Source organism: Arthrobacter sp. Sr24, assembly GCF_054511175.1.
The window spans coordinates 1-57,671 of record NZ_JBTNDB010000016.1 but is presented as its reverse complement, the minus strand read 5'-3'; the positions used below and the strand labels follow the sequence as shown (position 1 = coordinate 57,671).

The window sequence follows — 57,671 nt, the reverse complement described above, 5'->3', positions numbered from 1 at the left end:
TGCCGGGGCAAAGAAGAGCGGCAACGGCCCCCAAGCCCAGGTTGCTGGCACCTTGAACGATCTGCGCAGCACGGTGGAGGATCTCACCCCGAACAGCGCCGATCTCAGTGTTGGCCGGAAGATTCTCGGTTTCATTCCTGGCGGTAACAAGATGGCCAAGTACTTCCAGAAGTACGAGTCTGCGCAGACACAGCTCGATGCCATCATCAAGTCGCTCATGTCTGGGCAGGATGAGCTTCTCAAGGACAACGCCAGCTTGGCCGGGGAAAAGGTCAAGCTGTGGGAAACCATGCAGAGCCTGAGCGAGTACGCCGTGTTCGCCAAGGCGTTGGACGCTGCCTGTGTTGAGAAGATCGACTCCACTCGCGCCTCGGGCCAGGTTGAGCAGGCACAGAAGCTAGAAGCTGATGTGCTGTTCCCCATTCGTCAGCGTCACCAGGACATCCTGACGCAGCTGGCTGTGTCGGTTCAGGGTTACTTGGCCATGGATCTGATCCGCAAGAACAACCTGGAACTCATCAAGGGTGTTGACCGGGCCCGCACCACCACCATTTCTGCATTGCGCACGGCTGTGATCGTGGCTCAGGCGCTGGCGAACCAGAAGATGGTGTTGGACCAGATTGACGCCATTAACACCACCACCAACAACATGATTCTCAAGACGAGTGAGATGCTCAAGGATCAGACGGTTCGCATTCACCAGCAGGCATCAACATCCGGTGTCAGCGTGGAGACTTTGCAGAAGGCCTTCGATAACGTCTTTGAAACCATGGACGCCATCGACACCTTCCGCGCGTCGGCCGCGAAGAACATGGAAGGCACCGTGGTGGCTCTGGAAGCCGGCCTGGAACGGGCCAAGCCTTACTTGGAGCGGTCCCGCCAGTCGGAACGCGAGTAGGCTAAAACGTACGACGACGAAGCAAGGGTAATGCGATGATAGGCCGTTTTGTGGGGGGCAGGTTTGGCGGGGGCCAGGCGCCCCAAACACCTGCCCCGCCGGTGGTTGACCCGGTAGCGGAGGAGATTGCCCAAATGGGTGCCTCCGTGGATAGCTTGCGCGCCGCTGTGCGCCGATCCGGCAGCAGACTGCCGCCCCTACTCACCTCCCAGTTGCGCCATTTGGGCGATCTCATGCGTGAGGCCGTGGCGGACATTAGCATCAGGGGCTGTTCCACGGAGCAACGCGTGCTGCTCAACGCCATGATTTGCAGCTACGTGCCTACGCCGTTGCAGTCTTATCTGTCACTGCCTCCGGCACACCACGACGAGGAATCCTCGGCAACCTTCATGTTCGCCGAGCAATTGGCCACGTTGGAGGAAACCTTGGCGGACCTGCTCAACCAGATCCGCATTGGCGCCGTGGAAGAACTATCAACCCACGGCCGTTTCTTGGCGGATAAATTTTCCGCTCAGGACGCTGCCCTGCAGCTTCAACAACCAGTCTCAGAGAGGGACCCATTGCGTTTGGAGGGCCAGTCTTGGCAACACTAGTGGCAGGGGCCAATGCGGCCCTGACGGCTGAAAATCCGGGCCTGGATCAGGTTCTGGTAGCCATGGGATGGGACATCATTCCCAGTCGTGGCCCCCAGGCCGAGCTGGTCCCGTTCGCCATCATGTGTGATTCGGGTGGCAAAGCAGTCTCAAACGATCATCTGGTGTATTTCAACCAACTTGTCAGCGCCGATGCTTCGGTAACGTTTGTGGGTTCCGGTGACCAAGAGCAGATCGATGTTGAGCTAGGCAAAATCCCAGCAGATATCTCCAAGATCATCTTCTTGGCCTATGTGGACCCCGAATTCCGCGGTCAGGGCACCTTTGCTGCAGTACGCGAGGCCCACATCCGGGTTGCCACCGCAGAGAACCGCGAGTTGATCCGCTTTGACCTTGCCGTCAGCCAGCTGGATTCAGTCACGGCCATGATCTTTGGAGAGCTATACAGGCATCGCGATGACTGGAAGTTCCGTGCACTGGGTCAGGGTTACACTACCGGCTTGGCCGGGGTGGCCAAGGACTATGGAATCAGCCTGTAGGGTCTCACGTTGAATAATCCTTCAGCTCCGCGCACCGACCTGCCATTTCTGCGCCGCAGGATCAAACCGGGCGCAACCCAACCGGCACCGGTCTCAGCTCCAGCGCAGGCACCGGTCTCAGCTCCAGCACCAGAACAGTCTTCCGCTGGCCCTTCCTTGACGCTGCGCCAGCCATCCCAGCCTCCTGCCTCCGCTCCAGCGTCTACTCCGTCCGCTGCCCAACCCCGCCTGCAACCGAGCGCGCCAGCTAGCACCCGGCCCGCTACACAACAAGCAGCACAAGCGGCTTCCGGCGTAGCAGCCCAGCGGCCGTCCGGGCTGGTTTTGGGAGGTGCGGCTCCGGCGTCGTCCATGAGTCCCCGTGCCAAAAAACTGGCAGCACAGCGCGAAAAAGCTAAGCATGAGGACCATGAGGTCCGGCTGCTGTTCCCGGCCCCCGGTATCCGGGACATTTACGAACTGAACCTTGTGGACCGTGTGCTGCGGCTGACGGTGCTGGAATCGTCCGTGGGCACCTTGGTTGTCAGCGGCAGCACGGCTGTTGCCTGGGAGGACGTGCGCCGGGTAGCAGGCGGGCAGACGGTTGATGGCCACAAGGCCGGAACGCCCGTGATGACCTCCGGAAACCGCGAATTAGTGGGTTACCACGGCCGGGATGCCTTAGTTTCTTTGCGGCATGTGCGAGAACTGCGCCGGGCTATATTCATCAACCGCAGCAACGCCGCCATGGGCGTACGGCTGTTCTCCGGCGAATCCGTTGCATTGCCGCCTGCTACCGATGGCACGCAGATGGTGATGCTGTTGCACAGGATCGGCAATGTCGTGGAAATGCGCGCAGAGCCGGTCCCACATTCGTGGACCGATCAGCAGATTTGGCAAGAGTTCGACTTGTCCATGACCCATAGCGCACCCGCTTCCACCTACGGCCGATAGAGCATATGTCTCGCAGGCCATATTTTGTTTCAGTATGACTTTGAAAGGGCCAATGCGACACTTCCGTTCTTTGACCGCACTTCAATCCTCGACCCTTTTTCATCGGCTGCCCGTGGACTTGACGGCTCAGAGCTCGCCGGAGCTTCAGGCCGTCGCCCTTGGCGGGACGCTGTATACGCCCGCTAACCGGCCCGACCTCGTCAAAGATGTGCGGCGCCAGCGCGATCTTGGCTGCGTGTCCATGGTGTTGTGTCTGGAGGATTCCATCCCCGATGCCGATGTGGACAGCGCCGAGGACAACGTGGTCTCCACGCTTGGTGCCCTCTCCGAAGGGGCCGATGCGCTTCCGCTACTGTTCGTCCGTGTCAGAACTCCAGAACAGATGCTGTCAGTGGCTCGCCGGGCTGGAGCAGCAACTGGGGTGCTGACCGGCTTTGTGATCCCTAAATTCGACAACGAATCAGGGGTAGGCGCAGCCTTCCTCGAAGCACTGCACATTATTCAGGCGGAACTGGGCCTGAACGGCAGCCAAGCGAGCAACACCCGCAGGCTGCGGGTCATGCCAATTTTGGAGTCCCCCGCCGTGATCCACGTCGAGACGCGGGCCGCGGCACTGACTAACATTTACACGCTGCTCGCCGCCAACCGGGAGGATATTCTCTCGGTCCGGATTGGCGCCACGGATATGTCCAGCGCCTTTGGCCTGCGCCGCTCACGCGATCTGACCATCTACGACGTCAACGTCGTGGCCAACGTCATTGGCGACATCGTGAACGTGTTGGGCCGGCCCGACGGCGGCTTCGTCATCTCCGGCCCTGTCTGGGAGCACTACGCCAACACCGAGCGAGTTCTGCGCCCGCAACTGCGCGTCACCCCCTTCGTGGGCCCGGAAGAAATTGAGCTGCGCCAGCGCATTATGACGGCCAACTTGGACACCCTGATCCGGGAAATCGAACTCGATCTGGCGAATGGGCTGCTCGGCAAAACTGTCATCCACCCCACCCATGTGGCCTTGGTCCATGCCATGAGCGTGGTCAGCCACGAAGAGTATCTGGATGCTCTGGCCATTGCCGGCAACACCAATGGCGGCGCCGCTGCCTCCCCTTACGGCAACAAAATGAACGAGATGAAACCGCACCAGGCCTGGGCGCAGCGCACTCTTTTGCGCGCCGACGCCTTTGGTGTGGCCGCCGCCAACATCAGTTTCGTGGACCTACTGGAAGCGAGCATGGCGTGAGCGAGCATGTAATAAGTGAGCACAGCGTGAGTGAGCCGCTCGCGCAGCTCTGGAGCGGCGGTTTTGTTTCCGATCAGCTCGACGTCACCATCCACAGTGATCCTGCCAGTGCCGTTGCCATCGAGGATTTGGTGGGCTTGGCGCTGCGCCGCAACCCTAAGCGCGCCCACCTGTTGGTCTCTCAAGTCTTGGCCAAGCATGTGCCCACCGAGCCGGGTTTGGTCATCGCGGCCGGTGAGCTGTTGGGCGCGTTTGTCGCGGATTGCCTCTCCACTTTGAAGCACGACGCCGGGACCCCACCAATGCGTGCCACCGCTGTTGCGTCTGCCGCAGGTTTGCTCACCGCGGCCCTGCGCGGACAGCCTGGACTGCGGCGGGCGGCCATCGCCTCCCTCAGCGCAGCGGTGGCGCCGTTGCGCACAGAGGTGCCGGACGCCGTCGTGCTTGGCTATGCCGAAACAGCCACTGGTTTGGGACGGTTAATAGCCAATGCTCTGGGCGCTTATTACATCCATTCGACCCGTCACGCCACGCCCACGGTGGAATCGGTGGCCGGGTTTGAGGAGGGGCATTCCCACGCCACATCGCACGCCATGGTCCCCACGGATCCGCAGTGGTTGAGCACGGACGGGCCTGTGATTCTGGTCGATGACGAGTTCAGCACTGGCTCTACTGTCATCAACACCATCCGGGAACTGCACGCGCTGAGACCGCATGAGACGTACGTGGTAGCAGCGCTCATTGACCTTCGAAGCGCCGACGACAGGGCTCGTTTTGATGCCTTGGCCGCGGAGTTAGACTGCCAGATCCAGGTGACCGCGTTGGGTACTGGTTGGATCGAGCTTCCCGAGGATGTGCTGCGCCGCGGCCAAGAATTAGTGGAAAAGATGCCTGCCGTGGAGGCGATTGCGTCCGCTGCCGAAGCTACCGAAGAAGGCGCCGAAGAAGCTGCTGGGCGGGTGTCCATCCTCGAGCTCGAGGCCAACTTCATTGCCCCTGTGCGCAGCGACCGCTTTGGCAACATTGCCCCGCCGCAGCCAGCAACCATTGAGGCGATTGCCGGGCACGTGGCGCAACTACTGGCTGAGAACGGCTGCCACGGACCCTTCGCCGTGCTGGGCTGTGAAGAAAACATGTCCTTGCCGTTGGCCGTGGCGGACGTCTTGGACCGTCTGCTCACGGATGATGATGTGCGTTTTTCCACCACGACCCGCTCACCCATCGCGCCCTTGGACCGGGACGACTACGCCATTGCTGGCGCCTTGAAATTTGCCAGCCACGATCTCACCAATGACGGCCCCGGCCCCCGCTTCGCCTATAACCTCACTGGTGCTGGCCAACGGCCCGGAACCATTGTGGCTTTCCCAGAACCTGGGACAGACCGTGAGGCGCTGCTGCACAGTTCCGTCCCGGGTCTTCCCGCACTGACGGTGGCCCTGGCCGCGGCTAGCGATGACACGGTAGTAGTTCTGCTTCCCGTTGATTCCCCGGCAGCCGCGACCGCCACACCCCGCCCCCAAACAGAGGATGCTCCATGAGCCTGCCCGCCCTGCCAACACCCCTGACCGGGCCGGATTTTGGATCCTACGCAGCCGATGAGGTCACCTGGCTGTTAAAGGATTTGAGCCACCTGCAACTAGAAGCTCCCACGGCAGAACGGGAGCGAGCCATCCAGTCAGGTGCCGCCAACTACGCCGAATCTCTGCCGATGGAGTACTCGCCTAGCCCCGAATATCAAGAGCTGTACCAAGTGGCCGTAGAGCGCGCGGGTGAGCGAATTGCCACAGCCGTTGGCGTGGTGACCGAGCTGGCGTTGGCCGCCCGCAACAACCAGCCGGTGCTTGTTTCATTGGCCCGCGCGGGCACTCCCATTGGGATCTTGATGCGCCGTTGGGCCAAGAAGATCCACGGCCTGGATTTGCCGCATTTCACCATGAGCATTGTGCGCGGAGTAGGCCTGGACCCCACAGCACTGCGGTACTTGGCTGCGAACTTCGCTCCCGAGCGGATCCTCTTTGTGGATGGTTGGACGGGCAAGGGCGCCATTTCTCGCGAACTCACAGCTGCCCTCGATGATTTTGCCACCAGTTCCGGCACCCGTTTCCCCGACGATCTTGCCGTCTTGGCAGATCCCGGACATTGCGTCTCCATGTTTGGCACCCGCGAGGACTATCTGATCCCCTCGGCTTGCTTGAATTCCACGGTTTCAGGGCTGGTTTCACGCACCGTCTACAACGTGGATCATATTGGCCCGCATGATTTCCATGGCGCCAAGTTCTATGCAGAATTGGCTTCCAGTGATGTTTCCAATGACTTCCTGGACGCCATTGGCGCACATTTCCAACGCGTCCACCCGGAGGCGCTGCGGCTCACCGCCGAACACCAGGCAGCGGCACCAGAGCCGAGCTGGATTGGCTGGCAGGCCGTGGAACGGATCAGCACGGAGTACGGCATCAACAACGTCAACTTGGTCAAGCCCGGGGTGGGAGAAACCACCCGCGTGCTGCTGCGGCGAGTGCCGTGGAAGGTGCTGGTCAATCCGGAGGCGATGGACGACGTCGCACATGTCTTGTTGCTAGCCCAACAGCGCGGGACCCCTGTGGAACAAGTCCCGGGCCTGCCGTATAGCTGTGTGGGACTGATTCACCCGCAGTTCGATAAGAGCGCCGTGGGCGCCGATGGAAAGGCCGTGCCCAACGCATGAGCACCCCCTCTGTTGTTGCCTGCGACCTTGACCGGACGCTGATTTATTCCAAGAATTCGCTGTGGCTGCGCGGTGAGGACAAAGATGCTCCGGCCATGGTGGTGGTGGAGGTTTATGAGGGCGCTCCCTTGTCCTTCATGACACGCACGGCCGAGGAGTTGCTGCTTGCGGTGAAGACGGCCGCCACTTTTGTCCCCGCCACCACGCGCACTCAGGCGCAGTACGAACGCGTTCAGCTGCCCGGGCCAGTTCCCAAGTACGCCATCACCTCCAACGGTGGGGTGCTATTGCATCATGGGGTACCGGATGCCGCGTGGAATGCCCAGCTCACCTCCCAGATGGCGGCCAGTTGCGCGCCCTTGGAAGAGATTGAGGCGCACTTATCCAAGCCGGAATTCGCGCCGTGGATCCTACGACTGCGCCGTGCGGAGGACCTTTTCGCCTATGCCATCATTGACCGGGACGCCATGCCTGCTGCTTTCTTGGCGGAGCTTGTTGAGTTGTGTGCCGCGGCTGGCTGGAGTGTTTCGGTGCAGGGCCGCAAGCTTTATTGCGTTCCGAATCCCATCAATAAGCACGCAGCTTTGGCAGAAGTGGTTCGCCGGTCCGGCACCGAGCGCGTGATTGCCGCTGGTGATTCGCTGCTGGATCAGGGCATGTTGGACGTTGCGCATCTTTCCTTCCGTCCTATTCACGGCGAATTGCACGACGCCGGACACTTGGCTCCCTATCTCCGTCTCACCTCGGTGCGCGGGGTGCTTGCGGGAGAGGAAATCCTGCGTGAGATCCTGGCCGAGGTCACGGCCGCTTAGCGTTCTTCTTTCGTCCCAACCTGCTCCGAGCTGCGGCCGTTGGGTGGTAAATGTCGCTGGCGGATAGCCCTGTGCTGCGCCGATGCTCGGGCCGACGTCAGAGTGATTCTCAATGTCGTGCCGCTTTCCTACCGCCTGCTTTCAGCGCGCGAAACACTGTTCCGTCTAGGTCACGCGTTCAACGAGCATCAAGTCGGGCAGGGTCTACGGGAATAGGTATAGCGCTCCGAATCACGGAGCCATACTGGAAAGTCAGACGGCTCGCCGTGATACTGACAAGTTGTCCCGCAGAAGTTTCGATTTACCGGCTTGCGAATGACCAGCCTCTTCCAGGGTCGGGCATGGCCGGAACTATAGCCACCGATCTCCGTTCTCAACGCGCGACTCGCACCTCAGTCCCGGGATTCACTACTCACCCGCAGCTAAAGTGCGTAGGATTTAGTCCTACTGAGACTAAATTTGGAGCGACCATGCGCACCACGCGACAGCTGAGCATCACGCTTCCGAACGAGATGGCCGACGCCCTACGCCAGCGCGTGAGTTCGGGTGCATATGCGAGTGAGAGCGAAGTTATTCGAGATGGTTTGCGAACCTTGTTTGCGCGCGATCAGGTGCTGGAATCTTGGCTTCGCGAGGAGGTTGCCAGTGCTTATGACGCACTCGTGACCGATCCCTCCGCTGTAGTTCGTGTCGAAGAAGTGCGTGCGCGGCTTTCGGCGAAACATCACAAGCAGCAGTAACTCACTACCGGCTTGTATTCCGGGGGAAGCTCTGCAACAGCTTGAGGAGCTTTACGATTTCATCGCCGATGCCGGATCTCCCGCCAACGCGGTAGCCTTCACCGAATCAATCGTCTCGTTCTGTGAAGGTTTAACCGATTTCCCCTACCGTGGTTTGGCGAGGGAAGACCTCCGCCCTGGGCTGAGGACGATCGGTTACAGGAAACGCGTCGTGATCGCCTACGCCATCCTGAATGAGACAGTGGCAATAGTCGGTATTTTCTACGGCGGCCGCGACCACGAGCAGATGCTCCGCGAACCGCAACAGGATGGTTGACCCCAGCCATCTTTTGATGGCAAGCAACCGAGCTGTCGCGCGCAGGACGCCAAGAATTTTTCAGACCACGTCTCGCAGAGATTCCCCATTACGGGACGCACATATAGCCACAAACCGGTGTGTCCGCGTCATACGGTCAACTGCTACAGGGCCAAGCTCTGGTGACATGAAATCCGAACAGGTGACAAGTAGCCCCAGAACCTACAGTCGCGGGAGGCGGTGGCCCGTTGTGGCAAAGCAATGTCAGTGCCCACCGATAGGCTGGAAGTAACCGCTGTTCCTAGCCTGGGGAGAACTCCGCCTTGTCTGCACCACGTCCGGCCCGCTCGTTTGGCGCCGCCGATTTCATCATGATCCCGCTGCTTGCCTCTGTCCTGCTGGTGACCACAGCGTGCGGTGGCGCAGCAACGCCTGAGGTGGCACCGGCGTCGGCCGCGTCAGCACAAAGCCAAACACAAAGCGCAACGCCAACCCAGACTCCGAACCCCACGCCCACAGTGGAGGATGAGACTCCTCTTGACCGCGAGGACGTTCCGGATGCCGGTGGCGCCGATTTGGCGTCGAACCAGCAGCCCGCCTTTGCCGCTAAGGCGCTGGAAGTGTTGGCGACGCTGCCCATCAAGGGCCGGGCGCCCAAGACCGGATACGATCGGGCCATGTTTGGGCAGGCGTGGGCGGACGTGGATCGCAATGGCTGTGACACGCGCAATGACATTTTGGATCGTGACCTCACCGCTAAAACCTTCAAACCGGGCACGCGCGACTGCCTTGTCCTGACAGGTGTTTTGGCCGATGCTTACACGGCCACCACGATTGATTTTGTGCGTGGTTCCGCCACGAGCAGTGCGGTCCAGATTGACCACGTGGTGGCGCTCAGCGATGCGTGGCAGAAGGGCGCACAGCAGCTAAGTGTGGAGGTGCGCACCGCGTTCGCCAATGATCCTCTGAATCTCTTGGCCGTTGATGGTCCCAGTAACCAACAAAAGGGAGCTGGCGACGCCGCTACGTGGCTGCCACCGAACAAGGGCTACCGCTGTGATTATGTGGCTCGGCAAATTTCCGTCAAGGCTACTTACAAGTTGTGGGTGACCCAGGCCGAACATGACGCCATGGCCAGGGTTCTGGATGGTTGCGCTGATATTGAAGTGCCCACCAACCAGACGGCGCCGCCGGTGGCACCGGTTGCGCCCGTTCCCGCGGTGGAAGCCGCACCCGTTGCACCTGCGGCACCCGCCCCGGCCCCGGTTCCTCTGGTCCAGCCGCCAGCTCCGGCTCCTGTACCCGCCCCTGCACCCGCCGCTTTCTACCAAAACTGCTCCGCAGTCCGGGCAGCCGGAGCGGCCCCCATCCTTGTGGGGCAGCCGGGATTCCAGTCCAAGTTTGACGGCGACGGTGACGGGGTCGGCTGCGAATAGGCGTCAAGGTAGCGCGGGCTGCCACAGCTGGCCAAACCAGCTCTGGCAACCCGCGCAGTTCTGACTAGACTTAAAGAGTGAGCTCTCCTAGCGACCAACCGCTGATCCCAGCAGTATGGCAGCGCCATGACACGGTGATCCTGCCGTTGTGGCGCGAACGGTTGAGCGCCAAGATGGGCCCGGTGGTGGCCGCCCGCTACGCTGCCGGACTGTTTTTTGAGGACCGCCGCAGACCTATCGCCCAGTGGTTCAACCCAGCTTTGGGTGCGGCGCTGCTGGTGGGAATTGTGACTTCGCCCGAGTGGCCAGTACAGCGTTTTGCGCTGTTCTATGCCCCTGCAGGCGGAGATGTCATCCAGGTCCATACCAACCTGCACGAATGGTATTTGCGAACCCCGAACACCTCACCCACAGAGGATGAAGCGTTCGCCGGAGCGATCCGTTCTGCGGAGGCTTTTCTGCAAGTGGAGATGGACTACATCTGAGCCGCTAAATACCTATGGCCATCTTCACGCCAAGGAAAAGCATGACGGCGGCAATCAGTCCGTCGAGTACGCGCCACGCACCAGGCTTGGCAAAAATGGGTCGCAAGAATTTCGCCCCATAACCCAAAGCACTGAACCAGATGATGCTGCCCGCAGCAGCCCCGGCACCAAACCACCAACGCAATTCGCCATGCTGATTGGCCAAGGTGCCCAGCAAGAGCACGGTATCCAAATAGACGTGGGGATTCAGCCACGTCAACGTTAGAGCAGTGACGAGCACTGCTTTGCGGCTCAAGCTCCCCCGCCGGCCAGCGGCCGAATGCTCACCTCCCTGCTGGTCCCCCGCGGTGAGCACCCCCGAGCGAAAAGCACGGTTTGCGGCCAGCCCTGCGTAGGCAATCAAGAAACCAGCACCAGCCAAACGGATCACGGTCACAACTGCCGGCACAGCAGCGATTACGGTTCCAATTCCAAAAATTCCCGCACCTATCAGGACCACATCGCTGAGCATGCAAACCAAGACCACTAGACCAACGTGTTCGCCGCGGATGCCTTGACGCAGCACAAAAGCATTTTGGGCGCCGATGGCAATGATGAGGGCCAAGCCAGCTCCGAGTCCGGTGGCCATGGTGGCAAGAAAATTCAGTGTAGTCACAAGCATTGAAACTACTAGACTGATATCCAGCAGTACAGCTAATGTTTTTCAAGCTACCTAAGGAAATCTAATGGTGAGGTTTCAGTCAGAACAACTCCGAACGTTTCTGGCGGTGTTGGAGCATGGCACTTTTGACGCTGCCGCCCATAACCTGCATGTCACAGCCTCGGCGGTGTCGCAGCGCATCAAGTCCATGGAGCAAGTAGCCGGGCAAGTTCTCTTGTTACGCAGCACTCCCATCGCCACCACCCCGGCCGGCGCCGTGGTGCACAAGCTCGCCCGGCAACTGCGTCAGCTAGAAGACGATGCGGCCGCAGAACTGGGTCTCACCACGGGAAACCACGGATCCATCGCCGTCGTAGTCAACGCCGATTCCCTCGCTACCTGGTTCATGGACGCACTTGCTCTTCTGCCCCCGGCCAGCCACATGAGCCTAGAATTGGTGCGCGAGGACGAACAGCACTCCGTAAACTCGCTACGCTCCGGCACGGTCATGGCCGCCGTCACCGCCACAGCAACGCCCGTGCAAGGCTGCTCCTCAACCGCGCTGGGCACCATGAACTACCACGCCATAGCCTCCGCCGACTTCATGGAACGGTGGTTTCCCAACGGCTTCAGCACCGACGATTTCGCAGCCGCCCCCGTCATCCAGTTCGATCGCACCGACACTCTCCAAGACAACTTCTTCTCGCAAGTCACCGCCGGGCACCGAACAGGCCCCCAACACTTCATCCCGGACACCATCCAATTCGCCGAGGCCGTCAAACTGGGACTGGGCTGGGGACTGATGCCCGAACCCCACTGCCGGGACGGGCTGCGCTCCGGCCAGCTGGTGGAATTGATCCCCGGACATCTGACCCGCATCCCGCTCTTTTGGCAGCGCTGGAAAATCCAATCGCGGGCACTCGATGAACTCACGGCCGCCGTGTCCCAAGCAGCCGCTCGAGCCCTCGACTAAGATCCATTCATGACTTTCTCCACCCTCCAACGCCGCAATCAGACCGTACTTGTTGTTGGCCAATTGCTATCCGGCGTGGGCGTGGCTTCCGGCGTTGCCGTAGGCGGCATCTTGGCTGCCCAATTGGCAGGCACGACGGCGGCGTCAGGCTTTGTGCAGACAGCGTCGGCTCTGGGCGCGGGGCTGGTTGCCGTACCGTTGGCTAACCTTGCCGTTAGGGCCGGGCGCCGCTGGGCTTTGAGTACGGGCTTCGCCCTTGGCGCTGTGGGTGCTGCACTGGTTCTCTTGGCTGCGTCCGTGGGCCAGTTCTGGCTCATGGCTGTCGGCATGTTGTTCTTCGGTTCTGCCACAGCCTCCGGATTGCAGGCACGCTATGCCGCGGTGGACGGGGCAGCGCCGGAAAAAGCTGGCCGCGCCATGGCGATCGTCATTTGGGCCACGACCGTTGGCTCGGTGGCCGGGCCTAACTTGTCAGAGCCGGGCCGCCTAATGGGTGTTGAGCTAGGGATCGTGCCACTGTCCGGCCCCTTTGTTTTTTCCTTGATCGCTTTCATCACCGCGGCCCTGGTCATTGTCATCTTCTTCCTTGCACCAACAGCCAGCTCCACCACCTCGGCCAGCCCGGTCCGCCCCATAAGCCCGATTGGACCGGAGAAGAGTCAGAAGCGTCATGGTGCGTGGCGTGCGCTTCGGCTGGCTAGCCATAATCCGCGGGCGTTGTTTGCACTTGCGGCCGTCACGGGCGGGCACGCCATCATGGTGGGCGTCATGGTGATGACCCCCGTGGCGATGAACGCCCATGGGCATTCACTGGAGATTATTGGCATTGTCATCAGCCTCCATATTCTGGGTATGTACGCCGCCAGTCCGCTGTTTGGTTGGCTCGTGGACAAGCGCGGAGCGATGACCGTGGTCCTGCTCGGTTGCGGCATTTTCCTAGCCGCCATCATGCTGGGGGCTATCGTCTCGGAGGGCAGCAATCCAATCCTGATGTCAATCGCACTGACCCTGCTGGGGTTGGGTTGGTCGGCATGCCTGATCGGCGGATCGTCTCTGTTGAACCAGTCTGCACCAGAGGATTTGCGTGTTCCTCTGCAGGGCGCCAATGACATGACCATGAATTTCGGAGCCGCTGGAATGGCTGCTCTGGCCGGGCCAGTGCTGGCTGCCGGCGGATTCTTCTGGGTCAATATGATGGCTCTGGCGGTGCTCATCGTGATGGTCACCCTCGGCGTGCGCGCTTTGCGGACCGAACAGGTTCCCGCTATTGCCCAGCACGCCACGGACACTTCAGAGTAGCCAAGGCCGCCACGGCCGCAGGCTGCAGACCGCTGCGGCCGCCAGCTGCAGGGCCGGCATGGCGAGCTGGCGCCGAGTTCTGACCCTAGCGTTGAGATGTACCTCTGTAACCATGCATCTCGGCTCTAGGGTCAGAACTCGATGAGCCTAGGCCTTGCCTAGAATATGGCGCAGCGCCGATTCGAGGTCGCTATGACGGAACTCGTATCCGGAATCTTGGATCTTTTTCGCGGATGCGCGCTGGCTGGCCAGGGCTAGTTCCGCCGCGCCCTGCGCCCCCAACAGCAGTTTTGGGCCTAACGCCGGGACCTTCACAGCAGCGGGACGGTGCAAGACCCTCCCCAAAATGCGCGCAAACTCGCCAGCCTTCACAGGATGCGGAGCCACACCATTCACCGGACCGGCCACCGACGGCGACAGCGCTGCATGCGCAAAGATGCCGGCAATGTCATCAATCCCCACCCAGCTTTGCCACTGCTTCTCTCCGAGCGGGCCACCCACACCCGCCAGATACAGCGGGAGCAGCCGCTGCAAAACGCCGCCACCGGCAGAGAGCGCAATTCCGGTACGGACATTGACCACCCGAACCCCGGCAGCAGCCGCGGGAGCACACGCAGCTTCCCAATCACGGCACACATCAGCAAGGAAATCACTCCCTGGCGGATCGGATTCAACGAGGGCCGCGGGCAGGCCACCTGCAGAAAAGGCGTGCGGATCCGCTCCGTAATAGCCCACGGCGGAGCCGGAAACCAAGGTGCGTTCAACGCCGTCGGACGCTAGAGACGCAAGAGTCTTGGCCAGTAACTCAGTGCCACGAACCCTGCTCTGGTAGATCGCCTCCTTGTTAGCCTTCGTAAACCGCCCACCAATGGGGTGCCCGGCCAGGTGGATCACGGCGTGGCCGCGAGCCAGAGCCGCGGAGTCAATCACGCCAGCGTCGGGATCCCAGAAAATCTCGTCGTTGGCCCGCGGCGCATGCCTGACCAATTTCAGCACCGTGTGCCCACCGCCGCCCAGCAGTGCGCAGATCTGACGCCCCACTAGGCCCGACGCACCGCTGACCGCAATCACCTGCGGCTCCCCGGTATGCCCGGCATGAAACGCAAGATCACCCAACAATTGCCGCTCCCGGAAGGCAAACATCCGCCCCAATTCAGCCTGCATCTGAGCATGCGTCCAACGTCCACGCGCCAGTTTAGGCAGCTCATAGCTCATCTCGTCGCGCATCACGGTGGTGCCGGGCGCGCCGTCGGAGAAGGTGTGAGTGTGGCTGCTCGATTCCAGCGGCCCCTTCTCCATCACATCGGTGAAGCTAGCCTCCGGTACCAGTTCGGTGTGCAGGGCGTGCCAACGAATTTCCGGGCGCGCCCACGGAACCGGCAGTATGCCCCGCACTGTTCCGGCTGCGGATCCCAGCAACAGCCCTAGCCCGCCCGGGGCGCCCACTCCCATGACCGCCGTCGAGCCTGGATTGATGCCGTCGCTGGGCTCGGCATGGATGGTCCCAAAGAACGACGGCGTGAGGCGCACCAGAGCGCCGGGCCGGGTAAACCACCGGAATACCTCAGCGCGCGGGTAAGGAAGGATTGTTTCATAACGGAACGTGGGCATGATTCCTCCAAGTCGATGTCACCCCTATCTTGCCCCACATGCACCAATGTGGGTGGCTATTGCTAGATTCAAAGCAGCAACGCGGCACTACTAGGTACGGCACGGAAGGCACTTTATGTTTCTGCTCGACTCCCCTGAGGGCGACAAAAAGCTGATCTTTTCGGCGTCGGACTTAGTGACAGCCAGTGAATGTCAGTACCGGACGTTGCGGATTCTGGATGAAAAGCTCGGCCGGGCTACCAAGCCGGGTTTCGCCAAGGACGAAATGCTTGAACGTGCCGCTGAACTGGGCGACGCCTTCGAAGCAAAGATCTTGAACGAATACCGAGAGGAGTTCGGCGAGTGGGATGCCACAACGGGGACGGGCGTGAAGTCGATTTCCCGCGTGGACGGTGCATTGAGCTGGGCGGCCTTGGAATCCAAACGTGACGAGACACTGCATGCACTACGGATTGGCGCGGACGTCGTCTTCCAAGCCACATTCTTTGACGGCTCCATGGTGGGCTTTGCCGACTTCTTGATGCGTCAGCCCGATGATTCCTACGCCGTTCATGACACCAAATTGGCCCGCCATGCAAAAGTCAGTGCCCTCTTACAACTGGCCGCATACGGGGATCAACTGCAGAAATACGATATTCCGCTGCACCCAGTGACCACCTTGGTGTTGGGCAACCGGGCTGAGAGCAACCACGACATGGCGGACCTGCTGCCCGTCTTCCGCGAACACCGGGAACGTTTTTTGGCGCTCACAGCCGCCCACCGGGCGCAGCCCCTTACTGTTGAGTGGCTGGCGGACGGCATCAGTTATTGCGGACGCTGCGACTACTGCTCCCAGCAGGTGGCCGAGCATCAGGACTTACTGCTGGTCAACGGCATGACCGGCTCCCAACGCCGCAAACTCATGGCGCAGGGCATCACCACGGTTCAGGCGCTGGCTGAAATGCCGGCCGAGCAAACTCAGGGTCCGCTGGTGCGTCTCCGCGATCAGGCTCGGATGCAGCTGGGTCTGGAAGCTGTGAAGGGCAGCGCCATAGCCGGCGCGGGAACACATACGGCCCACGAGATTTCTTTCAAGGTGCTTCCAACCATCAGTCGCTTGCCAAAACCCAGCCGTGGAGACATTTTCTTCGATTTTGAGGGCGATCCGCTCTGGCAGGATGCCGCGAGTGAAAAGTGGGGACTAGAGTACCTCTTCGGCTCCATCGAAGCTCCCGATCCCGTTGCTCCAGCCGGCACTCCGGAGACATTTGTGCCGTTTTGGGCGCACAATCGCGCCGAAGAGGGCAAGGCGTTCAAGGATTTCATCGCCTATGTTGAAGCCCGGCGCAAGGCCCACCCCGACATGCACGTTTACCATTACGCACCGTATGAGAAGTCAGCGCTGCGGAACCTGGCCATCCTGCATGGCGATAAAACTGCCGAGGACACCGTTGACGATTGGTTGCGCAGCGGCCTCCTGGTTGACCTGCTGGATACCGTGAGGCAGTCGGTGCGCATTTCCGCGAGCTCTTACTCCATCAAGAAACTAGAACCGTTTTATATGGGCGAGAAAACCAGATCCGGCGATGTTAAGGATGCCGGCGCTTCCGTAGTTGCCTACGCGGATTACTGCAAGGCGCGCGACGCCGGACTGGCCGGGGATGCTGATCAGGTTGCCAAGGCGGCAGAGATCCTCGCGTCCATCTCCGACTACAACGAGTACGACTGCCTCTCCACTCTGCGCTTACGCGACTGGCTGTTTGAGATTGGGGCCGCCGTTGAAATCGAAACATGGAGCGAAGGAAGCGGAAAGCTACCAAAAGCGGAAGGCGAAAGCCCGAAAGTAAGCAGCTACGAACCCACCGAAAGTGAGCTCAAACTCGACGCGTTCATCACCGCGCTACGGGAGAAGAAGGGCTATGAGCTCAGTGACGATGAGAATGCCATCGCTATGGTGTCCGCAGCTGCCAGCTACCACCGCCGCGAGGATAAGCAGTTTTGGTGGGGACACTTTGACAGGCTCGAGAAAGGGCCGGACGGTTGGACCGAGGAGCGCAACATGCTCCACATCGAAGACGTTGAACTCGTGGCGGACTGGGCCAAGCCCGCGGACAAGCCCCGGGCCAAGACTGAAATCCGTACCCTCAAGGTCACCGGCACCGCTACCGAGGGCTCTGATTTCCGTCCTGGCACCACGTGGTTTGGAACCTATGATGCACCGCTGCCGGATGGCATGGCCGAAGATTCCGAGGACCCCATGGACGCACTGCGCCGCGGCGGCCTCTTTCACATCACCATTGTTGAGGATGTCTCTGATCCGGCAACACCTGAGCTGACCACTTTGGTGGTGAGCGAGAAATCCACCACTAAAGTACAGCCGTACAACCAACTACCCATCGCGCTAACACCCAACAAACCCATAGCAACTGTCAGTATTCGGGCTGCACTAGCTGAATTGGCCGAGAAGGTTGGGAGTAACCTCCCGCACCTACCCAAACACGCCGGGATTGAGATCCTGCGCAAGGCCACCCCCCGCCTCAGCGACGGCGCAAGCCTGCCGTCCGCCGTCGTGCATGGAGATGGGCACAGCGTCCGCGAATACAACTACATTGATGCCATTACCGAGACGGTCCTCAAGCTGGACCATTCTTATCTTGCCGTCCAGGGTCCGCCCGGCACTGGGAAGTCGCACGTTGGCGCCCATGTGATCGCCAATCTCCTGAAGACGGGCAAGAAAATTGGGGTGGTGGGGCAGTCGCACGCGGTGGTGGAAAACTTGCTCCGCAAAGCCATTGAAGTAGCCGGCGTTGACCCTGAACGCGTAGGCAAAAAACTCCCAGTCCCGCACGATGTTCCCTGGAAAATCACGGATGACAAGCAGTTCGAGAAACTACTGAACAGCCCTGAGGGTGCGTTGATTGGTGGCACGGCCTGGACCATGACAGGGGCCAGCGTTCCGGAAGGCTCGCTGGACTTGCTGGTCATTGACGAGGCAGGGCAGTATTCGCTAGCCAACACCTTGGCCGTGGCCCGGGCCGCGAAGAACCTGCTCCTGCTGGGTGATCCGCAGCAGCTGCCGCAAGTCACGCAGGGCTCGCATCCGGCGCCTGTGGATGAATCGGCGCTGGGCTGGCTCTCCAAGGGCCATGCCACGCTGCCCGAAGATAAAGGCTATTTCCTCGCCGATTCCTGGCGTATGCACCCCGATCTGTGCGCTGCAGTCTCCAGGCTCAGCTATGAAGGAAAGCTATTTTCAGCGCCAGCTGCGTCCCTGCGCCACCTCGAAGGAAAAGAACCCGGGGTGGAAACCATCTATGTGGGTCAAAACCCGGGGAGCGAAAAGGACAACAAACAGTCCTCTCCAGAGGAGGCGGCGGCAGTGGTTGCCCAAACAAAAGAGCATCTTGGCCTCCTCTGGACGCCGGGACCGGATGAGGAGCCACGTCCATTGGCTCAGGAGGACATCTTGGTGGTGGCCGCGTACAACGCTCAGGTCAACCTGGTTCGGGAGACGTTGGATCAAGCAGGTCTGTCCGATGTCAGAGTCGGCACCGTGGACAAGTTCCAGGGCCAGGAGGCCCCGGTGGTCTTGGTGACCATGGCCTGCGCGGATCCGTCTGGCGCACCGCGCGGCATGGAATTTTTGCTGAACCGCAACCGCATCAACGTCGCCGTCTCGCGCGGTCAGTGGCGGGCCGTCATCATCCGCTCCCCTGAGCTGAGCAACTTCATGCCAGGACGCCCCGAAGGAATGGCAGAACTAGGCGCCTTCATCGGCTTGTGCCGCGGGGATACCGGAACGCAGGCTCCCGCCATGGCATGACCACAACCGCACAGCCCCCTCTCCTGCTTAGACCGCTGCCCTGAAGAACGTCTCGGCAATGCGTGCCAGGTAGAACGGGTCATCCACACCGCACAGTTCCCGCGCCGAGTGCATCGAGAGCAACGGCGTGCCCACATCGAGGGTCCTGATGCCCAGCCTTGTAGCCGTCAAGGGCCCAATTGTGGAACCGCACGGGACGTTGTTGTTAGATACGAATTCTTGGTACGGCGCATCGGCTGCGGCGCAAAGCTTGGCCCACACGGCCGCGCCCACCCCGTCGGTGGCGTAGCGCTGGTTCGCGTTGATTTTAAGCAACGGGCCGCCGTTGAGTACTGGCAGGTTGGCCGGATCGTGCCGCTCGGAATAGTTAGGGTGGACAGCGTGCCCGGCATCAGCTGAGACGCAGAATGAGCTGGCGAAAGCACGACGTCGTTCACTCACCGATGCGCCCAAAGAATCCGACACTCGGGTCAAGACATCTTCCAAGATGGGACCGCAGGCTCCCGAGCGTGAGCCCGAGCCGATTTCCTCGTGGTCAAAGGCGGCCAGTACCGGGATCACTCCTGAAAGGGGCGCCTGGGATGCGGATATCAGTGCCACCAGGCCCGCATGGACGGATGTGAGGTTATCCATTCGACCGGCTGCGAAGAACTCATTGTTGGCACCAAATACTTGGCCCGGTTGGGTATCGGCTACAACAATGTCGTAGCCGCCAATCGTGGCCGCATCCACGCCCGCGCGCTCGGCAAGCAGCCCCAAAAGATCTTCGTCACTCGCAGTGCCTTGGCCCCACACCGGGTTCATGTGAGCCTGCTTATCCAGCTTGAGGCCATCATTGGCTGCCCGGTCCAAATGGATTGCCAGCTGCGGGAAACGCAGCAGCGGCCCAGTGGCTACCAGGGTTTCAACCCCCTTGCAGCTCACTAAGCGGCCAGCGAATTGCAGTTCGCGGTCCAACCAAGAATTGATCAGCGGCCCGCCATAAACCTCTACGCCGGCCTGCAGCCAGCCAAACCGGCCCGTGGTGGGTTTCGGCTTGAGCTTGAATGACGGCGAATCCGTGTGGGCACCCAAAATGTTGAACGGTGTGGTGACCGTGGCGTCCTCGGGCACAATCCACGCCATGATGGCGCCGTCGCGAATCATAAAGAATTTGCCATGGACCGGCCACTGTTCGGTTTCGTTCAGTTGCGTGAAACCAGCCTCGGCCAGTCGCTTTCCAGCTTCACCAGCCGCATGGAAGCTCGATGGTGAGGCGTCAATGAAGTCGCGCAGGTCCAGAATGTGTTCCACAGAAGTCATACTTCGATTCAATCACGAAGGCGGGCGGCGGGGCGCCCCGGACTCTCCCTCCCCGCTAGTACTCCGGGCTGGTTTGCACTCCGGTTACCTAGTACTCCGGGCTGCCTAGTAGTCCGGGTTGCTGGGAACAACCATCCCGGTCTCGTAGGCGTACACCACCACTTGAACCCGGTCTCGGAGGTGCAGCTTGGTGAGAATACGCCGAACATGTGTTTTGACGGTGGCTTCGGACAGGAAGAGCGAATGGGCAATCTCAGCATTGGACAGCCCTTGTGCAATGCACTGAGCAACCTCAAGCTCCCGAGGTGTGAGCTCTTCCAACAACGGGTCGGGCTGCAGATTCTGGCGCGGCGGGCTGTTGCGAACAAAATTCTCAAGGAGCCGCTGGGTGACGCGTGGGGCCACCACAGCGTCGCCACTGGCTACCAGATGCACGGCATGAACCAAGTCCGACGGCGCCACATCCTTGAGCAGGAATGCGCTGGCCCCGGCCTGCAAGCCAGCAAAGGCGTATTCGTCGAGGTCAAAGGTCGTCAGAATAATGACTCTGGCTTCCGACGGGGATGCGCTGATTTTGCCGGTGGCTTCGATACCGTCCATGAGCGGCATGCGTACGTCCATCAACACCACATCTGGCTGCAAGCGGTCAACGGCGCGCAGCGCTTCAATACCGTTGGAGGCCTCACCCACTACCTCGATGTCGTCCTCACCCTCAAGGATGAGCCGAAAACCCATCCGCAGCAGGGGCTGGTCATCCACCAGCAGCACCCTTATGGCATGGCTCAGATTAGTATGCTCGTCGGTCATATCCATATTCCCCAATATCTCTTCATTCACGTCTCCCACGGCGAATCACATCCGCGCATACCAGTCGCTGCGGACAAATCACTGTGAGTTTTCCGCAGCTTGCAACACGGCAGTCACGATCCACCCACCTTGGGGCCCCGGTCCGGCGTCGAGCGTTCCGGCATAAATACGCGCGCGTTCCCGCATTCCCACAATGCCGCTTCCGGAACCAATGGAGACATCCATCGTGCCATGACCATCATCTCTAACCCGAACAGTGGTGGCCCCAGTGAGGATGCTATTTGCCACCATGACCTCCACCCGGGACACTGCGGAGCCATATCGGAGCACATTGGTCAGCGATTCTTGCACGATCCGGTAAATGGTCAAGGCCAGCGCCGGGTCCTCGGGTACGGGTGGACCAGATTGAGTGAACAAGATGGGCAATCCTGCTTGGCGGAAACCCTCGATCAGAGCACCCATATCGGCATGGTCAGGCTGCGGGGAACGGACGGTGTCGGCATCTTCACGGAGCACACCCAGCACGCGGCGCATATCTGTCAATGCCGTGCGCCCGGTCTGGGACAGCTGCCCCAGAACGTCCCCTGCCTTGGCAGGATCGCGTTTCACCACTACAGCGGCCCCATCGCTGAGTGCCACCATGACGGTCAGGGAGTGGGCAACCACATCATGCATTTCCCTGGCTATCCTGTTCCTTTCAGCAACGGAAGCCAGTTCGGAGGTGCGGACAGCCCACTGGCGTAATTCGGCCTCGTGCTTGCGGCTGCTGCGAACTGCCGCACCAATGCCGGTGGCGACTGTGTTTGAAAGCAAGATAACAACCGCCGAAATGACATTGCTGGCTGTTGCGCTGGGGCCGCCTTCTGGAAGAAGACCGTCAGGGTACTGATAGAGAAACAAGATAAAGACCATCAACGGTAGGCCGGACACGATCCCCAGCGCAAAGCTGACAACAGACTTGTACCGCACCGCCACGGAGTACAAGGCGAACCAGATGCCCACCCCAATGTTGCCGGCCGTTGGCACCACCACAATATTGAGGACCTCAAAAACGGAAACGATCGCCAGCACTGCCAGTGGCTTGTCGCGGCGGAACATCAGAACCGTGGCCGAGGCCAGGACGATGACAACGTGCTCGCTCATATTGACGTTAAGGTCACCGCTGAGGAAGATGCCTGAGCCAGCCATCAGGTAGCCAAAAACCACCACCACGTCCATGACGCGAGGGTGGTTGTAAAAATATGTTCGAAGTGCACCACGACGGCGGGCCGTGAATTCGTCGGCCCGCCGTGCAGCGGATGGTAAGTCGGCGGGGGAAGCGGCCGTTCGTTCCGCGGCCCCCGCCTGGTCTTTTGTGCGCATAAGTGTGCTTAGAGTCCCCCAGCGAGATGCCGGGGGACGTTAGCTGATCTTAGACGTCACGAGTCTTGAGGGAAATGATGGCCGGGATCATGAAGATCAGAATCCAGCCCACGAAGATCATTGCGCCTGCGAAGGGAGTGATGAACGCCGCCTTCTCAGTAATCTCCAACATGCGTCCACCGGCCACACTAGGCACGTACTGGTTCAGGTTCTTCCAGAATTCACCGGGCAACAATGTCAACAGCTGAGTGCCAAAGTCCAGGAGGAAGAAAACCACCACTAGGACAATGATGCCGCCGGCGGAGCTGCGCAGCAGCGTACCCAAGGAGAGGCCAATCAAGGAAACACCGGCCACATACAGGCCGCCCATGAGGATGGAGTACATGACGCCCTTCAACCCAAAGGACAGTTCAAAGCCGTAGGCGCTGAAGATTGGCATGGCTACCAAGGTGGTGACCACGGCGGCGATCAAGGTCAGGATGTAGGAAACAACTACCAGGACCACTGCCTTGGCGAAGAATGCCGGAAGGCGCTTTGGAACAGCTGTCATGGTGGAGCGGATCATGCCGGTGCCGAACTCCGAGGAGATCAACATGACGGCCAGTGCCCCGAGGATCAGGATGCCTATCTGCAAGCCCGCGTTGGGAATTGCGTAAAGATTGAACCCCAATGCCTCCTGAGCTTGATCCATAGTCATGGTTGCGGACGGTTCGCCTGGCATGCCCATACCCATACCGCTCTGCATCACCCCTTGCAGGGTCCAAGCTTGAACCCATGCTACGAAAATACCAATCCCAGCCACCGCAAGGAAAGTGAAGACGAGCAGCAGCTGGGTGGAGCGCAGAGACCGGAACTTGATCCATTCGCTACGCAGGACGCCGGCAAATGTCAGTGACCCGCCAGTAGCGCGCTTCGGTGAGGAAATCGTCGTCGTGCTCATTGTTAGAGTCCCTTCACAGCGGCCGGATCCGGCGCATTGTTGGTCAGATCCTGTGAGTGGTATTCCACTGCATCCTTGGTCAGGTTGAAGTAGGCATCTTCCAGGGATGTGGTCAGTGGCATCAGCTCGTAGACCAAAACTTGGTTTTCCAGCGCCACTTGGGCGATCTGGCGTGCATCGAGCCCGGTGATTTCAAGAGTCTCGTTCTCGTGACTCTGCACCTGGACACCTTGGCTACCCAGCAATTGACTCAGCCGGGTTACCTCGGCGGTGCGCACCCGGACCTTGGCCTGCTGGGTGCCGGCGAGGATCTGCGCGATGGGAGCATCGGCAATGATCTGGCCACGGCCAATGACAATGAGGTGATCGGCTGTCAGCGCCATTTCACTCATGAGGTGCGATGACAAGAACACGGTCTTGCCCTCCGAGGCAAGGTATTTGGCGAGGTTACGCACCCACAGCACGCCCTCGGGGTCCAAGCCGTTGACCGGCTCATCGAGAATCAGCGTCTGCGGATCGCCCAACAATGCGGAGGCAATGCCGAGCCGCTGACCCATACCGAGGGAGAAACCGCCAGCCTTCTTCTTCGCCACGGCGGCCAGACCAGTCATATCAATGACCTCATTGACACGCTTGGTGGGGATGCTGTGCGTGGCGGCCATGGCCAGCAGGTGGTTGTAGGCGGTGCGCGAGGTGTGCACAGCCTTGGCGTCCAGCAACGCACCAACCTGTCGAAGCGGATCACGGTGCTTGGCGTAGGGTTTGCCGTTGACGGTGACAGTTCCTCGCGAAGGCGCATCTAGCCCAACGATCATCCGCATGGTGGTTGATTTGCCGGCGCCGTTAGGGCCCAGGAAGCCCGTCACCATTCCCGGCTTGACGGTAAACGTGACACCGCCAACCGCGGTCTTGGCACCGTAGTGCTTGGCCAGGTTTACTGCCTCAATCATGTGGACATCCCCTTTGGATGAGCGCCGGCACAACTGTGACAGGCGTCTTTTCTCGAATCTATTACAACCGTACGCACTCGCACAGCAGATATCTTCCTTCTCAGGGATGATTCAGGGTTCACTCAGGGTCGTCCGAATGGATGACATGCCGCGGGCAGATCTTCCCTCTAAACTGGAACGATGCCACTCTCCACAGCTCAATCTACCGCGCTGCGTCCGCTCGCTTGGTCGCGGTCCCGACTGTTCTGGGTTTCATTGCCCGCTCTAGCCGTTGTGCTTGCTGGCGTCTGGATCATGATGGCTACCGGCAACCATCCGCCGTTTCATAAGTTCGACGACGGCTGGTACCAGCTGATGCGCAGCTCCCGGACACCGTGGCTCACCGACGCGAACCGCGTACTGGATTTTGCTGGCAACACTGGAATGGTCATCTACTCTGTACTTTTACTCTTGGTGCTCTTGCGCCGCCATTGGCGCTTGGCGCTCTTCACCGCTGCCGTCAATTTAGGCGCCCTGGGGCTAACTCATCTGATCAAGTTTTTGGTGGACCGCCCACGTCCCGCTGACCGGCTGGTGCCTGTTGACCACGGTTCATACCCTTCCGGACATGTCAGTGGCACGGTAACCGCCATGGTGGTCACAGCTGTGGTGTTGGGCAAGTTGTGGATGTGGATCAGCGGCACCATTCTCAGCATTGCCATGATGTACAGCCGCACTTATTTGGGTGTCCACTGGTTCTCTGACACCATCGCCGGAGTCCTGGTGGGGGTAGGGCTAACGTTGCTGCTCTGGGCACTATTGCGAGATAAATGCCTGGATCGGAATATTCGTACGGACAGGGTCCCAGCGAACTCGCAGACCGCTTAGTTACTGCTCTTTTCAAACTCCGACTCAGGTAGCGGCTTCGCTGCGGGTGCGGTCAGAATAGAAGCCACAATGGCAACGGCAATGGCCAGCAGTGCCCAGCGAATGGTGACGTGATCGCCAAGGAATCCCAGCAGCGGCGGACCCGCAAGGAACGCCACGTAGCCAATCGTGGAAACCACGGAAACCCTGGCGGCGGCCCGCGCGGGATCATCAGCTGCCGCGGACATGCCCATGGGGAAGCCCAGTGCCGCACCGGCACCCCAAAGCACTGCGCCCACGCCGGCCAGCAGCATGTTCGGTGCCAGCACAAAGATAATTAGGCCCAGCAGTGCCGATCCTAGGCTCCCATACAGCACCGGAACCCGACCAAACTGGTCAATCAACCGGCCACCAAAGAACCTAAAGAGCGTCATGGATGCAACAAAAACAGCAAACATGATGGCACCCTCGGCTTCACTGGAACCCAGCCCATCAACAGCGGCCTTGGCAATCCAGTCATTGGCCGATCCTTCAGTCAGGGCCGCACCCAGAACCACCAGTCCTACCAAAAGTGTCCGCTTCTCACCCCAAGCGCTGCGACCCTTTGGGACCGTGACTCCGCTCGGCTGGTTTTCACCGCTCTGGCTGCCGGACTGTGCCACATCCGGCAGGAAATACTTGGGGACAAAGATCATCGCAAGGACTACGACGGTCACGATGGCCAGCAGGTGCGCTGGCATGCTGACGTTAATAGCCGAAAGTCCCGCCCCCACGAGGGCGCCGACCAACGCACCACCACTAAATCCACCATGGAATTGCGGCATGATGGTGCGGCGCAGATGCCGCTCCACGTCGGCACCTTCAATGTTCTGCGCAACGTCCCATAGGCCAATGCCAATACCGAAAAAGAAGAGTCCTACAGCGGTCAGCGCAACATTGTGCTGTGCCAAAGCAATCGACACGATCAATCCGCCAAAGGCCAGACTAAAGCCGCCGATCCTGACGGTGGACGCCGTGCCGACGCGGCCAACCACGGTTCCTGCAGCGGGAAGCGCAATGACAGATCCCGCGGCGATGGTCAGCAACAACAAACCCATTTGGCCCGAGGTCAGATCGAGAATTCTTGTCACTGCCGGAATACGTGCAGCCCAACTGGCAAACACAAACCCGTTGATTGCGAAGACGGCAAAGGTGGCAATGGTCGCAGCACGGACCGCCTGCTGATTCATAGTGAAGGACGCTCTTAACTGATGGTGTGCGAAAAGGTGATCAGAACAACTCTAGCCTGAGCATCAGCGGGCGCGCTCGACGCGTTTTTCGTCCCACACAGGCTCATCGGATTCGTAGACTTTACCGTCGGAACCGAAGACCAGGAACCTGTCGAAGGACCTGGCGAACCAGCGGTCGTGGGTGACGGCCAGAACGGTGCCTTCGAACGAATCGATGGCCTTCTCCAGCGCCTCAGCTGAGTGCAAATCGAGGTTGTCCGTAGGTTCATCGAGCAGGAGCAAGGTGGCACCGGAGAGTTCCAACAGCAGAATTTGGAAACGAGCTTGCTGACCGCCGGAAAGCGAGTCGTACTTTTGCTCCGAGCTGGACGCCAGACCGTAACGATCCAACGCACCGGCCGCGGCTTCGCGCCCCATCCCGGAACGGTGCTCGTCCCCACGGTGCAAGATATCCAGCAATGTGCGTGTCAGAAGGTCCGGCCGGGCATGGGTCTGGGCAAAGAAACCAGGGCGGATGCGCGCCCCGAGTTTCACCGAACCTTCATGCGGCACCTGGGCAATCTCTACGTCGGACACGGGCTCATGTTCTTTGTCCGGATCCGAGCCACCGGCCGCCAAGAGACGCAGGAAGTGAGACTTGCCCGAACCATTAGAGCCCAGTACGCCCACGCGGTCGCCAAACCAGACCTCGGTGCTGAACGGTTTCATGAGGCCGGTGAGTTCCAGCTTTGTGGCAATAATGGCGCGTTTGGCCGTGCGGCCACCCTTGAGACGCATTTTCACATTTTGCTCAATGGGTAGCGCCTCGGGTGGGCCCTGCTCCAAGAACTGGGATAGGCGCGACTGTGCAGCCTGGTAGCGGTTCGCCATATCGGAACGGAAGGCGGCCTTGGTCTTGTACATGTTGACGAGTTCCTTGAGCTTGATATGCTCCTCGTCCCATCGCTTCCGCAATTCTTCGAAGCGGGCGTTACGGTCCTCGCGGGCCTTCACATAAGATTCGAACCCACCGCCATGGGTCCAGCTGGAGGCGCCGTTAATCCCCGGTTCCAGCGTTACTATGCGGGTTGCAGCGTTGGCCAGCAGTTCGCGGTCGTGGCTGACGAACAGCACTGATTTGGGTGAGTCCGCCATTTTGGCTTCGAGCCAGCGTTTGCCGGGCACGTCCAAGTAGTTATCCGGCTCATCCAGCAAGAGAAGGTCGTCGGGGCCAGAAAAGAGAGCTTCAAGCACCAGGCGCTTTTGCTCGCCGCCACTGAGCGAAGCAGCTTTACGGTACTGGGCGGTGTAAAAGTCCATGCCCATGGCGGCCATAGTGACTTCATCCCACGTTGTTTCCATCTCGTAGCCGCCCACATCGCCCCAATCGGCGATCGCCTGGGCGTACGCCATTTGGCTGGGCTCATCGTCGCGCTCCAGCATGGCCTCTTCGGCGGCATCCACGGCCTTCCCTGCGGCGGCGATATTCGCAGATGCCACGGAGAGCAGCAGATCCCGCACAGTACTCTCGTCCCGAACTTGGCCCACGAACTGGCGCATCACCCCCATGCTACCCGAACGTGAAACGGCTCCCTCATCTGCTTTGATGTCTTGGCAGATGATACGCAGCAGCGTGGTCTTGCCCGTGCCATTGGGCCCAATCAAGGCCGTCTTGGTGCCATCGGAGACGCGGAAGTTCACCCCGTTCAGCAGCTGCCGGCCGTCGGAGAGAAAATAGTCAATGTTTGCAACGTCAATGTGTCCCACGGAATAATTCTCCCATCTTTGCCGAGGTATGCAGGCCGCACAAGACAGGCAGGAGAGGGCGAACCGCTAGGGGTCTGTGGCGAGGCACGATCCGGGCGGATCAGGTGGGGTTATCCCCACCTCGCTTTCACCGGCTGGCATGATGGTTCCAGGACCCGGCCACGGCAAGGATTGATATATGAATAACTCATTTGCCACTCAAGCACCCAAATCGTGGTTCATCCTGCGGCCCTCCACATGGCGCCAGATCGCTAATGATCTGGCCTACATCGTGCCTGGCTTCTTTATTTCTCTAATCTCTTTCACGGTACTCGTGACCCTCTTTTGCTTGGGCCTTTCCACCATCATCATCTGGGTTGGACTACCCGTCCTGGTGGCCGCTCTGGCTTCAGCCCGTTGGTTTGCCACCGTGAACCGGGCGGCATTACAACGTTGGGCCGGAGAAATTCCGCCAGTTCATTACCGCACACCCCAAAGAAGTACCATCAGCGGCATGTTTCGGAATTTGGCTGATCCCCAGCTATGGAAAGACTTCATCCATGGTTTATTTATTTCCTTTCCGTACCGCACCGCAGCGTTCTGCATAGCTCTGACGTTCGCTGCTGGATCCCTCGGCCTGTTGACGCAATGGATTTGGATCAGCTACCTTCCGCCGGAAAATATCCAACTGGCAGAGATCCTAAATCTGGATACTGTTTTGAACGTGAGCCCGGCGACCGCAGGGCTCTGGTTTGATCTCCTGTGCGGCGTGGTACTGCTGCTACTCTTGCCCTTCATCACGCATCTGCTGGCGCTCGGTGACGCAGCACTAACACGCGTCTTGCTGACAAACGAAACAATCGCCCTACGAGCCCGTAGTGAAGAACTAGCCACTAGCCGCGCCCAAATAGTTTCAGAAGAAGCCCAAACGATGCGCAAGATCGAACGTGATCTTCATGATGGTCCCCAGCAACGCCTCATCAGGTTGCAGATGGATGTCGAAGCTGCTCAGCGGCGCATGGCAACAGATCCGGAAGGTGCCAATAGGCTGATGGAAGGCGCGCTGGAACAAAGCCGTGAAGCCCTCAATGAGTTGCGCGCCCTCTCCCGCGGCATTGCTCCGCCACTACTGGCTGACCGCGGCTTGCACGTGGCCGTGGCTTCCGTGGCGGCACGCGCCACGGTCCCCGTTCAGGTGAGCGGCAATTTACGGCCCGCAGACCGGTTGCCTGAGGCTGCCGAGAATGCGGCGTTCTTTGTAGTCTCGGAAGCTCTGGCCAATGTGTCTAAACATGCTCGCGCCAGTACTGCAGCTGTGACGCTAAACCGTTCCGAATCAGAACTTGCCATTGAAGTTTCCGACGACGGTAGCGGCGGCGCTCATGTGGGCAAGGGCCACGGACTGGCGGGTTTGATCGACAGGCTGGCCGGCGTAGATGGCTCGTTGGAGATCAGTAGCCCCGCGGGTGGCCCCACCACTCTCCGGGCCAGCATCCCTCTCCTTGGATGAAGATCATGGCTGAGCTCGGGGCCGGCACAATGTTGGCAGATGAAGCGAACGGCTACTCTGAAACCATGCGTGTTGTTCTGGCTGAAGATTCAGTCCTGCTCCGTGAGGGCCTTGTTCGATTACTCGAGGAAACGGGTGCGCAAGTGTGCGCGGCCGTGGGCGACGGAACCCAATTGTTAGCGGCCGTCGAAGAGCACGTGCCCGATCTACTGATCACCGATGTGCGCATGCCGCCCTCACACCGGGACGAAGGGCTGAAGGCGGCTCTGGAAGTCAGGGCGCAGTTCCCCTCGGTTGCCGTCTTGGTGCTCTCCCAATACGTGGAGCTCAGCTATGCCAGCGAGCTGCTGGCCGGAGCCTCCTACGGCGCTGGACTGGGGTATCTTCTCAAGGACAGAGTTGCCCGATTTGAAGATTTCACCGATGCCATTGACCGCGTTGGGGCGGGCTCGACCGTCATCGATCCCGAAGTCATCAGCGCTTTATTGGCCAACCGTGGGGCCGGCGATCCCATCCGAACGCTAAGCCCCCGCGAATCTCAAGTGCTAGAACTGATGGCCCAGGGATTGACCAATGCCGGCATCGCCAAGGCACTGGTTGTCAGCGGCGGTGCTGTCGAGAAACACATCAGCGCCATATTCATGAAGTTGGGGTTACATCAAAGCGGCGACGATCACCGCCGCGTGTTGGCTGTGCTGCAATTCCTGCAAAACGGCAACTGAACCAAGCAGTCAGCACTCAGTACTTGTTGCCGTACTCATATGGCGGATCCATAGTGAGGCAGGGAGAAAACGAGGAGATGCGAATAGCGTGGACTTCTTCTGACTAGTCAACGCCGTGGCTGTAACCGGCATCGTTCGTAATATCGACCACCGTCTCGTCTTCCGCCATGGTCCGTTCAGCCACGATCCAGTCGCCTTTACCGCTCCACGCTTCCCCGATTTTCTGCAATTAACCGGGCCCTTCGGCGCCCGTCGCCAGAGTCCCAAATATTTGCCCTGTCCACGTATATTCTCCAGCGATCAGGTTTTTGGCTGTGAAGGTAGTGGTGGAGCCGGCAACTGCCGAGGTCGGCGCCGACAAGGACGGAGCAGGAGGCTGCGTCGTACCAACCGGAGCAATGACTGCGTCAACATTCGAGTCTGACACCAGCCCGGCCTTGTCCATGAGGCGGTAGTCAACGGACACGCCGTCGCCCCCTGCCTTGCTGGTCTCCATGTACGCCGTCCACGTGGCGCCTCCATCGACTGAGTATTCAATCGTGGCAATACCTGAGCCGGGGCCAGTAGCTTCCAAGGTGAGGGTAAGGGCTTGCGGATCAACACCGTGAGTCACCAGCGGCATCTGGGTGCCTACCTTGAAATCGTCCGGGGCCTTGCCCCTCAACCATGTTGGGAGAACGCTGCGGGTCAGCTGGGGTCGCGGGCGTATTGGCCGGATCGGCGAAACTTCCAACGGGGATAGCCTCCAAAGTTGTTCCACCAGCATCCACAGCCATATCGTGCTTGATGTTGGATGTGGAAAGGGGTGTTCCAGGAGCAGCCATCGGCGCTGAGGACAAAGCTAGTGCCGGCACAGCACCGGCTGCTTGGCCGAATTCTCTGTGTGAAGCAATGACATGGAAACTCACTTTTAGGCGATGAGGATGGCTTGTTATTAATGTCCATGCTTATCCGTCACCATCAATCAGTAAAGTGACGAGAAGTCAGCCTACATAATGTTGCGATTCATAACACTGGTTGCTCCTGAGATGAAGCACGCCACTTTCTAGACCGTCATTGGCGCCGGAAAACTATCTCGCCATTAACCACAAAGAGCGGTTGCCGCAGTGTTAGAACTGTGACAAGCACCCTCTATGAACTTCGAGAGGAGCGTGCTTAGGGAGCCACGGCACCGCCAAGCGCTGGTGATCCTTCAAAGGTCGGTGAACTCATAGACGCGCTCGGAGCAGCAAGCTCGGGAGGCGTAGGGGCCTCCGGCGGCGACGTCACGCCCGGATCCGCCGAAGCCGTTCCGGTTGCGGTCGGCGTGCTCAGCTCCGCAGCACTCGGTTCCTCAGTAGTGGGCGGTTCGGAAGTGATGGGCGGCGTCGTACTAGGAAGGGAATCACTCGGCTCGGTGGACGTGGGCGCCATTGTCCCGGGATCGGTAGACGTGGGAGGAGTCGTTGATGACGGTGTGGTACCAGGACCGGTTGTTCCAGGACCCGCGGTGGTGGGAGGAGTCGTTGTTGGCGCCGTCGTGCCGGGATCGGTTGTTACCGGGTCCGTGATGGTGGGAGGAGTCGTTGATGGCGCCGTGGTACCGGGATCGGTTGTTCCAGGGTCCGTGATGGTGGGCGGCTTCGTGGAGGGTGTGATCGATGGCGTTCCGGAAGTGGCGGGCTTTGCGCTTCCGACTGTTCCAGTACCGTCTTTCTTGCCCTTAGCTTCCTTCACGTTCTTGGCCGCCCGTTCATCCGCAGCGGCAAACGCTGGCATGGTGAAGTACGCCGAGGAGCTGCTGACATCCGCCGGGGAATGGATGAAAGTGCCCACTGACGGGTTCAGTGCGCTAATCATCTTGCCATTGCCGATGTAAATGCCAATATGCGACCAATGGTTGGGGCCGTCGGGATTCTGCACCACAATGTCGCCAGGCTGTGGGTTGTTCGTTTGCACCATGGGCATCCATTGCTCAGTGCGCGGTAGTGCTACACCAGCCTGGGCATAGGCCCACTGAACAAATCCTGAGCAATCCCAACCATGATCAAAGCTGGTGCCACCCCAAACATAGTGGTGACCTAAGCCCTGGAACGCTGCAGTGAGGATGTCTTTGCGGACCTGAGAAATCAATGACGCCGAGACCTCTGGGATGTCTCCTCGCATGGCATGGACGGAACGTGCCAAGTGCGGGGTGTTGCCATCGGGATCGGTCAGGTCAAATAACTGCGGTGCGGGAGGTTTTTTGGCGAGGATGAGAGTCTTGGCAAAGGAAATATTAGCTCCCATGCCGTGTGTGGAGATCGAGTCAAAACCAGCGAGACTGGCCACTTCGAAAGTAGCTGAGCTGCGAATGAGCTGCTGAGCATCTAAGGATGCTGCAGCATCAGCGGACGAGGTGCCAACGTAGCCGGCCACTACAAATCCACCGGATGCCAAGAGCGTACAAACCACCGCCATGCTCAAGTGGTACGGCCGTGATGTACGCTTCGAAAACGTCACTCGGTACCCCTCTCGCTTCCTTGCACGCGGCATTGAGTGCTTACGCTAGTCTCTACGCCAGAGGAATCCTTCAAGAAGAACTTTCAGGAAAAAATCCAGCTCAGTGACTAACAGAAATTCAAACTATTCCCCACAATTGTTATGCATATCACGGTACGTGGAAATGCGACGCAGATCATTTTTGTGGGGATTGGCAAATCTTCAGTCACCCCCCAAGAACCCGATCCAGCCCCGGCTCCATGTGCTGTAGCTCACACTACACATAATCCTTGGTTCCCGAAATGGCTTACCCCTCAAAGGCTCAGAATCGGTTTATCCTGCACTTCGGATAATCCTGCGTGCCACGGCCACAGAAATCGCGGCCGTGCGATTATCTACGCCCAATTTGTCGTAAATATGCACCAAATGGGTTTTCACCGTGGCCTCCGAGATAAACAGTTGCTTGGCGATTGCCTTATTACTCATGCCCGTTGCGAGCAGTTCCACTAGCTCCACCTCGCGTGCTGATAGGACCGGAGCCGGGTTGCGGATCCTGCCCATGAGCCGGGCCGCCACCTCAGGTGCCAGCGCGGTTTGTCCCGCTGCAGCCTGCTGCACAGCGCTGCGGATTTGTTCCGGGGGTGCGTCCTTGAGCATGTAGCCGCTGGCCCCTGCTTCCACTGCCGCCAAAATGTCGGCATCGGTGTCGTACGTGGTCAGAATCAGGACCGGCGGGGCATCGGGCAGTTTCTTGATAGCTCTTGTAGCACTGACCCCATCCATCCCGCCACCCATTTGCAGGTCCATCAACACCACGTCCACAGGGTCGCCGAGAGTTTGAAATCGGCGCACCTCCTTGATGGCGGCTTCACCTTCAGGAGCTTCGGCCACCACAGTGAAGCCCTCAAATTCAGTGAGCATGGCCCGCAGCCCTGCCCGCACCACCGGATGATCATCCACCAGCAATATCCGAATTTCACCCATTGTCATCCCCTTGAATTGAACGGGAGCCTTCACCGAGTGGCAGCCGAATGGCCACCACCGTTCCTTCGCTCGGGGCCGATTCGATGGTCAGCGTCCCACCCTGCGCCACCACCCGCTCACGCAACGATCGCAGCCCAAAGCCACTTCCATCCACCCTGCCAGCGACAGAGTCAGCGAGGCTCTCCGGGTCGAAGCCTCGTCCGTCGTCGAACACGTCCAGGGTCACTTCGGTGCCTAGAAAGGCCAAACTTACGACGGCGGAGCCAGCTTTCGCGTGCAGCCAGACATTGGCGAGGCTCGCCTGAGCGGCGCGCAGCAAGGTGACCTTGTAGGGCTGCGGCAGGTCGATCGGCTCACCATCAAGCCGGAAGCTACACCGCAATGAACCGCCGCGCGCACTGGCCTCCCGCTGCGTCTGGTTACAGAGCCTGGAAAGGTTCTCCGCGAGAGAAGCCTCGGCCAGGACTGGCGAGGAGAGACCGCGGACAAAATTCCGAGCCTCGGCCAAATTTTCTGCGGCGGTGGCCTCAACCATGGCCAGGCTTTCCTCCGTGGATTCCAGATCTGCGGCACTCAAACTGCGCCGAGCTGCCCGGGACACCAAAATGATCGAGGAGAAGCCTTGGGCCAGGGTGTCATGAATCTCCCGCGCCAACCGTGCACGCTCGGCCAGGACCCCGGCCTCGTGTTGGGTGGCGGCCAGTTCAGCTCTGGTGCGTCGCAGCTCATCCGCAGCTCGACGCTGGTTCTCGCCTTCTTGATACAGCAGCCTGTACGCCTTGGATGCGGCCACTGCGAACGCCATTCCAAACACCGGCCCCACCACAACTGGCAGCGGCGGAACATCCGCTCCGCTTGAATTCCATTGAGCAAACACCACCCCAGCTGTCATCAGCAAGACCATCAGGATCCCTGCCCACCGCGGCAGAAGGTGCAGATGCAAGAAGAACAAGGGGAAAACAAGCCACGAGAACTCCACCGACCCCACCATCAACACCGCCCACAGCACCGTGATCAGGCCAAGCCACAGCACCGCCCAGCGCCGCGGATTCCGCTCACTCAACCCTGTTGAAAAGCGCTTCTCCGCCACGGTGCCCACCAAATAAATCGCCGCAAGCGCAACGGACAATGTCAGGAAGTTGTACCGGCCCGGCCCGTCGGCGCCAACTAGGAGAAGGCGCATCACCCCCACGGCCAGCAGCACGGCAAAGGCAACGTGCAAGGTGACGCGCAGGAACCGCAGAATCGCGGCACTGCTCACAGGCGGGGCATCCACGGCAGACATGTCACCAGCATAAGCGCACGCCTGCACACCCGTATCAACCAAAAGGTTGACTGGCGCATCAACCTCTCGCCGCCGCAGGATCAACCAACCCCGCGATGGAAGCGTAGGCGTTCCGCAGGAGAGTGGAAGTACTAGAAAACGCCCGGATGAATCCAGCATTACTCCGGCCTACGAAAGAAGCTGTACATGTTCCTCGCGATCCGAGACATCCGCTTTGCCGAGGGACGTTTTGCCCTCATGGGCGCCGTCGTAGCTCTGATCAGCCTGCTGTTGGTGCTGCTTTCCGGTCTGACTGCCGGGCTCGGCAACCAGTCGACGTCTGCCGTGGCCCAATTGGGCACGGGGATGGGCACAGGAACAGGAACAGGATCCGGCACCGCGGTCAGCCAAATGGTGTTTGGTGCCCCGGCTAAGAATGATCCCAAGGTCTCCTTCACCGAAAGCCAGGTCACCGCCGAACAGGCCAAGAGTTGGGCCGCTCAACCCGGCGTTCAGTCAGTGGCTCCCCTGGGCATCAGCCAAAGCCGGTTCCAAGGAGCGGGCGATAGTAAAGGTATTGCCAATGTGGCCGTCTTTGGTGTCGGTGAAACCCTGTCCGCTACGCCGGGCACCCAAGCCGGGATCGCGCCGTCGGACATTAATGATTCAACGGTGATCATCGGCGAGGGCATCGCCCAGCAACTCTCCCTCTCTCAAGGAGATGCCGTGAGCATCGCCGGAACGGAACTTTCCGTGGGCGCTATTGTGCCGGACCAGTGGTATTCGCACACCTCGGTGGTCTGGACAACGCTGAATACTTGGACCAAAGTTGCCCATCTGAGCGATCCAGACCAGCTGGCAACTGTGCTGGCCGTGACCTTTGAGAAGGGCGCCACCGTGAACCTCGACGGCGCCAATGCCGTAGCTGGCACCGTCAGCACTACCCGAAACGGCTCCTTCGATGGCTTGGGTGGCTACAAGAGCGAAAACGGCTCACTCATGATGATGCAGGCCTTCCTCTACGGTATTTCAGCACTCGTTATCGTGGCGTTCCTGACGGTATGGACGGTTCAACGGACCCGAGACATTGCTGTTTTGAAGGCCATGGGAGCCTCCGGCAGCTACCTGTTGCGCGACGCACTGACGCAGGCAGCCTTGGTACTTCTGGCCGGCGCCGGACTCGGCGGATTAGTGGGGATCGTGGGCGGCATCGTCGCCTCGAAAGCAGCGCCGTTCCTACTCACCCCGGCAACAACGCTGCTGCCGATCGCGGGGATCGTGGCTCTGGGCCTGGCCGGCGCCGCGCTGGCGGTCCGCAAGGTCACCCGCGTGGACGCCATGATCGCCCTCGGCGGCAACTAGCCACCTATTCTCTCCACCTCAACCCCTTCCCAATACTCTCTGAGGACAATCTGATGACTGCTTTGAACCTGCTCAACCTGATCCTTGAATACCCCGATGGCGAAGGCACCATGACGGCTCTGGACTCGGTGAATCTTTCTGTGAATCCGGGTCAGTTCATCTCCCTTGTGGGCCCGTCGGGCTCCGGAAAGTCCAGCCTCCTCGCTGTTGCCGCAACACTGATCAAGCCCACCTCGGGCCTGGTAGTGATCGACGGCGTTGACGCCACCCGACTTAATGAGAAAGAACTGGCTCAATTACGCCGCGACAAGGTGGGCATCATCTTCCAGCAACCAAATCTGCTGGCCTCGCTGACAGCGGCCGAACAACTCACCATCACCGAACACCTGCGGGGCAAATCCGTGAAGTCCGCGGCAAGCCGTGCCGCGGACTTGCTGGAACTAGTGGGTCTGTCAGACTCAGCCAAGAAGCGTCCTCATCAGCTCTCCGGTGGTCAGCGCCAGCGCGTCAACATTGCCCGCGCCCTCATGGCGGCACCCAAAGTCCTGCTGGTGGATGAACCCACGGCCGCTTTGGACCATGCCCGCAGCGACTCCATTGTGCGCTTGCTACGTCAGGTCACCGACGAGTTCAACGTAGCCACCGTCATGGTCACCCACGACACCGAATTTGTTCCCATCACCGATGGAGTGGCCATCATGCGCGACGGCGCCCTGACCGCCCCCGTGTCATCCCTCACCGGAGTAGCCGCCTAGCCAGCCCAAGCTCTCCCAGAGGTTCCGCACCGTTGGTCCGCGATGTATGTTCGCACTGTTTATCCATGCTGCCGGAACCGACGGTCAGGAAAGCAGGGAAAGCAGGGAAAGCGCAGCCATGCAATACCATAAGGGAAACGCATGTCTATACCAGCGCGATCGGAGCCACCTTCATTATGAAACGCCTTGCAGCCCTTGCCGGCAGCCTTCTCCTTGCTTTGACCATCTCCTCCTGCGGTGCCGCAACGGGTCCCGTGGGCACGTGGGGCGATGGTTACAACAGCGACAAATTGCCGTACCTCGAGCTGTCGCTCGGATCTGATAAAACTGAACAATTCGATCAGGCAGGCTTCGTCAGCGGAAGCGATGGCTGTAACCGCATTACCGGCCAGTGGTTCCAGACCCAGGGTGAACTGACCTTCTCGCAGCTCAGCGGCACCCAGATGGCTTGCGACGATGTGGACCAGTGGCTCATGAAAACCGCAGGTGTAGAGCTCAACGGTGACGTTATGACCTTGAAGGACGCCGAGGGCCGGACCTTGGGCACGCTGGACCGTCGCAACTAGTTTCTGCGCGGCTGTAGTTTCTGCGCTGCTCAGTCTAGATTTCTAGCCCGCTGCGGTGATTGTTCTTTCAACAATCACCGCAGCGGGCTATTTCTTTAAGAAGTCAGACCCAGCTCAGGTACCGGCAGCCCGAAGGTGTTCTTCAGGGCCGATTTTGCAGCAAACCAGCCACCCATCCCGTGCACGGCGGGGCCGGGTGGGGTAGACGCCGAACCCAAATACAACCCGTGTACAGGGGTCCGCCATGGATCCCTAGACACCACAGGACGCTTCAGTAGTTGCCGAATGGTTACCTCACCGGAGGAAATATCGCCGCCGATGTAGTTGGCGTTGTAGGCGGATACCTCCTGTGCGCTCTGCACGGAGCTGGCAAGGATCAGATCCCTAAACCCGGGCGCATGTTTTTCCACGGCGGCAATGATGTCTTCGCTACAGTCACGGCTCGACCCTGCAGGAACGTGAGTGTACGCCCAAAACGTGTGCTGCCCCAGGGGTGCGCGGGTGTCATCCATAACTCCCGGCTGCACGGCCAGAACATAGGGGTTTTTGGGATGGCGCCCCTTGAGGACCTCGCCTTCGGCAAAGGCTATGGCTTCTCTGGAACCACCTAAATGTAGCGTGGGAGCAAACCTCAAGGCGGGGGCCGTCCACGGGACGGGGCCGGAAAGGGCAAAGTCGACCTTGCACACCCCGGCCCCATATTTAAAGGACTCCAGCTTCCGTCTATATCTATCCGGCAGTTCAGCTCCCGCCATTCGGGCGAGTGCACGCGGCGTCGTGGTTGAAATGATCGCTGTGGCTCCGGTCTCAGCTCGCAGGGCGGCCACACTTTCTATAGGCCGCCGCACCTCGATCCGGCCACCATGAGCCACTAAGTCATCGGCCATCGCCTGAGCAATCGCCTGTGACCCACCCCGCGGAACTGGCCATCCCCGCGCGTGCGCCAGAACTCCGAGCAGCAGCCCTGCACCTGAGGTGGCCAGTGCCGGCAATCGGCCCATGGCGTGCGCAGAAACACCTGTCAACATGGCCGGAGCGGTGTCACCTCGGAAGCCAACATTCCAAGCAGGTGTCCCCTGTAGCAAGGCCCGGATCCCAAAGCTAACCACGGCAATCGGGTCTCGGGGCAGGCGCAGCAAATTACTCTGGGTAAAGTCGTTAACCCCGTCCAGTCGCTGCAACAAGGGTCCCATCAGAGTCCGCCATGCTAGACCGTCAACTCCCAAGGCGTCAACGGTACGCTCCAGGCTGCGGTAGGCAATTCCAGCCCGGCCGCCGTCGAGCGGGTGACCGTAGGAAATTTCCGGCACCAACAGTTCAATCCGCCGTTCCAGTTCAAAGGCCCGGAAGAAGGGAGAAGCCAGGGCCATCGGATGAACAGCGGCACACACGTCATGACGAAATCCGGGTAGCGTTCTTTCTTCGGTTCGCGTCCCGCCCCCAAGGGAATCTGCGGCTTCAAAAAGCTGCACCGACAGCCCGGCACGTGCCATGGTCAGAGCGGCAGCCAAACCGTTAGGGCCAGATCCCACAACGGCGACATCACTCACTGTCCAGACCTATCCGCAGTGCTCATTGGCAGGCCTGCATCTGGTTGCTCGCTATCTTGCTCGACTTCAGAATCGGACTTGCCCACGGCGTCCAGCGCCACCTCCGCTACTTCTCCGGATTGAACGCGCACTGCTGCCAACACTCCAGCTTGCGGATCATCCACCCCGGCGCGGCGCACCACGTCGTAGGCCGGAGCAAAAATATCTCTGACAACCAGTCCCACCATGATCCACGTGGCTACTGCAGCGATCACGGCCGCTATGAGAAAGTAGGGCGTGTCAATGGCGTGCTGGTTACTAATGCCCCCAAGTACCTTGCTGCGGAAAAGCAGCAGGGCCACAAAATGAGTCACGATTGCTGCCTGCCACAGCAGCACCGGACGCCAGCGCGGTAAAGCCACGGCAAGTAGGGGAATCAGCCAAACGGCATGCCACGGTTCAGCGCCCTTGTTCAGTGCCATGAATCCCGCTGCCGCCACAAAGGCCAGCTGGGCTACCCGCGGTGTCATGGGTGCAAATAATGCCAAGGACATCAGCCCTACTGCCAGGAGCACCAAAAGTATGCTTGAGATGGTGTTTGTTGCAGCTAAGTCAAGGGACGGCCAGCCCATCCTTCCCGCGATCAGGTTAATCCCACCGTAAATGGAAGATTCCGTGGGCTCAGCTGCCCACAGCGACTTCACATAGACGCCGAACGCCCCAGGGTTTCCAATCAGGATAGGGGCCAGCACCAGCAGCCAAGCGATCGCTGCCGCAGCAACCAGCTGCAGCATCTTCGCTCCCTGTCCGGTTCTCATACCGAGGAACACCAACGCAAGCACAATGAAGACAGGATACGGGGCTGCCTGCGCGGCGACACCCAGGAAAGCCCCTGCCCAGAGGATCTTTTTACGCGCAAAGAGGTAAATTCCGGCACCGACTAAGGCGGCAGCCCAGAAGTCCCAGCTGACGTAAGCCATCAATATTAGGACGGGACTAGCTGCCACGATGGCAGCATCCCAGACCCTGCGCTGGGCTGTTCGAGCAACCACCACAACCGTGGCAATCCATACCACGGCGATGAGTGCGGCATTCAGGTCAGAGAATGCCAGTTGGCGCAACGCACCACTACCAGCACTGCCCGTCAACCACGCCGTAAGCCAGGCGATCCAGCCAGCCAGAACGGGGTGCTCAAAGGAGGATCCCGCAGAGAAAAAGGGTGCCAGAGTCCCGAGCTTGTCATCCACGAAGGAGTTGGGGAACAGGGACCAGCACACTGTGGACTGTTGATCCGGAGTGGTCCAGCCAACTGTGCGGCAATGAGATTTGCTCATGACAGCAACTAAGGCAGAAACCGCAGCCATGAGGATCAGCACGCGCTCCACCGTGAAGAAGCCCGGCTTGGTAGCGCCGGGGGCCGTGTATTTACCCAGCGGCCCACCAACTGGTTCAGTCAAGCCACGCAGTAAGTCGTCACTGCGGGAAGGCACAACAATCAGATGGCGGGCTTGAGTCCCCGTGGCGTGTGATTCCTGCATGGCTACGAGCCTACCCGGTGAGGTCCCCTGAGCCGCGTAGCTTCCGGGCGGTTACGAGAGTGCCTCGCTAGAGACCCCACTGTTCGATCGCAGGCGTTTTCTTGTCCCACCCAAGTGTGCAAACCTTGGCGGTACCGAGCACAAAGTGGCGGCCTGAACCGGCGGGCAGTCGCAACCATCGAGCGGCCATGATGCGCAAGAAATGGCCATGGGCAACGAGCAGAACATTGGCGGGGGCACCGTCTGCTCTCGTGACGGCTAGCGCGCGAGCCACGATTCTGTCGGCGCGCTCAGCGACCTGTTCCAGCCTCTCCCCGTGAGGAACCCCATCGTCCCAGATCAAATAGCCCGGGTTCTGTGCCCGCACCAATGAACTATCAATACCCTCGTAGTCGCCGTAGTCCCATTCGACGGCGTCCAGCTCCACCAAGGCGTCCGGAAATCCAGCCAAGATTGCTGTCCTGTGCGCCCTTTGCAGCGGAGAGGTAAGCACAAGGTCAAAGTCGACGCCGGACAGAGCCGTCTGCGCGGATCGGGCCTGGTCTTCGCCCAGCTCCGTCAACGGCAAGTCCGTCAGTCCCGTGTACTGCCCGCTGCGCGACCATTCCGTCTCTCCGTGACGCAAGAGCCAAAGTTTGGGGCCGCCCGGGATCGGTGCAATGCCAAGAGGAGTGCTTCCGGTAGTTATATTACTCATTGCGTATATTCCAATCAGAGAATATTAATAGCTGAGAATTACTGTCTCAGTCTTCAGCGGGATCTACAGGCTGCGACTCAGGCTGTTCAGCCCACCACTGCCTCAAGAGAGCCTCGGCCTTCTCTGGACCCAAAGGGCCATATTCCATCCTCTGTTCCAAGAGGAAGTTGTAGGCGCGGCCCACCACACGTCCGGGCTTGATACCCAGCAAGGCCATGATGGCACCACCGTCCAGATCCGGCCGGATGGATTCTAATTCTTCTTGGTCTGCTAAGACGGCAATCCGTTGTTCCAGATCGTCATAGGCAAAGGAAAGTCGATCGGCCTTACGCTGGTTGCGGGTTGTGACATCGGAACGGGTCAGTCGATGGAGCCTTTCCAGCAAAGGGCCCGCATCGGTGACATAGCGCCGCACCGCGGAATCGGTCCACCCGGATTCGCCGTAACCGTAGAAGCGCATGTGTAGTTCAACTAGGCGTGAAACGGCCTTGATGGAGTCATTGTCGAAGCGCAACGCTTTCATGCGCTTGGCGGTGAGCTTTGCCCCGGCCAAATCATGATGCCGGAAGCTGACCCCTCCACCCGGCTCGAAGCGGCGGGTTTTGGGCTTGCCGACGTCGTGCATGAGAGCTGCAAAGCGAAGCACAAAGTCAGGGCCAGGCACGGGACCATCGGGGCCGGTTTCCATGGAAGCTGCCTGCTCCAACACCTGCAGTGAGTGCTGATAAACGTCCTTGTGCCTGTGGTGTTCATCCGTTTCCAACTTGAGTGCTGGAATCTCCGGCAAGACCAGCTCAGCCAAGCCAGTCTCCACCAGAATATCTATACCGGCCCGCGGGTGAGCGCCACAGATGAGCTTTATAAGCTCTTCCCGAACACGCTCGGCAGAGATGATGCTGATCCGTCCAGCCATTCCGATCATGGCGGCAAGAACGTCTGGGTGCAGCGAAAAGCCCAGCTGTGAGGCGAAACGTGCGGCCCGCATCATGCGCAGCGGGTCGTCGGAGAAGGAATCCTCGGCGGTGCCGGGTGTACGTAGCAGCCCGGCCGCTAGATCTTTGGCACCTCCAAAAGGATCCACCAGTTCCATCGCTGGCAGGCGCAGCGCCATAGCGTTGACGCTGAAGTCTCGTCGCTGCAAATCGTCCACCAAGGAGGTACCGAAGGCCACGACAGGTTTGCGCGATTCAGGGTCGTACGCCTCGGCCCGGTAGGTGGTGATCTCAATGAGCAGCACCTCTTTATGGGCGTTGCGTTTACGGAAACCGATGGTGCCAAAATCGCGGCCCATCTCCCAGTGCGAGTCAGCCCATTTTTTAGCCACTGCGAGGATCTCATCCGGCGTGGCGTTGGTGGTGAAGTCCAGGTCAGGGGAAATCCGGTCCAGGAACAAGTCACGCACCGGTCCGCCAACGAGGGAAAGCTCAAAGCCGGCGTCGGCAAAGAGGCGTCCCAGTTCAAGAACAACTGGGTCAAATTTTGAGGTATTGGGCACTAAATCCATGGTCCCTTAAGAATGCCAGACTTTTACCCCTCAGTGCTTGCCCAAGAAAACGGTGCGGCAGCTCCGACTCCAAGACACCATCAAACTGCCCGCCGGACCTGTCATCATCCCGGGACAAAGGTAGCTAGAGTGGACTGCATGGTTCACCCCGTGCCGCGCGCGCCTAAGAGGAACCCGTTGCCACCGGCAATGGGGTCACTCGGAGTGCCCGCTGCACCCAGCCAGCTGCCAACTGTGGAGGAAGTTTCCGCCGGCGGCGTAGTGGTGGAGATGCGCGACGGCGTTGCTCACGTGGCCATTATTGCCCGCATCAACCGCGGTGGTCGCCTTGAGTGGTGTCTTCCGAAGGGCCATCCCGAGGGTGCGGAAACTCACGACGAAGCTGCTGTGCGGGAGATTGAAGAGGAAACCGGCATCGCTGGTGAGGTGGTGGCAACTCTGGGCAGTATTGACTACTGGTTCACAGTCAGCGGTCATCGGGTCCACAAGACGGTCCATCACTATCTGTTGCGCGCCACTGGCGGGTTCTTGACCATTGAGAATGATCCGGATCATGAAGCCGTGGACGTGGCCTGGATACCATTGGATGAGCTGGCTAGAAAGCTTTCATTCCCCAACGAGCGGCGCATTACTGATCTCGCCCGGGAATTGCTACCAGAGCACTTTTAGGCAGTGGTGTGGGCAGGGTTAGCTTTGTCGCTGAGATAATTTAGACCACGCTGTCAGCCCTCCCCAAGCCTGCAGTGAGATGATGGTGTCGATGTCTAAAGTTGAACGGGTTAACATCCCGCCTAAACCCGTTGCCGCCCCGCGCGCGGCCTCCTTGAACGCCACCCTTAACACCGGCACTAAAAGTGTGCCTGTCCAAAAGGTGTCCGCAGAGAAGGTCCCAGGCCAGAAGATGCCCCCAGGGAACCAGGGCCGGATGAGTGCTTCAGCGGCCCGCTCCAGTGCCAACATGGCTGTGGGTACCTTGGTCTCGCGCATCTTGGGGTTGATTAAGGGAATCATCTTGAGCATCGCCGTCGCCGGAACGGTGGTTGGTGACATCTTCGAAGGTGCCAACTTCCTGCCCAACTTGATCTTCCTGATGCTTGCCGGCGGCGTCTTCAACGCGGTCTTGATCCCGCAGATTGCCAAAGCTAGCAAGCATCCCGATGGAGGCAGTGACTTCATTTCCCGGCTGCTGACCGTGGGTCTTCTCGGTTTGCTGGGGCTGACCGCCGTTGTCATGCTCCTGGTGGTCCCCATTATGAGCCTGTCCACCTCTTTCAGTGGTAAACAGTTGGAACTGGCCATCACCTTTGGTTTGTTCCTGCTGCCGCAGGTCTTCTTCTACGGACTGTTCTCGCTCTTAGGGCAGGTCCTCAATGCCCATAATTCCTTCAAGGCGTACGCTTGGGCGCCGGTGGTGAACAATGTGGTCGCCATTGCCGGACTGCTCGTCTTTATTTTTGTGGCCGGCAGCTCCGCAACTAACCCTCACACGGTGGGTAACTGGACCGCGGGACAATCGTGGATATTGGCTGGCACTGCCACTTTGGGCATTATTATCCAGTCAGTGGTGTTGCTGGTACCCGTGCACCGTCTTGGTTTGAAGTTGCGCCCCAAGTTCTCATTGAAGGGCGCGGGCCTCGGCGCCACGGCCAAGATTGCCACGTGGACCATGGGAACCATGATTATTGGCAACTTGAGTTTCCTTGTCATCATGCGCGTGGCCACCATCCCTAGCGGTGATGACAGCGTTGCCAACGGATCCGTGTTGCCGGGACTTCTGGTGTTAAACCGAGCCACCGAAATGTACATCATGCCGCATTCCACCATTGCTCTGTCCATTGCCACGGTGATGTTCACGGCCATGGCGCATGCGGCCGCCAATAAGGATCTCTCAGCGTTACGGTCTTCTCTCTCGGGCGCCTTGCGGACCGCGGGAATGGCCACAGTTTTCGCGGCTATGGCCTTGTTGGTGCTGTCCGGTCCGCTTGGGATGCTCTTCAGTGGAAATCAAGAGGTAGTAGGGCGGCAGGTGGCCATCACTTTGGCTATTTTGGCCGTGGGCGCTCCTTTCTTTAGTATCAACTTCATTCTCAACCGAGTGTTTTATTCTCAGGAGAATGCCAAGACACCCTTCATACTGCAATGCATCGCAGTAGGTGTACTCCTGACCTGTGTATTGATAGCAGGCCGACTACCGGCCGAATGGATCATTTACGGCATTGCACTGAGCTACACCATCAGTAACCTCGTTGGCCCCATCATCAGCCACCGTTTCCTGAAAGCACAGCTAGGAGATTACGGCGGCGGGCTCATTATGCGAGCCCACATGCGCTTCTTGGCCGCCGCCCTCGTCTCAGGCATAGTTGGCGAACTCGTTCTGCGACTCTTCGGAAGTTCCACAACTGGCGGCTTCATGTGGACGTCCATTCAAGCCTCGGTAGCCACCCTGGCAGTGGCGGGAACCGTAATGGCAGTGGTTTATGTGCTTGTTTTGAAGCAGCTCCGCGTAGATGAAGTTGACGCACTGCTCAATCCGCTCCTGGCCAAAGTTCGGAACCGTCTTCCCATGACTAAAACAAAGTAACTCGAGAATTTCTGCGTTGGCGCGGAGCTCATCTGAAGGTACTACAGCAATACAGGGTCCTAACCGCAGATCTTGCAGTGTTTTCCGATAGAATCAGTGAGAATATGGCTAGTGCTCTCCAATGCACCAGCCACCATGTTTGTAAAAGGAGGATTTGGTGCCACAACCTATCGATGTGGGCTCCATCCTTGGCGGCCGCTACAAAGTGACCGGCCGTATTCTGGCCTCTGCCGAGAACGACATTATCCTCGACGGCCTAGACCAGGTTCTCAACCGACCCGTTAGCATTTTGGTCGCTGCAGTTGAGAACTCACCAAATCTGACCCAGAGCGCCAGAGACGTGGCTACCGGGAGCAGAGTATCCAACGTTTCCATTCTGGATCTGGGCGTAGAAGAGAACGCTACGTACCTCATTGCAGCCAGAACCTCTCCGGCGGATCTGCTTGATCTGGTGGTTCCCATGGAACCGGCCGAAGAGGTCTATCAGGAGCCCTTCTTCACCGATACCCTCGGAACCGAAATCTTTGGCAAGGCACGCGATGCAGCCCCTGTCAGCAGCGCGTACGTTTACGAGGATAATTCCCCGATGACGCCTGCCCACCCCATTGCTGGCGTGACACGGCCAGCAGCTACGGGGCCGGCCGTATCGCAGGCAGACACACCCACACCTCCGCCCACGGCGGCAGTGGCTGCAGCAGCGGTGGCGAGTGCCGCCGTCGTGCCTCCCAGTCTTGAAAAAACCCCACCCGTTTCAAAGGTCACGCTGTGGGATGAAGAAGATTACGCCTTCATCAATGAAGATCGCGAGGAAAGCCTGGCCGAAACCCGCCGCCCTGGTACTTTTCCGGCTGAATTGCTCACCGACGATTACGATCAGGCCGAGGATGATCTGGACGACGAGGACGACGATGCGGCGAATGCTCCCCGTGCCACCGGCCGTTGGCTGACCGGAGCAATCGTTAGTGTGTTGCTGATTGGCGCGCTTATTTTCGCCATTTCACACATCACTAACTTGTTCCCGAACTCTGATAACCAGGCGGCCGGAACTACCTCTGCGGCGGCGCCGTCTCCCAGCGAGGTCCAGACTCCCTCCACTCCGCCGGAACCTGTAGCCGTGGCGCCGGTCATCAAGGGCCTCACCGACATCACGGTGTTCGCCCCCGGTGCCCCGAACTATGCCGAGGCTTTCTACCCGCGGCTCAAGGATGCCATCGACGGTAACAAGGCCACCTACTGGCCCACTGTGGAATACTCCAGCGCCCCGTTTGCGGACCAAACCGACAGCATCAACCTCGTGGTCGAGTTGCAGGCTGAGTCAACCATCAGCTCTGTCACCATCAATCAGTTGGCCGGCACTGGCGGACAGTTCAACATCCTGACCAACAGCAAGCCAGAGGTGCAAGGCGCTACAAAGATCGGTAGTGGCTCCTTCAGCGCCCCCGATTTCACCCTGACAGCAGCCCCAGGCATCAAGGCCCAGTACGTGATCCTCAACTTCACCGAACTGCCCCGACTGCAGCCGTCAGTGACCTACCCCTTCGGTTTAAAGATCACTGAAATCAGCATCAAGTAACTGGTTGCCGAGCCGTCCACCTCCCCTGCATGGAATAACCATGTCCCTGCACCGGTTGTGGATAGCGAAGGCGCTAATTGGCCGCCATGACGCGGTTCATCAATGAAGGAAGAGGAACACTCACCCGTGAGCACTGAAGTTACCCCCGCCAGCGATATCCGCGACGTCATCATTGTCGGTTCCGGGCCAGCTGGCTATACAGCTGCGATCTACACTGCTCGCGCCGATCTCAAGCCCCTGATGATCGCCGGCTCCGTGACCGCAGGTGGCGAGCTCATGAACACCACTGAGGTAGAGAACTTCCCCGGGTTCCCTGAGGGCATCATGGGCCCGGACCTCATGGAGAATCTCGGCCAGCAGGCTGAGAAGTTCGGTACAGAGATCATGTACGACGACGTCACTTCCGTTGAGCTCGAAGGCGCCATCAAAACTGTGGTTCTGGCTGATGGTCAGGAATTCAAGGCGCGCACCGTGATCATCTCCACCGGCTCGGCGTACCGAGAACTCGGCGTAGAAGGCGAGAAGCGTCTTGTTGGACACGGGGTCAGCTCCTGCGCCACCTGCGACGGTTTCTTCTTCAAGGGTCACAATATCGCTGTTATTGGTGGCGGAGACTCCGCCATGGAGGAAGCCATCTTCCTGACCAAGTTTGCCGATTCGGTCACCGTGGTGCACCGTCGCGACACACTGCGGGCATCAAAGATCATGGCTGATCGCGCGTTGAACCACCCGAAGATCAAGTTCGTTTGGAACTCGGAAGTTGTTGGCATCGACGGCGACGCTAAAGTTACCGGAGCGCGCTTGAACAACCTTGTCACGGGCGAAAAAAGCGAATTGGCTGTAACAGGAATATTCGTTGCTATAGGCAACGATCCCCGCGTTGATCTCGTCAAGGGCGTCTTGGAACTGACAGACGCCGGAACCATCGCTGTAGAAGGCCGCAGCTCCAGGACCACCATTGAGGGTGTCTTTGCGGCTGGCGACGTTGTGGACCCAACCTACCGTCAGGCCATCACGGCTGCTGGCTCAGGTTGCGTTGCAGCGCTTGACGTCGAGCACTACCTAGCCGACCAGAACTCCTAATAGAAAGCAGATTCCAATGAGCAACGCCAAGATCGCTACAGATGCAACTTTCGCAGATGTCGTATTGAATGCAGACAAGCCCGTCATTGTGGACTTCTGGGCTGAATGGTGCGGCCCCTGCCGCAAGTTGAGCCCCATTCTGGATGAAATGTCCGTCGAGTACTCTGACAAGGTTGAAGTCGTCAAGGTAGATGTGGATGCAAACCCCGCTATCGCTGCAAAGTACGGAATTACTTCCATTCCCGCCGTGTACCTGTTCCAGGGTGGCGAGGTCAAGGAAACCGTTATTGGTGCACGACCGAAGCAGTACTTTGAAAAGGAATTCGCAGACGTCCTGAAGTAGGCACTGCTTCAGCAACTCTTGCGAACCACTTGAAAGGGTATGGACCGGACACCGTCCGGTCCATACCCATTTAAGTGCACATTTACGCTTGTCCCAGATTGATCCTAAGCTGCAAAAAGCATTCTTGCTCTACCCGATATTCACCTCCTATTTGGCTCTGAGGTGGTTCGTGGAGATGCATCGCTTCGATGCCAGCGAAGTTTCACGTGAAACTTGACTGGTATAGAAGTTCCATCAGTATCGAGAATATTCACGGTGACTCACAAAAATAGCTGACCCTCCAGAACATGTGAACATTAGCCGAGCTATGGATAGTCCAGGGAACTGCCCCCAACCAGTTGGCAAGGATGATTCATCCACCACAATTAGTGTGGCCGCCTTGGGTACTGGAATGGCGCTTCCCGTCCTTGAACCGTTCGGCACTGACAATGCGACAATGACTACCCCCGGCTTTTCCCCTTCCCCTTCCTCTTACTCTTCCCCGAGGTAGCCAATATACCGACCGTTGACTCCGCTACCACTCGTCATATCCGTACACTGACCGGCAGTTCTCTACCCCCTCATCATGCTCTTGGGTTGCTTGTCTACAATGTTGAAGTCCGTGCCGCACTCCGCCAGCCGAAGCATCTTCGGACACCTTGGAGCTACTGCGCGGCACCCACACAAATGGATGGAGCTTCAGTTCGGAGCCACCGGTGAGTGACGGGTGAAGCTCCAACGCCGGCGTGGTGCTGACTAGCCACCAGTCCAAAAGCGGCGCCGTCGCTGAAGCCTTCATTGTTCGTCTAGGAGCATTTACACCTCTGGAAGACCAGTCACTGACAATCGGTTAATGACCGTTTCAATTTCGCAGGGCCGGGTTGCGCGCCGGACGCGCGAACATCATTAGGCTGTTTGAGAGCAACGCCTACGGGATCATGGAGCATGTCACGGACTTCATGCGCGGTGTCCTCTCACTGCGACGTCTGCCCCTTCTAGCCGCTCCTTTGCCAGTCGCTGCCGCACAGGAGATCAGCACGAAGACCGAATGCTCTGGCTCAGTCTCCGTCCTTAGGAAGTGTTTTTCTTCCTCAACGGTCGACGGTATTTGTGGGATCGGTGCACACCTGCAGCGCCAGCTGCACACGGCCTCATGAACACCGCAAGCTATCTAACCCCAGTACCTTTCCCGCTGCCGTAAAGCAGCCGCGCCGGTCCACGGCTCGGAACCACAATCGGCATTTTCCTAGCAAATAACCGGCATAGAGGTCGGCTGGAAGAACGACGGAGCCCTCTAGGAACTATCCAGAGCAAACGGGACCTCCCATGGAACTCGCGGGGCCCACGCGCTGTACAACAGGCCTTTTGCGGAGAAGACATAGCTGATTCGGCTCCCGAGGTGCGGTTACCTGGCCCGTGGGAAGGCAACAACTGTAGTGCCAACTCAGTATCCTTAGTTTCTGTGGGCAACAGGCTGGGTTGCGGGAAACCAAAGCATGCCCTTGACCCCGCAAAGGTACCCAACCGGCCTAGTGTCCTGATCGAAGCGCTGGACCACCGGCAACTCATGACCACCCAAGTCATCACACCGATCAGAGCTGAGAGTGGGTTCCTGCGGCGGCTCTCACAGTCGCAGACGACCCAAATGATTATGATCCTAATCCAAGGCTCTGAACTCCGTCATCATCCCAACTGACACACTCGACCAACCCACCCATGTGAAGCTCGACGGTCTCTGCCACAAAATTAATGTGTTTCAAGCAATGGAACCCATGCCGCGTGGACACCGACGCTTCAACTCTCCCCTGAGCGATTAAGCCCTATGAGCCCACGTCCAGCGCCTCCGACCAGCCCGCGCCTGCGCGGAAAGGCCGAGCCCATCAGTATGGGCGGGTATCAGCATCCTATGACCCACTTCTCGATCTTCTATTCGTTGCTTGCATTTCCCATCAGCGAGCATCCTGTTGGCTCACCTGCAACACTCCGGAAGCCTGCAGACAAGGAGAATTCCCTTCTGGGCTTGGGATGAACATTCCCAGTTACTAGGGTGTATAAGAAAGTCCGTACCTCCACGCTTAGCTCATCAAGAACTTCTAATGTGGTGAAGCAACCACGCACTTTCACCGTCTGGCTCTACGCATACGTCACTACCAAATCAAGCCCTTCGAAGATGACAAGCTCCGTGATGATCAGTGCCGAACGGCTCAATCTCCCAGCACACTGTCGCAAGACCGTGTGGGCGCCCACCGCTGATGTCGGTCGAAGCCATGGCAAAGAAGAACAGTCTGACCACGGTGAGGATATCGTCAATCAAGGCGTCGTCGAAGACTAACCAGTTCACTAGGCACACGTCGAGCGAACTACGCGAAGACTAGCTAACGGACCTCTTCAGAGTGTCACCATGGTCCAAATACAGCGTATTAGAACAGCACCCTGATCCAGCCGTCCATGTTTCACGTGGAACATCGATTCGCGATTCGTTGATCCCTAATTCTCAAAGGCGAGGATCTACACGATCTGATTCCAGCGCCAACACCCCAAAGACGGCCTGATGTACTCTCCACAGTGGCTCACCGGCGACTAAACGATCCAAGGATTCGATACCGAGCGCGTACTCGCGTAGAGCTAGTGATCTTTTCAGAGCCAGATTTCGGTCCTTAAGTCTGGCTAGGTTTCGGGAATCTGTGTAGTCAGGACCGTAGACCATGCGCAAGTACTCACGCCCCCGAACTTTGACGCCCGGTTGCACTAGATCTTTCCTAGCACCTGATTCCCTTGATTTACCTGTTAGGTTCTGCAGCGGCTTCACCACCATCCCTTCGCCACCCGCTGCCGTCAGTTCCTGCCACCACAGCTCACCCCCAGTGCAAGACTCAGTGTTGTCTGTCCTAACCACAATGCGGCGTGTGGGTCGGATGAGCTCTGGGTCCGCTGCCACCAGCCTGTCTATCAGGTTGAGATGCCACTGGTGGTCGCGCTCAGAATGCACTGCACCCTCGGACGCCAATATTTGGAACGGGGCTAATTGCACTCCTTCAAGCCCATTAGTGGGAGCAGTGTAGTTTTGGTAAGCAGCGGTGTAGTCAGCAACATTCTGCTTTCGTGATCGGATTCTAGCGAGTAGTCCAGCAACATCGGCGCCTGACCTAAGAGCTTGCTCCAAAGCAACGGTGGCGTCATCCAAGCTACTGGCGGCGCTGGCGCCCACCGCGGCATACTGGCTTCGGATCATTTCGTCAGCTTTGAATGACCATGGAAGAAGTTCCGTATCGAGCAAGATCCAGTCTGTCGCCAATTCCCTCCAGAGGCCTGCTTCTTCGACAACAGCATCCATTCGCTTCAGAAACTGCTCCGTCAGCATCTCATTAAAGAACGGTCTGCCCGTTCTCGTATACACCGTCCCGCGCCAACCGAGTGGTGCATCGAATTTTCTAGGATTTCGAGTGAGAAGTACCACGGCCCGCGATCCCATGTGCTTTTCTTCGCAGATGACCGTTTCAATCCCAGCTTTGTTGTACGAATCGAAAGCCTCGCTTGGATGTTCCAGATAACCAGGTAGTTTCGATGTTGTTACCGGGCTCATTGTGGGCGGCAAATAGGGCAACCAACGCGGATCCGTCGCCCAGCGGCTCATAACCTCAAGTGCACCGGCTGCTTGTTCCTCGCGGATACTAATTCCTCCATGGATGCTGGTTTGAATCGTCTGCTTACCAAGAACGTCGCTGATCTTGAGCACACCATCAGCACGCTCCCCGTGATCCTTGGATATGCCCGCCCCCGCAATCCCCGTTTCAGCCAGCTCCGTGCTTTGACCCGGGCTAAGCGGTTTGGCCGGTTTGAACCACATTTTCTCGGCCTTGACCTGCACTACTGCCCGCTCGGGATATCGCAATGCAGTTAGCATGCCCCCAAAGACACACCCCGTATCCAAGCACATAGTCCCATTGACCCACTCAGCGTCCAGGGTCGGTGTGTGGCCATAGAGGACAGTAGCTTCTCCTCTGTAGTCATTCGCCCAGGCGTAGCGCACAGGGAGACCATACTCGTCTGTTTCGCCCGTCGTATCTCCGTACAAAGCAAAGGCTCGGACTCTGGCAGAAGCTCGCCCCTGATATGCCTCGATCATGCCGGCATGTGCCACCACCAACCGTCCTTCATCCAAGACTAAGTGTGAGACTAAACCACGGCAGAACTCCCTCACCTCTCGCCGGAACGCTTCGGGCTCAGCAGCAAGTTGAGCAAGAGTCTGCGCAAGTCCATGTGACGTTTGAACCTTCTTCCCGTCCAGCGCCCGAACCAATTTGTCCTCGTGATTGCCGGGAACCGCACGAGCATTCCCCTGTGCCACCATTTTCATCACCAGTCTGAGGACGCCAGGACTATCAGGTCCTCTGTCCACTAGGTCTCCAACAAAGATCGCTTTCCGTCCTTGTGGGTGTATAGCGTGAACTACTCGGCCCTGATCACCGCGAGTCAGCTTGTATCCCAACTCCCCCAATAGAGTCCCTAGCTCTTTTAGGCAGCCATGAACATCTCCAATGACATCGAAGGGACCTTGGTCGAGCCGGAAATCGTTGAGAAGAGGCTCGCGACGAATGCTTGCCTCTTCCACTGCCGCGACAGAACTCAGCGTGTGGATCTTTTTGAATCCCTCTCTGCCGAGACCTTTCAGGGAACGTCTCAATTGATCATGCTGGCGCCTAATCACGTGGTGATCAAGCGTTCGATCACCTCGCTGCTCATTGCGCTCGAGGCTGACAAGCAAAGGCAAATCAAGAACTATGGCCACTGGCAACACGTCATGGGCTCGCGCCAGCTGCACCAATTGCCTGCGTGCATCTGACTGGACACTGGTGGCATCCACCACGGTCAGGTGCCCTGCCTCGAGACGCTTGGAGGCAATAAAATTTAATGATTCAAAAGCTGCCTTAGTTGCGCTCTGCTCATTCACATCATTGGAGACCATACCTCGGAACAGGTCACTACTAAGAGTTTCAAATCTGCCAAAGTTCTTGGCAGCAAAGGTAGATTTGCCGGAGCCGCTTGGCCCGATCAACACCACGAGGCAGAGCTCCGGGATTGCCAGTTCGCTCATGATACTGCCTTCCTGAAAATTGCCATTTGAGTTGGTGCACCAAGAAGTTCATCGGCATCACCAACGCTCTGAAGTTCGACACTGTATCCATAGGTAGACGCAATGTTCGCTGTCCATTGTGCGAATTCAGATCGATTCCATTCGAATCTGTGGTCTGCATGTCGAAATGAGCCTGACGGAAGCAAAGGATATAACGCGTTGTACTCCGCGTTCGGTGTAGTCACGACTACCGCTTTAGGCCGAGCATTCCCAAAGACGGAATATTCCAAGGCTGCGAGTCTGTCCGGCTCAATGTGCTCCACTACTTCCATGAGGACGATCGCGTCGAAATCACTTAGCCTGTCATCCAGATAGGTTGCAGAAGACTGTAACAGGCGGATCCTTTTGCTTTGTCGATCGCTGAGTTCACGTAACCTCAAACGCTCTTCAGCCCTGTTTAGCATCTGCGCAGATACATCGGTACCAACAATTTCGGAGAAGACCTGGTCCGAGAAAAGCCTCTGCAACAGAGCCCCTTCACCACATCCCATGTCAACCACTCTCCGAGCACCGACGTCATACAGAGCCCTCAATACAGCCTCAACTCTCAGGCTACGGAGCACTTTCCTCACTGGGGCTTGATGGGCGGATTCGCCAGTTGTCAGCTCACTTTCCTCGTCGATGAGAAATGCTACCTTTTCAGTCATGCTGCGCTGATGAGCTAAGTAGCGATGACTTATTAATTCCCGCTGAGGATGGGTCTCTAACCAGCCAGCGCCGGCCCGCATGAGCTTGCCGACCTCATCGTCGGAAACCCAGTAATGCTTAGCGTCATCCATGACTGGCAATAGAAGGTAGATCTGCCTGAGGGCTACCTTGAGGGGCATGACACCCTTCAGTGTGATTTTCACATAATTTGAGTCCCCCCAGGCGGGAAAGTGTCGATCCAGAGGGATCGCGGTTTCAGTCACACTCCATCCGAGTGGCGCAAAGAGACTGGTCGCGAATCCCGATAGTCCCATAACAGGAACCGAAGAAAGTTGAATTTCTAACTGTATGCGCTCGGCAACGAGGTCCGGACGCTGCTTACATCTTCCGCTCATGGCGGTGCTGAACACTTTTCCCAGTGCGACGGACATGAGGGACGACGATACGTATGGCCTGTCATTTACGTAGTGATCCAATGAGTCCCGAGTGCCAGCCCGAATGTTCTTGTTCCGTACTAAATCGATAGCGTCGATTTCTAGAAGGAGTGCAGCGGTACATCGTTCAGGCGCCACTTCAGGGTAGAAAACCGAAGCAACACCAACATTCAGGTCGAAGGACTGAACCCTGTCAGGATTCTTGTGAAGAAGATAGCCCAAGTCGCTAGCATCCGAACCTATATAAGTAATCGTGACGAGCAAATTACCCCCCAGTAGTTGCGATACGTCACCTCACCCTACATCTCTGCTCTGCATGGTGGTTTGCGTTGCTTTGGATCGTGCAAGCTGCCTACCGTGTGGGGCGACGTTCCACGTGAAACATTGGCAGAGTCATATCTATCCTTGAACTCCAGGACTTGTCGATCTACGGTTTGTTTACTCCGTTCCTTGAAGCCCTTGAGGGTCTGATTAGAAAGAACCCTCGGCATGGCCGACCTAGCGGCCCTCTGCGGCACCCAAAGCCAGGAATTATGCACGAGGAACTGCGAACTGTATTAGGGCTCCTGCTAATGAAGTATCCGCAGACAAACACGCGCACTCCGTTGGATCCAGGTTTCACGTGAAACATACTTTTGTCATCTGCGACCGGTACTGCAGATCTAAGACACTTAGAACCATTCAGTTGCCCAAACCATGCAAATGATTGCTGAGAACTGTTCGCAGAAGTTCTCCAAGATGCGTGCGTCGATCACGCCCAACTCTGAACATGGCCAGAGTGTGCGAAAGCGCCAAGTAACTCCCATAGACAGTCCCGTGGCTGGGTGGTTCCTCCTTTCGATAAAAACTTCGGAGTTAGCGGCCAAACGTATATATCAAATTGCCGTTTTCCCAGTGTTCATAAGAGTTGCATTCTCGTATACATGCTCTAAAAGCATGTTGGGTGATGGTTCCCCAGAATTTCCACGACCTGATGAACCTATTCAAGAGCCTGTGAAGGCAAGCTCTCCCGTTGCTGGAGCGGCCCATCAGCAGTACTAAGGCTGGTCCAGGCAGTCCCTCAAGCATCAGGTGCCCGTTATTGGATCGATGCTCCGAAAGGACCTTGTTCCAGAGGAATCCACCACGTGGCCAAGTTCGTGCGGACATGCCGGCCATCAACGATGAATCTCCACTCATTAGGCCTTGAGCTCATCTCGTCGAACCACTCCGGACACAGCCCCTCCACCACCAACGCGGCACAGAATCCAACAGACGTGGAGCGGAAGAAGCCTCAAACTTACCCGAGGAAAACACAGTTTGTGTTCTAAAGCCAGCGCCCCATAGCCGCTGGCAAACTTGGGTGCCTTGAGAGGAACTACATTGCTCAGCTCAGACTGGCCCTCTAGCCTCTGCCTCCACATCGGTTCAGTTTGGCATTGTGAATGACGGACTCAGTTCGTGATCGCTCAGAGGGACCAATGAAATGAGTTGGTGGATGCATGAATACCAGGGCCCGATGCGCGGTCTCGACAACCATCATCAGCACTTGCCCACTAGTGCTTAGTGGCGGCATCCTGGGCGGTTACGGCACACGCCGCCGACTAGGACGCCTAGCGGGGCCGCAAGGCTCGGAGAGCGGCTCCTGGGCCCCTCCTCACGGTTAAGTGATCCACTAGATACGTATTTGCTGGAATGCCCACCAACCCGAGCCTTCGAGCCGAGTTCACGGCGATTGTCGGATCCATTCCCACGAGCTCCCCCAACCATGAAGACTTAGGTAGAACTGAAGCGAGACCGAGTGATTATTTACTTGTCTGAGAGCCATCAATATTGTGCGTCGGGACCGCCACGGAAAACGAGAATATTGTCCGTGGGAACCACCGGTAGCACTGCCAGAGCCACTTCGCCGGCGGGGTGGTGGGTGCCGCGACGTGAGCAAGTCTAGTCAAGTTCCCCCTGCAGGCTACTGGCCACTGCTAGCGATGGGAAGTGCACGGCGGGCTCCATCCTGCCGACGATGGTGAAGCCGCTGCTTGGGGCCCTGCCGGGAAGCGTCTCCATAGGCAGTCCGCGCCTAGGGAGGACCACCGTGGCTCAATCACGCAGATGGGTCGTTACCAGCAAACCGGTTCCGACCAGGACCAGGTCGAACATATCGAAGGCAGATGTTGGTCCCCACTCGGGGATGTGCTGGTCCCCGTCGGCAACATCAGTGGCCTCCAGCCGCAATATCGGGATGCCTCCAAAGTGCCAAATAGCACTGCGAACATTTCCGTGTCCGCCATTTCCTTTTAGGCTCTGAAGCGAATCTGACATCCAGTCCAATATGGAACAAGAATGTCGGGTTACGCCCAGTCCGGGTGCACCCACCGCAAATTCCCCCCTGTACTGAAGAGGGATGCTTTAAGGCGATCACCTGAATCGCGTTCCGGAACATAACGTGAATCATTCATGCATGATTCACATTTACCGGCTCTTCCGAATGCAGGGTGTAGTCAGGGTTGCTCAGTGATGAATCCGGGTGTGGAACTCGTTTCGGCATAGGTGAGGGCCTTGGTAGAGAATCAGATTGTCTAAGATCTCGTTCTCTACAGCAAGGCCCTCGTGTTCAACGCTACCTTTCAATGCCCTGACCTGACTACTTTTTGCCGCCTTGACGCGCTTGGCCTTGAAGCGGTCGGGCAATTCCTTGATGTCAATCGCGCCGTGATTGCCTGTCGTGTGGTCGCCACGGATCAATGGTGCCGCAAGTGTGGCTCTGAAGGAATCCCGCGGGACACGGTGACCCGGGAGCTCGGCCATGAACCCTTCGGCTGGCGACCCACCACGCTGCTGATAAGAATCCGCCGCTATAAATGCGCCGGG

The 57,671-nt window shown here is 58.7% G+C and carries 48 protein-coding genes and 1 pseudogene (1 of these 49 running past the window's edge); 28 read left to right on the top strand and 21 right to left on the bottom strand.

All coding sequences use genetic code 11. The features are described from left to right. The 12 genes from ACX80D_RS11580 to ACX80D_RS11525 all read left to right on the top strand — a co-directional run. Window positions 1–898, top strand: the 3' portion of a protein-coding gene (locus ACX80D_RS11580; protein ID WP_459322818.1) for a toxic anion resistance protein. It extends 296 nt beyond the left edge of the window; the window shows 898 of its 1,194 coding nt (coding positions 297–1,194); its start codon lies beyond the left edge, outside the window; it ends in the stop codon at window positions 896–898. Window positions 899–933: 35 nt separating this feature from the next. Then, the gene (locus tag ACX80D_RS11575; protein ID WP_459322817.1) at window positions 934–1,491 is read left to right on the top strand and encodes a hypothetical protein; all 558 of its coding nucleotides are present in this window, start codon (window positions 934–936) and stop codon (window positions 1,489–1,491) included. Beyond that, on the top strand, window positions 1,479–2,030 hold the full coding sequence (locus ACX80D_RS11570) for a TerD family protein (RefSeq protein WP_459322816.1): 552 nt from the start codon (window positions 1,479–1,481) through the stop codon (window positions 2,028–2,030). The genes ACX80D_RS11575 and ACX80D_RS11570 overlap by 13 nt, the downstream gene beginning before the upstream one ends. Window positions 2,031–2,039: 9 nt before the next feature. Beyond that, the gene (locus ACX80D_RS11565; RefSeq protein ID WP_459322815.1) at window positions 2,040–2,963 is read left to right on the top strand and encodes a hypothetical protein; all 924 of its coding nucleotides are present in this window, start codon (window positions 2,040–2,042) and stop codon (window positions 2,961–2,963) included. A 70-nt stretch (window positions 2,964–3,033) separates the two neighbouring features. After that, on the top strand, window positions 3,034–4,200 hold the full coding sequence (locus ACX80D_RS11560) for an HpcH/HpaI aldolase/citrate lyase family protein (RefSeq protein ID WP_459322814.1): 1,167 nt from the start codon (window positions 3,034–3,036) through the stop codon (window positions 4,198–4,200). A gap of 26 nt (window positions 4,201–4,226) precedes the next feature. After that, window positions 4,227–5,738, top strand: a complete 1,512-nt coding sequence (locus ACX80D_RS11555; protein WP_459322813.1) for a phosphoribosyltransferase domain-containing protein — start codon at window positions 4,227–4,229, stop codon at window positions 5,736–5,738. Beyond that, on the top strand, window positions 5,735–6,904 hold the full coding sequence (locus tag ACX80D_RS11550) for a cysteine protease StiP family protein (protein ID WP_459322812.1): 1,170 nt from the start codon (window positions 5,735–5,737) through the stop codon (window positions 6,902–6,904). The genes ACX80D_RS11555 and ACX80D_RS11550 overlap by 4 nt, the downstream gene beginning before the upstream one ends. Beyond that, window positions 6,901–7,716, top strand: coding sequence for an HAD family hydrolase (locus ACX80D_RS11545; protein WP_459322811.1), 816 nt, complete (start codon window positions 6,901–6,903; stop codon window positions 7,714–7,716). Before ACX80D_RS11550 ends, ACX80D_RS11545 begins: the two co-directional genes overlap by 4 nt. A 470-nt stretch (window positions 7,717–8,186) precedes the next feature. After that, the gene (locus ACX80D_RS11540) at window positions 8,187–8,456 is read left to right on the top strand and encodes a ribbon-helix-helix domain-containing protein (protein ID WP_459322810.1); all 270 of its coding nucleotides are present in this window, start codon (window positions 8,187–8,189) and stop codon (window positions 8,454–8,456) included. Continuing rightward, entirely contained in the window at window positions 8,404–8,772 is a 369-nt protein-coding gene (locus tag ACX80D_RS11535) for a type II toxin-antitoxin system RelE/ParE family toxin (protein ID WP_459322809.1), read from the top strand. The genes ACX80D_RS11540 and ACX80D_RS11535 overlap by 53 nt, the downstream gene beginning before the upstream one ends. A gap of 302 nt (window positions 8,773–9,074) precedes the next feature. Continuing rightward, window positions 9,075–10,187, top strand: coding sequence for a GmrSD restriction endonuclease domain-containing protein (locus tag ACX80D_RS11530; protein WP_459322808.1), 1,113 nt, complete (start codon window positions 9,075–9,077; stop codon window positions 10,185–10,187). A 77-nt stretch (window positions 10,188–10,264) separates the two neighbouring features. Beyond that, entirely contained in the window at window positions 10,265–10,672 is a 408-nt protein-coding gene (locus ACX80D_RS11525) for a hypothetical protein (RefSeq protein ID WP_459322807.1), read from the top strand. A gap of 4 nt (window positions 10,673–10,676) precedes the next feature. Here the strand turns inward: ACX80D_RS11525 and ACX80D_RS11520 are convergent, their stop codons facing one another. Next, window positions 10,677–11,333, bottom strand: a complete 657-nt coding sequence (locus ACX80D_RS11520) for a LysE/ArgO family amino acid transporter (protein WP_459322806.1) — start codon at window positions 11,331–11,333, stop codon at window positions 10,677–10,679. 64 nt (window positions 11,334–11,397) lie between these two features. On the opposite strand from ACX80D_RS11520, the gene ACX80D_RS11515 reads away from it, so the two are divergent. Both ACX80D_RS11515 and ACX80D_RS11510 read left to right on the top strand, forming a co-directional pair. After that, window positions 11,398–12,285 carry a LysR family transcriptional regulator ArgP gene (locus ACX80D_RS11515; RefSeq protein WP_459322805.1) on the top strand — a complete coding sequence of 296 codons (888 nt, stop codon included), beginning with the start codon at window positions 11,398–11,400 and terminating at the stop codon, window positions 12,283–12,285. Window positions 12,286–12,294: 9 nt separating this feature from the next. Beyond that, entirely contained in the window at window positions 12,295–13,584 is a 1,290-nt protein-coding gene (locus ACX80D_RS11510) for an MFS transporter (protein WP_459322804.1), read from the top strand. A gap of 147 nt (window positions 13,585–13,731) precedes the next feature. On the opposite strand, the gene ACX80D_RS11505 is transcribed toward ACX80D_RS11510, so the two are convergent. After that, a complete protein-coding gene (locus ACX80D_RS11505) occupies window positions 13,732–15,195 on the bottom strand; it encodes a TIGR01777 family oxidoreductase (protein ID WP_459322803.1) in 1,464 nt (487 codons plus the stop codon). A 115-nt stretch (window positions 15,196–15,310) separates the two neighbouring features. On the opposite strand from ACX80D_RS11505, the gene ACX80D_RS11500 reads away from it, so the two are divergent. Then, entirely contained in the window at window positions 15,311–18,997 is a 3,687-nt protein-coding gene (locus tag ACX80D_RS11500) for a TM0106 family RecB-like putative nuclease (RefSeq protein ID WP_459322802.1), read from the top strand. Between the two features lie 27 nt (window positions 18,998–19,024). Here ACX80D_RS11500 and ACX80D_RS11495 read toward each other — a convergent pair whose 3' ends face one another. From ACX80D_RS11495 to ACX80D_RS11475, 5 genes are all read right to left on the bottom strand, one after another. Further along, window positions 19,025–20,299 (bottom strand): M18 family aminopeptidase, encoded by a 1,275-nt coding sequence (locus ACX80D_RS11495; RefSeq protein WP_459322801.1) that lies wholly within the window; start codon window positions 20,297–20,299, stop codon window positions 19,025–19,027. Window positions 20,300–20,404: 105 nt separating this feature from the next. Beyond that, window positions 20,405–21,106 (bottom strand): response regulator, encoded by a 702-nt coding sequence (locus ACX80D_RS11490; RefSeq protein ID WP_459322842.1) that lies wholly within the window; start codon window positions 21,104–21,106, stop codon window positions 20,405–20,407. Window positions 21,107–21,184: 78 nt separating this feature from the next. Further along, on the bottom strand, window positions 21,185–22,468 hold the full coding sequence (locus ACX80D_RS11485) for a sensor histidine kinase (RefSeq protein WP_459322800.1): 1,284 nt from the start codon (window positions 22,466–22,468) through the stop codon (window positions 21,185–21,187). Window positions 22,469–22,517: 49 nt separating this feature from the next. Then, a complete protein-coding gene (locus ACX80D_RS11480) occupies window positions 22,518–23,408 on the bottom strand; it encodes an ABC transporter permease (protein WP_459322799.1) in 891 nt (296 codons plus the stop codon). A gap of 2 nt (window positions 23,409–23,410) precedes the next feature. Beyond that, window positions 23,411–24,358: an ABC transporter ATP-binding protein gene (locus ACX80D_RS11475; RefSeq protein WP_459322798.1), complete on the bottom strand. Its 948-nt coding sequence runs from the start codon at window positions 24,356–24,358 to the stop codon at window positions 23,411–23,413. A gap of 180 nt (window positions 24,359–24,538) precedes the next feature. Between ACX80D_RS11475 and ACX80D_RS11470 the strand changes: the two genes are divergently transcribed. After that, entirely contained in the window at window positions 24,539–25,225 is a 687-nt protein-coding gene (locus ACX80D_RS11470; RefSeq protein WP_459322797.1) for a phosphatase PAP2 family protein, read from the top strand. Here the strand turns inward: ACX80D_RS11470 and ACX80D_RS11465 are convergent. Both ACX80D_RS11465 and ACX80D_RS11460 read right to left on the bottom strand, forming a co-directional pair. Beyond that, window positions 25,222–26,433, bottom strand: coding sequence for an MFS transporter (locus tag ACX80D_RS11465; protein WP_459322796.1), 1,212 nt, complete (start codon window positions 26,431–26,433; stop codon window positions 25,222–25,224). The two genes, ACX80D_RS11470 and ACX80D_RS11465, sit on opposite strands and share 4 nt — an antisense overlap. A 63-nt stretch (window positions 26,434–26,496) precedes the next feature. Beyond that, the gene (locus tag ACX80D_RS11460) at window positions 26,497–28,179 is read right to left on the bottom strand and encodes an ATP-binding cassette domain-containing protein (protein WP_459322795.1); all 1,683 of its coding nucleotides are present in this window, start codon (window positions 28,177–28,179) and stop codon (window positions 26,497–26,499) included. A gap of 178 nt (window positions 28,180–28,357) precedes the next feature. On the opposite strand from ACX80D_RS11460, the gene ACX80D_RS11455 reads away from it, so the two are divergent. Together ACX80D_RS11455 and ACX80D_RS11450 are read left to right on the top strand one after the other, a co-directional pair. Continuing rightward, window positions 28,358–29,668, top strand: coding sequence for a sensor histidine kinase (locus tag ACX80D_RS11455; protein ID WP_459322794.1), 1,311 nt, complete (start codon window positions 28,358–28,360; stop codon window positions 29,666–29,668). Window positions 29,669–29,673: 5 nt separating this feature from the next. Next, window positions 29,674–30,390 (top strand): response regulator transcription factor, encoded by a 717-nt coding sequence (locus ACX80D_RS11450; protein ID WP_459322793.1) that lies wholly within the window; start codon window positions 29,674–29,676, stop codon window positions 30,388–30,390. A 103-nt stretch (window positions 30,391–30,493) separates the two neighbouring features. Here ACX80D_RS11450 and ACX80D_RS11445 read toward each other — a convergent pair whose 3' ends face one another. The 5 genes from ACX80D_RS11445 to ACX80D_RS11425 all read right to left on the bottom strand — a co-directional run bounded on the left by ACX80D_RS11445 (window position 30,494) and on the right by ACX80D_RS11425 (window position 35,119). After that, window positions 30,494–30,619, bottom strand: a complete 126-nt coding sequence (locus tag ACX80D_RS11445; protein ID WP_459322792.1) for a hypothetical protein — start codon at window positions 30,617–30,619, stop codon at window positions 30,494–30,496. Continuing rightward, window positions 30,620–31,054, bottom strand: coding sequence for a hypothetical protein (locus tag ACX80D_RS11440; RefSeq protein ID WP_459322791.1), 435 nt, complete (start codon window positions 31,052–31,054; stop codon window positions 30,620–30,622). It lies immediately after the preceding gene. Between the two features lie 491 nt (window positions 31,055–31,545). After that, window positions 31,546–32,829: a C40 family peptidase gene (locus ACX80D_RS11435; protein WP_459322790.1), complete on the bottom strand. Its 1,284-nt coding sequence runs from the start codon at window positions 32,827–32,829 to the stop codon at window positions 31,546–31,548. Window positions 32,830–33,183: 354 nt separating this feature from the next. After that, window positions 33,184–33,834 (bottom strand): response regulator, encoded by a 651-nt coding sequence (locus ACX80D_RS11430; protein WP_459322789.1) that lies wholly within the window; start codon window positions 33,832–33,834, stop codon window positions 33,184–33,186. After that, on the bottom strand, window positions 33,827–35,119 hold the full coding sequence (locus ACX80D_RS11425) for a sensor histidine kinase (protein ID WP_459322788.1): 1,293 nt from the start codon (window positions 35,117–35,119) through the stop codon (window positions 33,827–33,829). Before ACX80D_RS11425 ends, ACX80D_RS11430 begins: the two co-directional genes overlap by 8 nt. Before the next feature lie 186 nt (window positions 35,120–35,305). Between ACX80D_RS11425 and ACX80D_RS11420 the strand changes: the two genes are divergently transcribed. From ACX80D_RS11420 to ACX80D_RS11410, 3 genes are all read left to right on the top strand, one after another. Further along, window positions 35,306–36,460, top strand: a complete 1,155-nt coding sequence (locus tag ACX80D_RS11420; RefSeq protein WP_459322787.1) for an FtsX-like permease family protein — start codon at window positions 35,306–35,308, stop codon at window positions 36,458–36,460. A 53-nt stretch (window positions 36,461–36,513) separates the two neighbouring features. Continuing rightward, entirely contained in the window at window positions 36,514–37,215 is a 702-nt protein-coding gene (locus ACX80D_RS11415) for an ABC transporter ATP-binding protein (protein WP_459322786.1), read from the top strand. A 176-nt stretch (window positions 37,216–37,391) separates the two neighbouring features. After that, window positions 37,392–37,781, top strand: coding sequence for an META domain-containing protein (locus ACX80D_RS11410; RefSeq protein ID WP_459322785.1), 390 nt, complete (start codon window positions 37,392–37,394; stop codon window positions 37,779–37,781). Window positions 37,782–37,876: 95 nt separating this feature from the next. Here ACX80D_RS11410 and ACX80D_RS11405 read toward each other — a convergent pair whose 3' ends face one another. The 4 genes from ACX80D_RS11405 to ACX80D_RS11390 form a co-directional block, all read right to left on the bottom strand. After that, window positions 37,877–39,331, bottom strand: a complete 1,455-nt coding sequence (locus ACX80D_RS11405) for a phytoene desaturase family protein (RefSeq protein ID WP_459322784.1) — start codon at window positions 39,329–39,331, stop codon at window positions 37,877–37,879. Next, window positions 39,328–40,848 (bottom strand): glycosyltransferase family 87 protein, encoded by a 1,521-nt coding sequence (locus ACX80D_RS11400; RefSeq protein ID WP_459322783.1) that lies wholly within the window; start codon window positions 40,846–40,848, stop codon window positions 39,328–39,330. The genes ACX80D_RS11405 and ACX80D_RS11400 overlap by 4 nt, the downstream gene beginning before the upstream one ends. 67 nt (window positions 40,849–40,915) lie before the next feature. After that, window positions 40,916–41,545 (bottom strand): histidine phosphatase family protein, encoded by a 630-nt coding sequence (locus ACX80D_RS11395; RefSeq protein ID WP_459322782.1) that lies wholly within the window; start codon window positions 41,543–41,545, stop codon window positions 40,916–40,918. Between the two features lie 46 nt (window positions 41,546–41,591). Further along, window positions 41,592–43,049, bottom strand: a complete 1,458-nt coding sequence (locus ACX80D_RS11390; RefSeq protein WP_459322781.1) for a CCA tRNA nucleotidyltransferase — start codon at window positions 43,047–43,049, stop codon at window positions 41,592–41,594. Window positions 43,050–43,187: 138 nt separating this feature from the next. Between ACX80D_RS11390 and ACX80D_RS11385 the strand changes: the two genes are divergently transcribed. From ACX80D_RS11385 to ACX80D_RS11360, 6 genes are all read left to right on the top strand, one after another. Next, window positions 43,188–43,718 carry an NUDIX hydrolase gene (locus tag ACX80D_RS11385; protein ID WP_459322780.1) on the top strand — a complete coding sequence of 177 codons (531 nt, stop codon included), beginning with the start codon at window positions 43,188–43,190 and terminating at the stop codon, window positions 43,716–43,718. 91 nt (window positions 43,719–43,809) lie between these two features. Further along, entirely contained in the window at window positions 43,810–45,630 is a 1,821-nt protein-coding gene (gene murJ / locus ACX80D_RS11380) for a murein biosynthesis integral membrane protein MurJ (RefSeq protein WP_459322779.1), read from the top strand. 157 nt (window positions 45,631–45,787) lie between these two features. Next, window positions 45,788–47,203, top strand: a complete 1,416-nt coding sequence (locus ACX80D_RS11375) for a hypothetical protein (RefSeq protein ID WP_459322778.1) — start codon at window positions 45,788–45,790, stop codon at window positions 47,201–47,203. A 102-nt stretch (window positions 47,204–47,305) separates the two neighbouring features. After that, window positions 47,306–48,286: a thioredoxin-disulfide reductase gene (gene trxB, locus ACX80D_RS11370; protein WP_459322777.1), complete on the top strand. Its 981-nt coding sequence runs from the start codon at window positions 47,306–47,308 to the stop codon at window positions 48,284–48,286. Between the two features lie 16 nt (window positions 48,287–48,302). After that, entirely contained in the window at window positions 48,303–48,629 is a 327-nt protein-coding gene (gene trxA, locus ACX80D_RS11365) for a thioredoxin (protein ID WP_459322776.1), read from the top strand. Between the two features lie 2,149 nt (window positions 48,630–50,778). Continuing rightward, window positions 50,779–50,940 (top strand): hypothetical protein, encoded by a 162-nt coding sequence (locus ACX80D_RS11360; RefSeq protein WP_459322775.1) that lies wholly within the window; start codon window positions 50,779–50,781, stop codon window positions 50,938–50,940. Window positions 50,941–51,102: 162 nt separating this feature from the next. Here ACX80D_RS11360 and ACX80D_RS11355 read toward each other — a convergent pair whose 3' ends face one another. The 3 genes from ACX80D_RS11355 to ACX80D_RS11345 all read right to left on the bottom strand — a co-directional run bounded on the left by ACX80D_RS11355 (window position 51,103) and on the right by ACX80D_RS11345 (window position 57,122). Continuing rightward, complete coding sequence (locus ACX80D_RS11355; protein WP_459322774.1) at window positions 51,103–53,703, bottom strand: polynucleotide kinase-phosphatase; 2,601 nt, start codon at window positions 53,701–53,703, stop codon at window positions 51,103–51,105. After that, window positions 53,700–55,088, bottom strand: coding sequence for a 3' terminal RNA ribose 2'-O-methyltransferase Hen1 (locus tag ACX80D_RS11350; protein ID WP_459322773.1), 1,389 nt, complete (start codon window positions 55,086–55,088; stop codon window positions 53,700–53,702). Before ACX80D_RS11350 ends, ACX80D_RS11355 begins: the two co-directional genes overlap by 4 nt. A 1,812-nt stretch (window positions 55,089–56,900) precedes the next feature. Next, window positions 56,901–57,122, bottom strand: a complete 222-nt coding sequence (locus ACX80D_RS11345) for a hypothetical protein (RefSeq protein WP_459322772.1) — start codon at window positions 57,120–57,122, stop codon at window positions 56,901–56,903. Between the two features lie 288 nt (window positions 57,123–57,410). Here ACX80D_RS11345 and ACX80D_RS11340 point away from each other — a divergent pair. Then, a pseudogene (locus ACX80D_RS11340) lies at window positions 57,411–57,671 on the top strand (ISL3 family transposase); the annotation flags it as partial.

Bases quoted from the DNA above. Each gene is read 5' to 3' on its own strand.
- ACX80D_RS11575 (WP_459322817.1), top strand. From the start codon at position 934: ATGATAGGCCGTTTTGTGGGGGGCAGGTTTGGCGGGGGCCAGGCGCCC.
- ACX80D_RS11550 (WP_459322812.1), top strand. From the start codon at position 5,735: ATGAGCCTGCCCGCCCTGCCAACACCCCTGACCGGGCCGGATTTTGGA.
- ACX80D_RS11545 (WP_459322811.1), top strand. From the start codon at position 6,901: ATGAGCACCCCCTCTGTTGTTGCCTGCGACCTTGACCGGACGCTGATT.
- ACX80D_RS11540 (WP_459322810.1), top strand. From the start codon at position 8,187: ATGCGCACCACGCGACAGCTGAGCATCACGCTTCCGAACGAGATGGCC.
- ACX80D_RS11520 (WP_459322806.1), bottom strand. From the start codon at position 11,333: ATGCTTGTGACTACACTGAATTTTCTTGCCACCATGGCCACCGGACTC.
- ACX80D_RS11515 (WP_459322805.1), top strand. From the start codon at position 11,398: ATGGTGAGGTTTCAGTCAGAACAACTCCGAACGTTTCTGGCGGTGTTG.
- ACX80D_RS11510 (WP_459322804.1), top strand. From the start codon at position 12,295: ATGACTTTCTCCACCCTCCAACGCCGCAATCAGACCGTACTTGTTGTT.
- ACX80D_RS11505 (WP_459322803.1), bottom strand. From the start codon at position 15,195: ATGCCCACGTTCCGTTATGAAACAATCCTTCCTTACCCGCGCGCTGAG.
- ACX80D_RS11500 (WP_459322802.1), top strand. From the start codon at position 15,311: ATGTTTCTGCTCGACTCCCCTGAGGGCGACAAAAAGCTGATCTTTTCG.
- ACX80D_RS11495 (WP_459322801.1), bottom strand. From the start codon at position 20,299: ATGACTTCTGTGGAACACATTCTGGACCTGCGCGACTTCATTGACGCC.
- ACX80D_RS11490 (WP_459322842.1), bottom strand. From the start codon at position 21,106: ATGACCGACGAGCATACTAATCTGAGCCATGCCATAAGGGTGCTGCTG.
- ACX80D_RS11485 (WP_459322800.1), bottom strand. From the start codon at position 22,468: ATGCGCACAAAAGACCAGGCGGGGGCCGCGGAACGAACGGCCGCTTCC.
- ACX80D_RS11480 (WP_459322799.1), bottom strand. From the start codon at position 23,408: ATGAGCACGACGACGATTTCCTCACCGAAGCGCGCTACTGGCGGGTCA.
- ACX80D_RS11475 (WP_459322798.1), bottom strand. From the start codon at position 24,358: ATGATTGAGGCAGTAAACCTGGCCAAGCACTACGGTGCCAAGACCGCG.
- ACX80D_RS11470 (WP_459322797.1), top strand. From the start codon at position 24,539: ATGCCACTCTCCACAGCTCAATCTACCGCGCTGCGTCCGCTCGCTTGG.
- ACX80D_RS11465 (WP_459322796.1), bottom strand. From the start codon at position 26,433: ATGAATCAGCAGGCGGTCCGTGCTGCGACCATTGCCACCTTTGCCGTC.
- ACX80D_RS11455 (WP_459322794.1), top strand. From the start codon at position 28,358: ATGAATAACTCATTTGCCACTCAAGCACCCAAATCGTGGTTCATCCTG.
- ACX80D_RS11450 (WP_459322793.1), top strand. From the start codon at position 29,674: ATGGCTGAGCTCGGGGCCGGCACAATGTTGGCAGATGAAGCGAACGGC.
- ACX80D_RS11435 (WP_459322790.1), bottom strand. From the start codon at position 32,829: ATGGCGGTGGTTTGTACGCTCTTGGCATCCGGTGGATTTGTAGTGGCC.
- ACX80D_RS11430 (WP_459322789.1), bottom strand. From the start codon at position 33,834: ATGGGTGAAATTCGGATATTGCTGGTGGATGATCATCCGGTGGTGCGG.
- ACX80D_RS11425 (WP_459322788.1), bottom strand. From the start codon at position 35,119: ATGTCTGCCGTGGATGCCCCGCCTGTGAGCAGTGCCGCGATTCTGCGG.
- ACX80D_RS11420 (WP_459322787.1), top strand. From the start codon at position 35,306: ATGTTCCTCGCGATCCGAGACATCCGCTTTGCCGAGGGACGTTTTGCC.
- ACX80D_RS11415 (WP_459322786.1), top strand. From the start codon at position 36,514: ATGACTGCTTTGAACCTGCTCAACCTGATCCTTGAATACCCCGATGGC.
- ACX80D_RS11410 (WP_459322785.1), top strand. From the start codon at position 37,392: ATGAAACGCCTTGCAGCCCTTGCCGGCAGCCTTCTCCTTGCTTTGACC.
- ACX80D_RS11400 (WP_459322783.1), bottom strand. From the start codon at position 40,848: ATGCAGGAATCACACGCCACGGGGACTCAAGCCCGCCATCTGATTGTT.
- ACX80D_RS11395 (WP_459322782.1), bottom strand. From the start codon at position 41,545: ATGAGTAATATAACTACCGGAAGCACTCCTCTTGGCATTGCACCGATC.
- ACX80D_RS11390 (WP_459322781.1), bottom strand. From the start codon at position 43,049: ATGGATTTAGTGCCCAATACCTCAAAATTTGACCCAGTTGTTCTTGAA.
- ACX80D_RS11385 (WP_459322780.1), top strand. From the start codon at position 43,188: ATGGTTCACCCCGTGCCGCGCGCGCCTAAGAGGAACCCGTTGCCACCG.
- murJ (WP_459322779.1), top strand. From the start codon at position 43,810: ATGTCTAAAGTTGAACGGGTTAACATCCCGCCTAAACCCGTTGCCGCC.
- trxB (WP_459322777.1), top strand. From the start codon at position 47,306: ATGAAGGAAGAGGAACACTCACCCGTGAGCACTGAAGTTACCCCCGCC.
- trxA (WP_459322776.1), top strand. From the start codon at position 48,303: ATGAGCAACGCCAAGATCGCTACAGATGCAACTTTCGCAGATGTCGTA.
- ACX80D_RS11360 (WP_459322775.1), top strand. From the start codon at position 50,779: ATGACAAGCTCCGTGATGATCAGTGCCGAACGGCTCAATCTCCCAGCA.
- ACX80D_RS11355 (WP_459322774.1), bottom strand. From the start codon at position 53,703: ATGAGCGAACTGGCAATCCCGGAGCTCTGCCTCGTGGTGTTGATCGGG.
- ACX80D_RS11345 (WP_459322772.1), bottom strand. From the start codon at position 57,122: ATGTCAGATTCGCTTCAGAGCCTAAAAGGAAATGGCGGACACGGAAAT.